We start from the raw sequence: 57671 nt of genomic DNA, 5'->3' as shown, positions 1-57671 counted from the left end.
GGCAAGGCCCACCTGGGTCGTTGAGGGGCTTATTTCGACATCGATCACCTTGGTCAGCGGAAAACCCAAATCAGGCAAAAGTGCACTCGTTACGGCACTGATTGCCTCGATCCTCACAGGCGGCCAGTTTCTCGGCCGTGAAGTGAACCATGTGGGGCGCGTCATCGTCGTCGGCACCGATGCGGGAGCGTTAGATGAGTATCGCGACCGGCTCTTGGCGGCCGGGGTGACGACGCAGCTTGCTGGGGAACGCTACCGCTTTGTGCCCGCGGTACGTCTCGACCATCAATTCTGCCGGGAGCTCAGCGAACAGTTGCGCCCGGGGGTCAACGATCTCGTGATCTTTGATCACCTGTCCGACATGGCCGGAGACTTCAACTCCCAAGCTGACGTGGCCAACATGTTCTCTGCTATCCGGACCGGATCTGGAGACGCCGCCATTGTGGTACTCGCCCATGCAAGCACGGCCACTGGGCCGAACGGGTTTTCGTCCAAGAAGCCTCTCGGCTCCACAGTGATTGCTGCCAAGGCTCGGTGGCTGCTTCATGTTGAAAGACGAGGTGACGACCGCTGCGTTGTGACGACGAGTGGCAATGGGGCGGCCGGCGAAGTTCTAAAGCTAGATGTCGGATCCCACGTCAGTGACTTCTCGTTATCCGAGCTGGTGTCCTCGGAGGCGAGGGCAAGAAAACGACGCGAAGGCAGCAAGAAGACGCTCGACGCCCGGGCCGAACAAGCCTCGTGGTACGAGGAAAACTGCCAAGGGCTTTCGAACGCCGAAGCCAGCCGCAAGCTGGCTGCACAGTTTGGGGGCGAATCGACGACGTGGCAAAACAGCCTCTCCCGTCAAGGGTGGCTGCGGAAACTTCTCGACTCACGGTCTCACGGTCTCACGCCCTCACCCCCTATTACGTGAATGCTGACGCATCCACTCAACCCCACTAGTTCGTGTCGAACTTTTCCTGTGTGAAGGTTCTGTAGCTTCGGCGGAAGAACCCTGGCCTCCGCCCTCAGGGGCTGCGGCCAAATCCGCGAAGGCCTCAGCCGTCGCGGGTCTCCGCTGGAGCTTCGACCCGACAGTGGACCATCTGCTTTCTGTTATGGCCTTGGCAAAGGAATGCTCACTGACAACCTATGCCTGGGCTTCTGACCCAGGCATCCAAAACCAACCGAACTGGTTCCACCGGAACCACCACCAAGGAATCATCATGATCAACCGCTTACCGACTTCCAACAACCAAAATGGCGCCAAACCGACCCCCACAAAGGCGGTCCAGAGGGAGTCCGTTGGACTCCTCCCCCCGGTTAGTCCACCCACCGCCTACACTTACCTCGGACGCAAGAGCGAAGGAAGACCTGAGACGAATCGGCAGGCCCTTACTTGGGACGCAACCAAACGGCACTACATTTTGCTTGGCCTGTGCCCGCGCTGCGCGGCACAAGCTGCGTGGGGACACCAGCAAGGATTCGCAAAGGTGAATCCACCCTGCTTCGCCTGTTTGCCTGTGGTCCTTACCTTTCCCGTCAACGAGCATGGTGAGTGGCGCTCAAACTCGCCTAGGCGCGGGGCTTCCCTCTCGACCATGTTGACGGCCCTTCGGGCCTAGCGAGGCACCTTCGGGACGCCGTCGGGCGGAATATCCACATAACGGTTCGTCTGTCGTGAACCCGATGTCCTTTTGGCAGCGAACAAACCGCTTAAAGGGGCACCCTAAAGGCTCTGAAGCCGATCTGCTGACAACGCCAACCGGCAACGGGGCGGTGACCGCCAACGGACCCAAAGTGTAACCAAAACTGAGCTGCTAACTACACTGCGATGAATGCGGTTGCCTTCAACCCGGCCCACTCGAGGGACCGCACAGTGGCGCGGAGCCCTGCGGTCCCCCTACCGGCTGAGGCCGTCACCATGTAGGGGCACCCCTTCACCGATGGGTGCCCCTACTTGATGGCGCCTCAAACGCTTGTGGTCTGGACCGGGGTGCAGGCAAACCTGCGGGAACTACCTCCGGTCACGCGACGGCGGGCCCGGTGAGGGCGTTGACGACTAAATATGCAGCGGCCCTCTTCACAATCGCGGATTTCTCCTTAAACAGACCGAGCCCCCTGTTGCAGTTCGGGCATAGCAATCCGCGAATGCATCGACCGCAGGAAACCGTTCCCGGGCAACACTCGTGGTTGTGGTCAACGGCCAACCGACGCCCCTTGCCCGGAGGTTCAGGACAGATGGCGCAATGACCCTGCTGGGCGACAAAGAGAATTTCATAATGATCAAGGTCGATGCCGTACTTCGCCTTCATCCTCTTGGAAGCGTTGCAACGCTTGCACAGATAGTTCATGCCGTCCCTGGCGGCTGAGCATTTGGTGAACTCTTCGATCGGCAACCAGCGTTCGCAGGGTTTACAGAACTTGTTTCCCTCCGAATCTCTGTCGAGCACGGCGATCCCCCGATGCGGCACCCCGGGGAGTGGGCTAAGTTCCTGACCGGTCTGTTGCTGCCTCCAGTGATGGCGGCACATTCCATGCCCATCAGGAGCATCGTTGTAACGACAGCCCGTGAAGCTACAACGCCTGATTTCGCCTCTCTTCCTCAGAACTCTCAGCGGCACGAGCTCACCGCCACGGTTCTTTTGAACGTAGTGTCCACCGCACAAGCGGTACGTCTTATTCTCGATGGGACGACCACAGAGGGAACCTTCGGCACCCGGACCTTCGCAGGGACCACCCGGCGTGTTGATACGCCGGACGGGCTTCAAGACGCCGTTGTTTCGCTTGAATTGCCTGTCGTGCGGGGAGCAAAGCAGCGTATCGCGCGCCTCGGCCAAGCGCCCGCACCGCCCTGTTCCATCTTGGCCAGGGCCGCTGCAAGTGGTGATCGATACAGGGGCCAGACGTCTCTCAATTGGGCGCAGTGGCCCGCCGCGCTTTCGCTGGTCGTAATGGGTCTTGCAAATCCCCTCCGCCTGACTGACCGGCCGGCTATATACCTGCCGCCCACACGGTTCGCCATCACCGTCTTGTCCCGGTCCGACGCAGGTGGACTTTGACGTCCTCGTCCTAAGGGGCTTCAATTCACGATGGTTCTTTTCTTGCAAGCGGTGCGATCTACATAGCTGGGACGATTTGGTTTCCGTAGGGTTCCCGCAAGATTCGGCCCCATTCCGGCCCGGCCCGTCGCAAGTCGCCCTCGTCCGGCCACCGTCGTTCCGTTCGGTGTCGTGAGAAGCGGTGACCTGCGCCCCAGCAAGCGCCGTCCGGCTACTTCCGGGGTCGCTCAGCGCTATGGCTTCTGGCCCGTCGGAGTATCCGTCCATCAACCACATGTCGAGGCTCCCGTCTAGTTCGGACTGCGAATGTATCACTAGTAGAGCAGACAACAGCGACATTATTAGTTGGCATTGATTCATGCCCACCCGCCCCGCCCAGTCCTCCGAAGAGCAGACGCTCCGGTGGGCTGCGCGCAGGCAGAGTGTGGGCGCAAGGATCAGGGAGATCCGCCTTGCCCAGGACCTGTCGCAGGAGGCACTGGCCTTGGAGTCGGGACTCAGCCGAAACATGATCATCGGCATTGAATGGGGTCGAAAGAGCGTCGCCTACGAACGGCTATGGGACATAGCCGAAGTCCTAAACGTAACCATCGACCAGCTCATGATTCAGCCCAGTTCGGGTGCGAAGAGCGTTCACTACCGCGGTGGTCGGCGTCCAATGGACGATGCGCGAAGCTAGTCTCCGGGCCAGCCCTTCGCTTGCAGGGCACCTAGGAGTCACAATTGCTCAGCTCTTATCTATTCCTGACTGAACAGTGTCGGTGCATTACCTGAGTGGCCCTAGGTCAGCCACTGGTCGCCTATTCCCCAGCCAGCTTCTTTCGCAATTGTATTAAAGCTTCATTGGATGCCAGGGTGCCCGCGCTGGACTCGGTGGCAGCCGGCTCGGAGGAGTAACTGGTGGTGCCGGAGTCGCTCTCGCCCTCGCCGGCATTGGCGTCGTCAGCAGCGTGCTGGGACACCTGCTTCTTGTGAGCTTCCCAACGTGCCTGGGCGTCAGCGTACTGCCGCTCCCAAGCGGCGCGCTGCGTCTCGTAGCCCTCGAGCCATTCGTTCGACTCGGGGTCGAAGCCCTCGGGGTACTTGTAGTTGCCCTCTTCGTCACGCTCGGCGGCCATGCCGTACAGAGCCGGGTCGAACTCGGTGCTGTCGGCGTCAACGGCCTCGTTAGCCTGCTTGAGGGAGAGCGAGATGCGGCGGCGCTCGAGGTCGATGTCGATGACCTCGACGAGGAGCTCGTCGTCAACGGAGACGACCTGCTCAGCAAGCTCAACGTGGCGGACTGCCAGCTCGGAGATGTGAACAAGGCCTTCGATGCCGTCTTGGACGCGAACGAACGCACCGAACGGAACCAGTTTGGTGACCTTACCCGGAACAACCTGGCCGACGGCGTGGGTGCGGACGAAAGTCCGCCACGGGTCTTCCTGAGTGGCCTTGAGGGACAGGGACACGCGCTCGCGGTCCAGATCCACTTCGAGAACCTCGACGGTGACTTCCTGGCCAACTTCGACAACCTCGGACGGGTGGTCGATGTGCCTCCAGGACAGCTCGGAAACGTGAACCAGACCGTCTACGCCGCCAAGGTCCACGAATGCACCGAAACTGACGATGGAGGAAACGACCCCTTGACGTAATTCGCCCCGACACAGGCGGTCGATGAGAGTTGCACGGGATTGCACTCGCGTGCGCTCAAGGAGTGCTCGGCGCGAAAGCACCAGACGGTTATGCTTTCTGTCCAGCTCGATAATCTCAGCCTCGATTTCCTTGCCGAGATAGGAATGAAGATCATGTACGCGCTGCATTTCGATGAGAGATGCTGGCAAAAGAGCGCGAGCCCCAAGGTCTACGATGAGTCCTCCGGCGACGACTTCAATCACCTTGCCTGAAACGGCGCCACCCTCTTCATTGGTCTTAGCAAGCCACGCCCAGGCACGATCGGCATCCGCTCGTTTTTTGGAGGCAATCAGTGTGCCATGTTCGTCTTCGGCGGTTAGGACCACGATCTCTACTTCGTCACCGACGGCAACGGAACGGCCCCACTTGCGCCGGCGTAGATTTGAAAATTCTTGGCAACTAATGAATGCGTCTGACTTTCCACCCACGTCCACTAAGACGCCATGGCGATCGACCTTGACAATTGTGCCACGTATTATGTCGCCGGCCTTGAAGTACTCGGAAATTGTGTCGACCAGCGTGAGGAAGTCATAAAAGTCCCCGACGTCGTTGACTGCCACCGCGGGGACTCCGGGGCGCCTTGCATACTCAGCCACGTCGGCTAAAGTCTCTTCGTCGAAGGCTGTGGCAACAGGCCAGCCTGAACCGCGAAATAATTGGGAGGTTGTCCCCGCCGAGGTTAAAACTCGCTCTGGGGCGGCGGCTTCCACGTACAGCTGCCTTGCGTGCGCAGCGTCAAGGCCTAGACGTTCTGCCCGTGAGTGAACGGCCGTCCGGGCACTTTGGTGCGCCCTCGTCCGGGTCAGAAAATCATCCAAAATCGCTTCGGCCGACCGAATTAATTGCCGGCCGAGCGCCGCCGAGGAGCCTGCGCTGTCCCTGGCGAGGGCGATACCTAATTCCAAGCGGCCTTCAGCGCAGTTGACCAGCGCCGCTGCAGTCAGGAAGTGATCGAATGAAAGGTGCTCGACGGATGAGACCCAGGCCGCTTCTAGAAGGTCTACTGCGTTCTTGAGATACGTGACTGTCATCGTCCTTGCGATGGAAAAATACGAAGACGATTCGGCGATGTAAGACAAACAGAGCGTGTAGGGGTCGGCAAACTGCTCCGCAGAGAGTTTGAACCTGATGACCTCCAGCGACCGAAGTACCCTGGCCGATTCTGCTGTTTCTCCGCGCGCTACATGCAGCAGAAGCTGGATAGAGGCGAGACACATGACATCTTCAATGTACGGTGACCTTAGTTGTTCGAGGTCGGAAGACCTCCCCCTGAGCCTCGCCCGGGCCGCCTCCAGGTCTACCTGCACCTGGTTGTAGTCACCGGAGTTCAGGCTTGTCGCCGCGGAGGCTAGCGCCGCTCTCGCATCGATCAGGGGATCATACTCATGCGCTCCAGGACTGGGGAGCCCGGGAACAAACGGCGTTGAATGCGCGGCCGCGGAACGAGCAATTTGCAGGTTTTGATGGACGGCTCTCGCAAGGGGCCCTTCAACGTCTCTGGGGAGATCTCCCTGTGCGGCTTCAAAATGCGAAATCGCAAGTGATAGATTGCCCATCCTCCAGCTGTAGATCCCGCGAAGATTACCGAGAGTGCAGGCGAGCCATCGGTTGCCTCGTTTTGCTGCTGAAAGCCTGCTCATTGCCAACATATGGTCAGCCGCTTGGTGCTCCTTACTGGCGGCGAAAGCGGTGAACAAACGGTATGACAGTTCCCCGAGCACATCACTGTCAAAGTCGGCGTCTACGAGGCGCTCCGCCACGCGGGCACATGAGGCCCTCTCTGCCGAACTCGTCGCTGAAAGAATCTGCGTGAGCAAATCAGTTAGTTTCATTCGAACCCAGCACTTTGAGGGCTGAGGAGACGGGTTGCATCGCAAGCTCCGCCCACTCCCGATGCTTCTCAGGAGTTATAAGTTCGTCGCCTAGAAAAGTTTTTAACCTTCGGAGAATGACTTCCGTTTCGTCCATTCGTCGAAGAACGTCCATAACCGGCTCGCGAATCTCCGGTTCGCCATCCTCGGAAAGTCCCAAGACTTCCAAGACTGTATCCGTAAGAAGATGGGAGCGAGAGATCGTATATAGTGTTGACGCGTATACGAGGTTGGACGCTCTGTCACCGTCCGGACACTCTTTCAACTCTGCAAGCATCATGCCGGCCACAGCCCAAGCACGCGACGGATCCTTCTGAGCAACTTCCACGGCGCCACCGGAGTAATGCCTGAAGGTGTAGACGTCCGGCTCCTTTATGGAAAGTTCTAAAGACTCCAGAGGCTTGTCGAGGTGAAGCTGTCTGACTTTCTTTGGATCTAGTATCTCTCCGAAGAGACCCGAGAAGTTGGGGTTCATGTTCTCGCATCTCCACGGAACGTTCCGTGGTACTTCAAATATGCGCTCCAGCACGTAGAGCTTAAGGAGCAATGTGGGGGCTTGTATCTCGATCGTCGCCACGTCGAGCTCGTGATCTAGCCGAGCTCGGCCTTTGAATTTCATGGGCACGCCGTCCTGTGTATAGATCAGTACGCGCACGGTCAACTCCGCAAGCCCTTTTAGACAATGGGCGGCGGTCAACACCAAGCCATGCTCGAGCAGGAACCCTGATCCGAGGAGTTCCCCGTTTTCCGTCTCGACGGTAAGAGTTCTCTTCACGACGCCACCACTATTTTGACATGGGCGTTCGCTTATATGTGAGCTTTATGCCAACGGTTCCGCTGCTCGAAGCCTTCGCAATTAGCGCACCAGCCTCCCCAGTCAAGCTAACGCCCACGTTCGCCTCAAATTGGTCCAAGGTCCATTCGTCGTCCCCTTTGACGCGATCCAACGACGCTCGAATCATCGACGAGACGCTCTCAACTGCATTATTGATGTCATCTTGGCGATTCTTGATGAGCTCAGCGAGTTGTCGTCCTCCCATCGGGCTTGTCGGACTTCCAGCCAACTGAACTGTCTCCACCCACACGTCTGACTCCGACATATGCGAGCCCCCCATCACTTTGAAGTTCCAACTGATTCGTTCGGTTGGGAGGGACGTTACAGGAGTGGTTCCGATCCTGCCATAGAGTCTTATCCTCTATGCGGGTGACCTGAATCCGATAGATCTTTACGGCTACGCCAATTGAGTAACACGTGGCGGAACTTGCTGCAGCAGGATGAAGCCGTTGACTGCGCTCTAAGCTAAGGCCCGTCGGGCGACTCGATTTACCTCGCCGAGAGCGAAGAAAAACGTGGACATCCCAAGTTTGCCCAGGCAAAAACTTTCTCACCCGTTCGCGATCGAAGGCGCTATCCACTACCGGGGCTCGGATATCGGGCCTTGGGGTGGCCCCCCCAGGCGGCTAGTAGTAGACGCGCAAAAGCGACGCACTCAAGCCATGGGTCCGGTCGAGGATTTCCAAAGCCCCTATTTGAGAATATGAATCATCAGCAGGCCTGTCCCAGTCAACACCCAAGGCGAGCCACTCCGCCAATGTTTTCCTGATTGACATGCGCAAAAAAGAGGCGTAGACCAAACACATTGCTTTTCGCTCCCGCTGACTGGCCAGCGGATCATCCCGTGTCGGGATTCAAACATTGGGGTACGAACCACGACGGTCTCCTGAACGAAAGTAAAACTATGCCCATTTTCAGGAGTCGAAGCGGACGTCGGAAGGGGAGTTGGGTCGAAGCACTAGCGATTGCATCGGCACTAACATTCTCTGGCATTGGGGCTCCGGCTGCCGGTGCTGCCACGGTCCCAGGAAGTGCCGGCTGCGGGGACGCGAACTTTATTGGAGTTGCGGGGAGCGGGGAACTCGACCCGCCCAAGCAAGGTAGCCAACCGACCTCGGGCACGGACAACATGGGGCAAGTTGCCACGGACGTGTTCGACAAGCTGAGTGCATCCTTTTCCTCAAGCGGACACACCTTGATTCATTCGGGAGTCCAATACTTAGCGGCATCGGTCCCAAGCGTTATTGCCTCTAACAATCCGTTCTCTGCGGCGTTCCAGCCTACGCTTTACAACGCCAGCGAATCAGACGGCGTGAACAAACTCAACCTGACCCTTGCGTCCTACTTTCTTCGCACGACTTGCACGGCCCCGGTCATCCTCGCCGGATACTCGCAAGGAGCGGAGGTAGTCATGGACGCCTACAATGCTCTCGCGCCTCAGTACAGGCGACGCATCGTGGCTATCACCTTATTTGGAGATCCGCTGTTCAACCAGCGGGCTTCGATCGACGTCGGAACATTCTCGCAACGCACTTCAGGGCGAGGAGCCCTCGGAGTCCGCCCCCAACCGTCTCCCGACGTAGCGAGCAAAACGCGCAGCTACTGTCTCTTCCAAGACCCAATCTGCAACATGGGTTCAAATACGATTGAGTCCATAACAGATCTTCTCCAATGCCACGGCCCCAATGATCAAGCGACTCAAGTAACTTGTCCGCATCTCCATTATCGATCCGAAAGTGGATATACCGCACAAGCCGCAGACTTTGTCTACGGCGCTATGGTGGCGTCGAGAAATGCTGGGGTGACCGGCGCTCCGACTGCTGCAAGGGGATTCAATGTCGACCAAAGCAAGATGAGCTTCGACATACCAAGGATGGCCTGCGGGCCGCAGCGCCAGCAACTCGATGTATGGACGGGAATGGAAGGTGCCATGTGGGCACCTGCAACAAAGGCCGGAGTGATCGGGGCTTGCGCCAATGGTTCACCGCAATGGCTGGCGTTCATTCAAGGAGACCCGTCCGTAAGTGAACAACCGGTGCCAGGCCTCTACGCTTTCCTGCATGCCGGGCAGCATGTGGCGGTCACACTAACCTGGGAGCAGGACGATCCTAGCCAGATTGCCTTCACGGCCGGGTTTGTCATCACTGAGCCGAACAAACCGACGGTGACCGTAAACGACATATTTTACTCCGCCGAGGGCGCTAAGAATCGTGGCAGTGTCGCATGCGTGACTGAGAGGCCGCAAGGAACCGGAGGGGCTCCAATACCGCATTTCCAAGATTTCTCGTTGACTTGCGCAGGGGGTTCTTTTGTCACGCAAGCACCGCTTCCCTCGGCGATTTCCACGACAACTCTCACGAATATGCCGTCTGGGGATGCTCGAACCCTTATTACGGCCGGCCGAGTGTCGGACGGTGTCATCATCCTGCACTGGGTTGCCGGGTCGTGAAAGCCATTTGACCCAAGTTTGAGGAGACCACCCTGACGAGTTGTTTGTTCCGCCTAGACGCCTTCGCATAGTGAGCAAACCGTAACACCCGCTCATCAACGTCCAGTCGGTTCGGTCTTCGCCACAACACGCACCTGAGGATCTGGCACGCAATGTCATGACAAACCCGATCGGGCCAAGTTATATCCGACGCGGCGAAGTTCGGACGGTCCGAAACTACGTCACGACCTTCCGTTGCCTTCCTATCCAGGCTTCACTTTTGCCAGTGCCTCGTCATCCAGACCGCCCAATCGGTTCTCATAAACGATCGTAATTTGAGCGTGAGAGCGACCCGCCAGAAATCGGTGGCTGATTCATGTCCAGAAAGAGAACTTGCATTCTCACAATCCGTCGCATAATCTACTTCTCAAAACACCCGGAATTATTGAGTAAATGCGAAAGGGCCAGGCTGTGGCACTAGTTGGTTACATGAGAGTTAGCACAGCTGATCAAAATACAGACGGACAGCGCGACGCGTTGACCGCCGCAGGCGTGAAGGACGACCCCAGGCACCTGTTCCAGGACCAAGGCGTAAGCGGGGCCAAGGCCAGCCGCCCCGGCTTTGATCGGTGTCTAGAGTCGCTCAGGGAGGGGGACATCTTGGTAGTGGCGAGGCTGGACCGTTTGGGGCGGTCCCTCGGGAATCTCGTCCAGTTGTTCCAGGAGTTGGCTGAGGGTGGCGTCGGTGTCCGCGTGCTGGATAATCCCATGCTCAGCACGGACGGTAACAAAGCCCAAGCAAAGCTCATGCTCGGCATCTATGGGGCGTTCGCAGAGTATGAGCGCGACCTGCTCCGCGAACGCACAAACATAGGGCTTGCAGCGGCACGCGCACGAGGCCGGAAGGGAGGTCGCCCGCAGTTGCTGGACAGCCCTAAGGTCAAGCGCGTCAAGGAACTACACGCGGCAGGTGTTTTGAGCCCCAAGGAAGTCGCGGACGCTGTGGGCATTTCGGTGGCGACCTTGTATCGCTACTTGGCGAAGGCGCCAAGTTAATTTGTTGCTCGCCGATTACCCGGGCCGTCTACGGTTCGAGGAGATCGCTTCGTGAGTACTTATCCCTGATCTTTCCTATGCTAACCAGCGCCTCAAGTGACGCAATTAGCTGCAGCACAGAGTAGATGAACGCGGCGACAAGAATGAAGAGCGAGACTCGGCTCCCGAAGTTGCAACCCTGCTGTGCCAGCGCCTGAGGTCCCTGTAATAAAAGAACAACCACGCTAATGACAGCCAACATCAACTGCACGTAGGCACTGTAGACGAACGTAAAGATGAGCTCAACGTAGTGAGATCTGAAGGTCGAGTCGAACAATGCCTTGTCCGGCTTCTGTCCTTCCCGATCCACAGCCACGAGTCCCGAATCGGACTTGATAACTCTTATGTCCGGGTTGGCTTTTCCCAAGCTATTGAGAGACATAGTGGCCAAAAGACGGTCGCTAGGGAGTGCTATGGCGACCGTGGCGGAAGTGACGCATCCGCCAAAGCTCAACGCCGCAAAGGCAGTCAGGGCACCTGAGACCGTGGCGAACGTGACCTTGTCGAGGCCGAGCACCATTCCAAAAAAGGTGTTGGCCAGAGTGACAAGAGACGCGAAAACTATCGAAGTACCCAGATTTCGGTGGAAGAACAGCTGGCTTCGCCGCGGCCAGATTTGTCGCTTCCAAAACCCTCTGGCCTGCTTTTTGCTATTCGCTGCGCGAGGCAAGTTCATAGTCGTCCCCTGAGGACAGCAGCTTTTCCGCCGTCTCATCGATGAAGGACGCAGCCTCTGCCGATACGAAGTCTCTGACGTCCGGCGTTTCTTCGCGAGTAGGCACTTCGATGAGTCGCTTGAGTTGGTGACGGGCTAGCGACAGCGATGTCTCCTGATTGTCGCCCCTCTTCTGTCCGATAACGCGCGCGTTTGTGATGCTGGTAAAGGAACGACGCACATGCGCTCGTATAACCGCCAGTAGACCGTCAGTCCTGCTGAGCGACTCGCCCCTGGCTGCGTTCACGGTTACAGAGGCGGTGTGTCCTCCCGATACGTCAGCTAGACCCGTGACAGCGTCTTCCGCATCTTCCCAGTCGAAGTTTGGCCGACTGATTACAACAGTCGCCTCCCTAATTCGTTCATAGCGGTCCAGCTCTTCTTCGAAGGACGTGCTGGGCTGCATGGTCAGATCGAAGATGAGGTTACGGCTGAATCCTCGCTCCATGGCGAGCAGTCGAAAGTAGCGTTCCAGGTTGCTCGATCCCACACCAGCACGCCGCATCTCAATTGCTACGAGCCGGGACTCCGGATCGACCACAACCTGTGTCTGCCTTGCTGGCCAAGTCGAACGTTCCCGCACGCCCTCTTCTACCTGGCCGGATTCCTCGTTGAAGTAAAGAGGAATCTCCTCCGGATCGCCGCTCACAATGCTGAACGCGTACTTCTCCCCTTGGCGTTTTACTTCGGAGATGACGAAAACTAGGTCGCTGCGAACCTGAATGCGAGACCTCCGATCCGGCATCTCTGCCACCCATGAGAAGAATTGATCGTAGTCGACTACATCGTCTCGCACTCTCGCATGCATGACAAACAACGCAAGAGTCCTGGAATTACGCGGCACTAGTCCCCCAAATTCAATGCCGATGCATACACGGCCGGCCATTGTGGACCAATTGGGCCACCAGTCTCCAATCCTAGGTCACAAGCAGGATTCCTGACGCTCCAGACATACTGGTTACTCGCGGCCGGAGTTAGCTCCGTCTGATGGGCTTCGCCTTCTGCTGATCAGTGTCATCAATGACCAAAGTGACACTTCGCTGCCGGTCCATAGACTCCCGAATGACTTTTGTTATCACTTCTGTGGTGGCGCCAACAGAACCAATCCACCCGTGCTTTAGCAGTTCAAGAAATTGCCCATTGCTCAGGTAGCGCTCGGCATTGTTCCAGGCTATGGCTTTCCCTCCGCCAGGCCCAAGAATCTTGGGAGATTCGAGAAGCATCTCAAACAGTCCGAGTGGAAAATACATCCCCGGAACGAGACGCTTTCCATCGGCCCGCAACAAGTGTTCATCGCACAACTTGACATAGAAAGGGTCTGGAGAGAGCCGCCACGTTTCAAACGATGACGTACTCGTTTGAAGTTGTATCTTCCTCATCCGAAGAATCTCTTCCGTCAGCTGCTTATCCGGCCGATAGACGGCCTTTAGAGGTTCCCCTTGGGTCGGCTCTCTCTTCAGCCGCTTGTACTGAACAGCGACGTACCCCGGGCTGTCGCGTCTAAAATACACCAAGTCCGTCCCAAGCTGTTCCTCCAGAGGTTCTTTGTCGGCGTAAATCACTGTCACCTTGCGATGCACATCATGGGGATCTACGAACTCGACAACATCGTGCGTTGTCCCGCCTATGTTTGCCCATTCGTCAAAATGACTGAAGTCGTGGCGGATGAGCGCCGCCTCCGATGTCCAGGTATCGGGTAACCCGAGCAAAAATGGAGCATCGCCGCTCGGCTGCCAGTGCTCGACTATGGCCCGGCTATCCAACCCAGCGGCTTCCAGACCCAGCGTCAGGGCATCCCGCTGCTCCAGCAAGAGTTGACGGCTGTGGGGTGATGCCGCAAATTCGCTCTTCGGTTGCGCGCCGAAGAGCGTGTGAAGTATGCCTTCGGCCTCAGGCCGTAGACGCTTGAGGACTGCAAGGACCTCAGACCCTGAAGTCGGAGGCAGCACGCCCCCAGAACTAAAGGCCGCCTCCGCATAGTGCCGCAATGTGGCTGCGATTCCGGAAGTCAGTTCGTCTAAGGACAGTGGCGAGTGTAGCTCGCGAACTGAACTGAAACGCACCAGCGTGTCCAGCTTGGTGGACATCCATTTGGTTTGAGCGAGTCCCAAAGCAACTAAGGAATTACCGGCACATATTAGCGACACCCTCTTGACTTTGGTTGTGGCCGGGTGTCGGAGGTTGTGATCGAAGCCGTCGTCGTTAGCATCTTCGCTAGCTTGCCATAGCGCCTGCCAGTCACTGAGTGTCAGTCTCGCGACTACGACCTTCTCCGCCGATTTGACCATCGACTCCGTCCCTCCTGCGTCCTTGTTCAGGGCGCTATTCCTTGACCTTCCGGACCGTAGGCAGTTCGGAAAGCCCCGTGGGTGTGCTTTGACAGTATGGTCTCAAGAGAGTCACTGTCTGTTTAGCGGGAATGTTGCGGCCCGCTTGGGTCGGCATCGTGTCGAGTGCGGCAATGGCGGACGGCACGGCGGGAACGATGGACTGTCCGTAGAACTACGTTCACTTCAGCTCCGATGTGGTGACTACATGAGGTCCGCCGATCGATGTCTGCCAAGTGCATCATTCAGCCCCGCCCAAGGTTACCGGCAACTTCCACGAGAATCCGGCCATGACGGCCTTTCGAGGATGAAAGTCAGAGGCCTGCCACATTCTGAAAGCGGCTTGAACGTAGGCACCCATATGGCTCTGCCCAAGGGTCTGAGACGGGTGTGCGTAACGATAAACTTGGGGCTAACGCCCCAGAGGAGACCCCCAGATTGCTGAACGCCGTATCCCATGTAATCCCGCCAAGCAGCGCAAGCATGCGTGGAGGGGTCTTAAAGAGGACCCCTGCAAACAAGGCACTCCATCCCCTGGAGACCCCGCAGTCTGTGTTCCAGTCGGATGAGCTGTTGAACGCAGCGCATTATTCGGACGAGCGCTCCGTGATCCTTCAGGGGGACGTCAAGGAGAGGCTTCGATTCCTAATTGATCAGGGGATCCAAGTTGACTGCATTGTCACGTCGCCACCTTATTATGGGCAGAGGGATTATGGTCACGACGACCAGCTAGGGCTGGAGGATAGCCCTCAGCAGTTCATAGACGAATTGGTGGAGGTTTTCGATCTGTGCTGGCAGGTGCTGAAGGAGACCGGCTCCTTGTGGATCAACATCGGGGACACATACTGGAGCGGCAAGGGCGCTCACAAGAGCGGAGAAACCAAACAGGGTGCACGCCGTTTCGGTGTCCGCCCCCAAGATAAGCCGGGAGACGGCCTCTGGACACGCCCGAAGCAACTGCTCATGATTCCCCACCGTCTGGCGATAGCGCTTCAAGATGCTGGCTGGCTTGTTAGAAATGACAACATCTGGATAAAGCCGAATCCGATCCCAGACCAGGTCCGTGATCGATCCTCGGTGTCGCACGAGCATGTCTTCCACTTCACCAAGAGCCGTTGGTACTACTACGACCGTCATCCGGTGGGCCGCCTGATGTCTTCAGGGAAGACACTACCTCCACTGGACACGTGGTCTGCTCGTCCGTCCAGCGGGGGATCCGCGCATAAGGCGTCCTTTTCGGAGGACCTGGTCAGGATTCCGGTGCTTGCAACCACACCTCCAAACGGCGTGGTTCTCGACCCATTCAACGGGTCCGGAACTACAATGGCTTTCGCTAAAAAGAATGGGTACCGATCCTTGGGGATCGACATAAGCTCGCACTACTGCGACTTAGCGCAGGATCGCGTTTCCGAAGTAGTACACGAATAAGAATTGGGGAAATGCCGATGGGTAAGTTCTGGTCAGCTGACAGAATTAGAACGGCTGTGGATCGGTTGTCCGATGCCGGTGTACAGACACGACTCCAGGACTTCCTAATCTTCAAGCGTGCATGGGCCCGCAATAAAGATGCTCATCCCGGCGCCGGCGACAGCCAACTGGAAGTGGTGACAGGCACTCGTTCCGCGGATTTTGTGTTAGCAATCAACGAGTGGACTGCCCGCACAGGAGAATTCGACCTTCTGCCCAGCTTGGACAATCCGTATTTCGTTCCGTTTGCCGCTAACCGCGACACGACAAACGGTTACCGTACAAAGAAGTACACCTCCAATGGCCCTTCAGACACCGTGGCAAGGTGGCAGGCCATGCAGATTAAACCCTTCGTCCTGGTTCCTGACACGAAACCGAAGGCATTCACCTTCTCTCCACTGACCCGCGAAGAACTTAGATCGTTCTTCGTGCTCTCCGCCACGCAACAGGGGGGAGCGGAGCTCCCGAGGCTTACGGATGTGGCCGTATGGTGGTATAGGTTCACGGATCTGGAGCAGCGCTTCGGCTCCGAAATTGAGATGACGACCGTCGTTGATACGTTCGTGAATGAGTCCCAATTGAATGCTATAGAAGTTTCCGCTCTCTTTGCTGACGATCGCTCTGACGCTACCTCAGAAACGGAAGAAGCTTTCGCACCGGAATTTGCTGAGCACGTGGCGGATGCGTCTCTTTACCTGCCAACTGCTACTCACACCGCGACGGCTCCGCCTACTGCCTCGTCGGCGGTTGAGGTGGAAACCGATAGCAATGACATCGAAGGCTTGGCAAGCTACATCGCCGCCCAAGGATTCACTTTCGAACCGTGGCAATTGGCAACATATGTCTCAGCCGTGCGCACTAAACCCTTCGTCATTCTGGCCGGGATCTCGGGAACTGGTAAGACGAAGCTTCCCCGTCTGGTCGCGGATGCAACTGATGCCGTTTGTGAAACGGTACCCGTCCGACCCGATTGGCATGACAGTAGCGAACTCCTGGGCTACGTCGCTCTGGACGGTACGTTTCAGCCAGGGCACCTGCTTCGCTTTGCGCGTCAAGCCATGGACAATCCCGACAGGCAGTACTTCTTTGTGCTCGACGAAATGAACATAGCGAGGGTTGAATACTATTTAGCGGAAGTTCTCAGCAGGATAGAGGAGCGCGTACAGGGCGCCGATGGAGACACAGAAACTTACCCATTTTTCCCCCACATCACTGGAGACTCTGCGAAGGAATGGACGAATGTCTTCCTTCCGGGGAACTTGTGCATCGTCGGTTCGGTCAATATGGACGAGACGACCTTTGGTTTTTCCAAGAAGGTCTTGGACAGGGCGTTCGTAATTGAATTTTCTACCGTGGACTTATCGTCAATCGGTTCAATCGACGTCGACCAGCCAGCGACAGAACGATGGCCCAGCCAGAAGTGGGCGCCTGCGGCCCTCAGGTTGAGCGGTCATCCTAACAAGGGGAACCCTGAGGTGAATAGAGTCATCACTGCTCTGTCATCGGTCAACGAAGCCTTAACGGGGGCACAGCTCCAAGTTGGATACCGGGTACGTGACGAGGTAGCTATGTTCTGCCTTGAGGCAGAAAAATGCCCTGAACAATTTGCCACGGCCGAATCGGGAACGGTCGATCCTCTCGACGTAGCCATCGCCATGAAAGTCCTGCCGAGGATCCAGGGGAGCGGCCCAAGCATTCGAAACGTCTTAGAGGCACTACTGGCGTGGTCAGCGCCGGACACTGCAGCAAATGACGGGACCTTCGGAGCCGGCCGATTTACAGGTTTTCCCTTCTGCGAGAAGCGGCTGAAACTGATGCAAAGCCGGTTGAAGGAATCGGGCTTCGCGAACTTCTGGATATAAAAGTGGCGTCTGACCTTCTCGTCCAAGTGTCTACAGATTTCGCTGTAGTCGAGATCCGTGGACCCAAGTCCGGCCGCTCAACCTTAGGCAGAAGGCATGCTGATAGTCCTCCGTTGTTCACAGTGGATTCAACCGATGGCAGAGTTTCTGTCTCCGTCGGGGCCGCGGGCGAGTGGCAGCCGCCTGGCGTTGGTACTGCGCCAGCATTTTTTGAGGATGCGTTGTATAAGATCCGGGTGCTGACTAAACATGCGGGGGCGCAGCCCCGTCTGGTCCACAGAAATGCCCTCCTTTTTAAAGATGTAGATGCGTATGAGGACAGCGGCTCGGTTTCAGGCCCATTCTCCTTCGGGAGACAAGTCGGTCTTTGCACCTTCGCTGTCTTAGTCGGGGCCCATAGGTTGAGTGTGACTCTTGAGGTGTTCCCTACCAAAATCGACTACGCCGAGGATTACCAGGGCCTCCTCGTCGATGTAGCGCAAGCCTCCAGGGGACTAGCTTTGGAGTACATGCGGTCCACTTACCGGAGCAGTCAAGCCGTGGACGTCGATTCTCAGTCAAATTTGGAATGGATAACGCTACTTCGCAACGAGATTCAGAATCTCGATCAGGCTATTCGTTACGTTAACACTCACCCCCGGCGCACCCTTTCCCGCACAACGGCGTTGAGCCGAATAGAAGACGTCCGTGCCAATGATTCGACTGCGCGGAAGTCAATCCTGACCGGAGCGGGTGCAGGGCAGTCTCTCTACTACGCAGGACTTGGGCCCGTGAAGCAATTCGTGCAGAGCAACAATCGCATGGAAACCTTAGACACACCGGAGCACCGCTGGCTGCGCCACGCTCTTGCCCGAACGCTGAGCCAACTAACCGAGATAACGCAAGCCATGGACGTCCAGGTCCAAGCTGCACAAAACCGAAACCACTCCACCCCAGTTAGGCTAATCGCTGAGATTGAAGAGGTGCGGCTCATGGCGGAGCAGGTCGGCGACCTCCTCGCCCTCCCCATTTTTCAGGATGTAGGTTCTGTTCCACCCGCTGGTTTCGGATCTCTTCAACTCCACTCCGCAGCCGGCTATGGAGATGCCTACAGGTCGATCTTGATCCTGCGGCAAGGTCTCGCGGTAACCTCCCCTGGGGACAAGCACCACTCGCTTAGCGACCTGCACGACCTGTATGAGATTTGGTGCTTCATCGCTGTGGTCACGTTGATTCTCAAAATCTCAGATGCTGAGGCCAACCTGGAGGACTTGCTGACGGTGAGCGAAGAGGGGATCAGGGTTCGGCTAGCCCAAGGACGTCGCAGCAGCGTCCAATTGCCACAGGGGGAAGGGTCGCTCCAGATCGTCTATAACTGGGCGTTCAAGGGCTTGACCGGGCAGCAACGCCCCGACATCACGCTTAGGTTCATTCGAGAAGGCTGGCCCGATCTCTACGTCGTCCTCGACGCCAAGTATCGAGTCGACGCTTCGGCAGAAATGCAGGCGCAGTACGGAATGGCCGCGCCGCCACCCGATGCAATCAACGCACTGCATCGCTATAGAGATGCCATCGTCGTCGGCTCAGGCGCAGCTACTAGGTCACGACCTGTCGTGAAGGGCGTGGCGCTATATCCACTAAACAGGGACGACAGTGAGGCATTCGCCGACTCAGGACTTGCCATGGCTCTTGATGCCCTAGGCATTGGGGCGATCCCGTTTCTGCCAGGAAACAAGAGTCATTTGGAAGGTTGGCTGCGCGCTCTGTTGGCTTTACCGCAAGAAAAACTCGCTGAGCCGGGCCCACCATTTAGCGGTCTCGAGCACCTGCGACAAATAACGGCCGGTCAGTGACTCTGTGACGCCGCCCCCCGGAACATCTGCCAAGACCGAGCGCTACCAGCCAAGTCCACATACCTAATTCTGAGACGGTCCACCTCCGCGACCTCGACTTCAGACGAAGCTTCCGCTGCCATGGCAGCGAGAAATCCTGAAATGGTGAGTCCTCGAACCCGCTCCGGTTCGGAAACGTGACTGCGATACTTCTCGACGTTCATCATGGCGGCCGAGTCGTAATCGTGATGTATGGCCAACAGCGTCGTGCGCATGCTCGCGTGAAGATTGAACATCACTGCTGCTCCCAGAGCGTGGCAACGAACGAGTTGGTTGACGGCAGAATCTGCTAGCGCCGCGGCGCACTTCTTCCATAGGCCTGTGGCCTCGTCTAGCGACTCGTAGGCTGGATTTCCGGACAGGACGAGACGGCGGCTGTTGAACCTGTCGGCGTACTTGAACTCAAGCACGATCCCTTCTGCCCCGCTTCGCGTCTCGGCGACAATGAACGCATCAACACGAGTCATATCTCCAAGGAACTCCGAACGCTTGGCTGGGGCAAACTCGATCTTCACAGCATTCACGCCCAAGAAGTCTTTAGATCGCCCAGTCACTCGTCCAAGTGTTCGGGTGAGCCACGCGAAATCCTGAACCAGGGGCCCCATCACGTTCAGCATCAACGCTTGACTCGAAACTAGGTATCGAGTGCAGCGGATTGGATCAAGACCCCACCCATCTAGCCTTCGGCTGGCATAGAGTTTTTGAGCCGCCGATGAAGTGAAATTCATCCCGCGCGCGCCGGCATCGACGGTTAATATGCTGCCGAGCGGCCGTTCGCGCGGCCGCGGCGTTTCTCCGAATGCGTCTTGACCCAAAATCTCAAGACGATACCAAGACTGATGAAATCGCAGCCGCTGGGCCAATCCGGATTCACCCTTCAGCTGAGGGCCGATTCGCTGGAGAGAAGTGGCGACGGCGGCCTTTCCCGCAATGGCCGTCTCAGAACCCATCAGTACTGCTAGAGCTTGTCTATCCAAGTCTCTTCGTCACGGTTGTCCCAAGCGCTACCACCGATGGACTTCGGCTTTTCCCAGGCGCGCTCGGAAATACGATTAAAAATTGGCCGAAGGTCACTCGGCCGCAGGTCGAAGAGGGATTCAACCGGCCTGACCACACACGTGCGAACGAGCTCCTTCTGTCCCTCAGTGCTGGTCAGTCCGGCTTCCTTGAAGGCGGCCTGAAGTCTCTGAATCTGATCGGCGCTTATGTACTTCTCCACCGGTGCTGAAGAGTCAGGGATATCGAGGTCAAAGAGGGTAAAGTCCGCATCGTTCACGATCCACAAGCATACTCTTGCAGCACGACCAGACGGCCATCCACTTGCGGTTCGCCCGGATCTGTACTGTTGCCGAGTTCCTGAGCCACCCGTCCGCTCCGCATCTTCGGCCACTTGGTCATCTCCGAATCTGGCGGTAGGAGTCGTGTCAGCGCAGACGCCGCAACGTCTCTTTGGGCCGCGGCAGTTATAGGCGTCGGGCTATCCCATGCCGTTCGGCACGGACCATCCGAGGGCCAAGGCAGGCCGGACAGTCCATATATCCGAACAACGTCGAATGGGCGGACGGGCCCGAGTCAAGTGTCGGTGGTGACGCTTAGCATCGAATACATATTCTATTAAGAGATTATTGACTAGAAAGTGTGTTCTAATGCTCGAGATTGATGAGCCTGTGGTAGTGCGAACGACTCCGGACGGCAGGCCCTTTGGGTTTGCGTGGCGGGACCAGCAGTACCGGAGCACCGAGACACCTCTGCGGTTCTACACCAGGCGCCCTTGGTGGGTCGAGCAGTCCCGCATTCAGAAGGGCATCGGCCCGCAGGTGCTGGAGACGGAGACCTGGCGGATCACCGCGGCCGGGCGCGGCCGTTCGGCCGAGCGGGTGTTCGAGCTGGTCCGTGACGATGCTGATTGGGTGCTGGCCCGCATCCTGGGCTAGAAGTCTCGATGTTCACTCATTTGCACGCCGCATCGGCGTTTTCCGCCCATTACGGGGTGGACTGGCCGGACACCCTGGCGGCAGCGGCGAAGGCCGGCGGAGCGGACGCCCTGGCCGTGACCGACCGTGACGGCCTCTACGGGATCCCCAAGCACATCGGTGCCTGCGTCGCGGCCGGAATCGATCCGATCCTCGGCGTGGAGCTCGCCGTCCTCGACGACACCGGGAGCGTGGGTGGGCGGGTCGTGGTCCTGGCCCACGGACACAACCAGGGAGCCGGCTACGCTGCCCTGTGCCGGCTGGTCTCGGCAGCCCACGCCCGCAAGACCGTCGCCGTGACCCGGGCCGAGATCGCCGCGCACCTCCTCACCGATGCCGGCCCGGTCGGGACCGTGCTTCTGGGGCCGCTCTCCGACGTCGGACTCAAGGTCGGGACCCGCGGCGACGGCATGGCCCTGGTCGACCAGTGGCTCGCCGTCCTGCCCAGGGAGGCGTTGCGGGTCGAGGTCGTCTCCCACCTGTCCGCGCCGGGGCTGCCGTCCAGCCACACCCACGCGACAAGGATGCTCCGACTCGCCGGCAGGGCCCAGGTGAAGGCGGTGCTGAGCAACGCGGTCCGCTACGTTCTCCCGGACGAGGCGATCACCGCGGACATCCTGGATGCCGCACGGGCGCTGCGGCGCCTGGACGAAACCGGGGTCCAGCCCACGGCCCAGGCCTGGCTCAAACCCGGACCAATGATGCAGGCCCTCGCCTTTGAGATCGCCGCGATCGGCCAGGCCGGCGCCGCAGCCGCCAAAGCCCTCCTGTCCGAAACCGAGGCTCTGGCGGACCGGTGCCGGATCGACCCCGTCAGTGATGCCGGCTGGGGCGTCCCGGTCATGCCCGAAGCCTCCATCATCGGCATCACCGGCGACCCCCTCACCGTGCTGTGGGAACGCGCCCGGGCCGGGGTCAACACCCTCTACACGGGCGCTGATCACGCTGCTTTGGAGGTGGTGGAGTCGCGGCTGCGGCTGGAGATGGACACGATCGCCGATCTCGGGTTCGCGTCTTACTTCCTGACCGTGGCCGAGGTCGCCCGGCTCATCCGGGACATGGGCATCCGCTCCGCGGCCCGCGGCTCCGGGGCCGGGTCCCTGGTCAACTACGCCCTGGGCATTTCGTTTGTCGACCCGATCCGCCACGACCTGCTCTTCGAACGGTTCCTGAGCACCCGGCGCCGGACGCTGCCGGACGTGGACATCGACGTCGAGTCCGCCCGCCGCCACGACATCTACCAGGAGATCTTCGCCCGCTTCGGCCCGGAACGGGTCACCCTGATGTCGATGCAGTCCGGCTACCGGGCCCGCGGTGCGGCAAGGGACGCCGGCATGGTCCTGGGCATGGACCCGGAGGACATCGACGGGATCGCGAAGAACCTCTGGCGCTTCTCCGCCTCCCATTTCCGCGAAGCGATGGCCGAGAAACCCGAACTGCGGGACCTGGCCGAACGGGTGGAGGGCAGCCGGCAGCTGGATCTGCTGGTGGACATCACCGAGCGCCTGGACCGGCTGCCCCGGCATATCTCCATGCACCCCTGCGGGGTGATTCTCTCGGACACGTCCCTCCTGGACCGGACGCCGGTGCAGCCGTCCGGGATGGGCTTGCCGATGTCCCAGTACGACAAGCACGACATGGACCCGATGGGCATGATCAAACTCGACGTCCTCGGGGTCAGGATGCAGTCGGCGATGGCCTACGCCGTCACCGAAATCCGACGCACCACGGGGGAGACCGTCGATCTCGAGGGAGTGCCCCTGGACGACGAACGGACCTTCGAGCTGATCAGGTCCACCCACACGCTGGGGTGTTTCCAGATCGAGTCCCCGGGCCAGCGCGAACTCGTCGGCAAACTCCAGCCGGCCGTGTTCGATGACCTGATCACCGACATTAGCCTCTTCCGCCCGGGCCCCATGCAGGCCGAGATGGTCAAGCCGTTCCTGAACCGGCGCGGCGGCTGGGAAACGGTCGAGCAGCTGCACCCGGACCTGGAACCCTTCCTGCGGAACACCTACGGGATCGTGGTCTTCCACGAACAACTCATGCGGATCATCGACACGTTCACCGGCTGCGGGCTCGCCTACGCCGACGTGCTCCGGCGCTTCCTGTCCGACGAGGACCGCCTCCCCGGCGTCGAAAAGTTCTTCCACGAGAAAGCCGCCGAACGCGGCTACCCACCGCAGGTGGTTGAGAAGGTCTGGGGCGTCGTGAAAGGCTTCGGGTCCTTCGGGTTCTGCCGCGCCCACGGCGCCGCCTTCGCCAAACCCACCTTCCAGTCGGCCTGGCTGAAAACCCACTACCCGGTGCAGTTCATGGCCGGGCTATGGACCCACGACCCCGGCATGTACCCCAGACGCCTCCTCGTCGCCGAAGCCCGCCGCCTTGGCATCCCGATCCTGCCCCTGGACGTCAACCGCTCCACCGACGAATACGTCACCGAACCGGCCCCGGACGGCCGGCTGGGGATCCGCATGTCCCTGGCCGACGTGAAAGGCATCCAAGTCCGCGAAATCCACCGCATCCTCACCGAACGGCCCTTCGACTCCATGACGGACCTGAAGGAACGCGCACGCCTCCGGGCATCCACGGTGCAGAGCCTGGCCCTCGTCGGCGCCCTGGATTCTCTATACACCGGGCAGAGCAAACGGACGCGCCCGGCGATCGCCGCCCGGAACCAAGCCACCCGCACCGCCAAACGGCTGCAGGTCATCCCCGGCCAGCTCGCCCTCCCGCTCCCGGCCATCGACGCACCCACGATCCCGGAAGGCATGCCCGAACTGACCGATTTGGAGATCACCCGGGAGGAACTGGACATCCTGGCCCTGGACGTCAGCCACCACCTCATCGACTCCTACCGGCCGCTCCTGGACCGGCTCGGCGTCACCAAAGCCCAAGACCTCCTGACCCTACGCAACGGCACCAAAGTCCTCGTCGCAGGGATCCGGGTCGCCACCCAGACACCACCCATGCGCGGCGGCAAACGCGTCGTCTTCATCAGCATCGACGACGGCACCGGGTGCGTCGACGCCACCTTCTTCAGCGACGCCCAGGAAAAAGTCGACCCGCCCATCCTGTTCTCCACGAACCTGCTGCTCATCGAAGGCACCACCCGCCGCACCGGCCCCCGCGGCATGTCCCTCCAAGCCAGCAACGCCTGGGACCTCAGCACCCGCGGTCCCCCGGAGAAAAGCATCAACCAAGGAAGTCGGTAACTGCTGACGCCGGCCAAAGCCGGGTCTATCATGAGCAAACATCCGACTAGCCAGTGAAAGGCCGCCGACAGCTCGAGACGGCCAAAAAAGAGGCCAACGTGAAGCGCGCAGTCAAGACTCTTCCCACGTACTTGTTGATCTTCGCAGGGGTGGCAGGCGTGGTCGTCTTCGTATTCGACCTAGTAGGGGTTGAATTCTTCACAAAAGATCCAGCCCTGATAGGACTTCTAATCCTTGGGGTACTGGCGACGGGGATTGGGATCGAACGCGCGACTACTCTCGGGAGAACCGAGTCTGCGATCAGCGCAATCGAAGCCTTTCTTACCAATACGGCGGTGACCCGGCGAGTTCAGGGGAAGGAAGAAATTTACAAGGACGGCATACGACTTGTAGGCCAAGCAGAGACGCGAATTAGGTCGGTGTTGGTGGGCGACAGTATGAAGGCCCCTAAGGCGTTTGCTGACGCTGTTGCTGCACGCCTTCAAAAGCTTAGCAAGCAAGGAAAACCTGCGAGCATGGTAGTCATCCTCGTAATGCAAAAGTCGGCCCTTCCCACCAACTTCGAAGACTTAGTTCGCGAACGCCATGAAATTTACCGCCGAAAAGGGGTGGGGCAATTTGTGTCAGTCCGACTTATTGACCAGGAGAACCCGGTCGGCATGGACTACCTGATAATCGACCGTCGACACATATCCATTAGTTTCACCCCCACAGCTGAGACGCACATGCTGATGAGTTCCATCGTCATTGAGGATCAACCTGAGATAGCTGAACAGTTTGCTGATTGGTTCGACAACAAGCTGATTCCAGCATCGGCGGCCCTCATCTAGTTTTGCTTACGTCTACCCGGCGCTTGAGGACGGTCTCCAGTCCTTCGACCACCAGCGGTTCCGGTCGCCACCTAGCCCGAATCGGCAATGGCCACGGATGCGGATCAAAAAGGAACAATGCGGTCTATTTCCACGCGAGAGAGGGGAATCAGTGCTGGATCGACGACCTACAAGGGCACTGTGGGGTCCTGTACGAAGTCGAAGGGGCCGCAAGGGAACGGACATCTCCACGGAATCCTGGACAGGCACTTTGCAGGCGAGTGGGAAGGCCGTCCGGCTGACGAACCCGAGTAGAGGCAGGACCGAGGACTTCGGTTGTTCCGCCGCGTCAATCCGGTCGCAATCATCTGTCTCAAGCAGCTGGTCGGATCAGCTCCGGGCCATTATTTCTCACCGAGTTGACTCTGTCGCTGACCACCCGTGGAACGAGGTGCGGTTCGGGCATTTAATCCAGTAGGGCGCGGACATCGGGCACTGACGTGGTTTCGGGGTCGAGCCAGTCCGAGAACATGTCGGTGGCACGATCAACGGCGTGCCGTCAAGGATGGGTCCGAGGGCATCCGACGCCGCGGTCGTAAAGATCGTTGCGGTCCGGAGCCACTTGTCTGGGCGGTCCGAGGGCAGAGACGGATCCAGCCATTCCCCATGATGGCACGAGGCCCAACCGTGCGGTCACCAGCTTCCTCGCCACCGGAGCGCCCTCTCCCGAACAACGGTCCAGAATCAGGGGCACTGTGGCAGTCGGGGGCACGTTGTAGGAAGGCTCGAACTCATCGACATACGCTTGCTCGACGGCAAAGGCAGCCAACAGATCACCGTTTGCCCTAGCAACCACGTAGCGTCCACACATGTCCCCCAGCATGCCGGAGAGGTGGCTGTGCCACACATCGCTCAAAGATGCAACCGCGTGAACGGATGCCGTTCGTCGACCAAACGGTTCGGCGGGCCTTCAAAAACATCCAAAAAACATCCACGACCAGGAGAAAAGGATAGATCCCTGGGGAATCGCATGGAAGCCGAATGAGAGCGACCCCTCCGTCGAAGACGAGAAAACCCCCGGAATCTCGCGGATTCCGGGGGTCTGTCTTGGTAGCGGTGGGGAGGCTCGATCTCCCGACCTCACGATTATGAGTCGTGCGCTCTAACCAACTGAGCTACACCGCCACGAATGAGAAAAACCTGCGCCAAGCCGGTCAAAAACCGCCTTGACACAGGCCCTCATTCAGAGCCCCCCACCGGAATCGATCCGGTGACCTCGTTCTTACCAAGAACGCGCTCTACCACTGAGCTAGGGGGGCAACGAGTAAATACTCTACCGGACGATTTCTCAGGCCACAAATCGGCTGCGGGACAGGGAAATACGGCCCCGACACAATTTGCATCTACGCCGGATTCTTGAGCCTGAAAGGGTCTGAATCAGGGCAGGCGCAGGACTTGTCCAGGGTAGATGTGGTCCGGGTTTGGCACCGTATCCGCGTTCGCAGCGATCAGGGCATCCAAGTCGACCCCGAACTGCATGGCGATCCCGCTCAAGGTATCGTCTGCTTCCACTACCACTTCGGTGACCTGCCCTGCGCCGGCGGCGGGAGCACCGGCGTCGGGCACTGCGGGGTCTGGAGCCGCGAGAGCTTCCGCAGACGGCTCCGGCGGGAGACTTTGGACCATCTCCCCCGTTGAGGCGTCGGCGCCCTCCTGCGGGGCCTCCGAGGGCCGTCCAGACGCGTCCTTCTCCAGCTTGTCGAAGCCGAGGTTCTTCTTCAACCCATCGAGGAAACCCATGAACCCACCTTTCCACACCCAGGGGCCGCTCGTCTTCCCCATGTTTGGCCTGGGAATGCGTCTGCGACACGGCGAGCCGGTCAATCCTGGACCTTCGGGCTGGCAAACATGGGGAGGACGGTACAGCCACGAACGGCACGTGTCCCCGCTAAACCCAGACCGCCGTTAAACAGCCAGAGGCCGGCTCGAAAGCCGGCCTCTGACGAGGAACCCAGGAACTAGTCCTGTTTACCACTTACCCTTGCGGTTGAAATCGCGGTTGCCTGCGTCGCCGCCAGTGCGCGGCTTGCGTGCGCCGCGGTCGCCGTAGCTACCCGTTCCGGTACCGGCGCTGCTGCGCTCGCTGTAGGAACGGCCGCCGCGGTCAGCGGAGGAACGCTCGCCGCCGGCGTAGCCGCCGCGGTCGCCTTCAGTCTTACGGAACTCCTTCTTGAAGCCACCGTTGCCCTTGAAGTTTCCGCCACGGTCCCCACCGGAGTAGCCGCCACGGTCGCCGCCGCGGCTGCCACCGGAGTAACCGCCACGCTCGCCGCCACGGTCAGACGCCGGCTTGCGGCCGTTGTCCAGCTCGAGGTGGATCAGCTCGCCGCCGATCCGGGTGCGGGACAGTGCGCGCAGTTGCTCGGGGCTCAGGTCCGCCGGGAGCTCCACCAGGGAGTGGTCCGAGCGGATGTCGATGCCGCCGATCTGTGCCGAGGAGATGCCGCCTTCGTTGGCGATGGCGCCAACGATCGAACCGGGCATGACGCGCTGACGGCGTCCGACGGCGATCCGGTAGGTGGCGTTGCCCTCGGTCAGGGCGCGGGTCGGGCCACGGGAACCGAAGCCGTCCTTGGAGCGCTCGCGCTTCTGGAATTCCGGTGCAGCCGGCAGTTCCTTGACCAGGAGCGGCTGGCCGCCCTGTGCCATGACGGCCAGTGCAGCGGCGATCTCCGAAGCCGGAACGTTGTGCTCCTCTTCGTAGGAAGAGATCAAGTCGCGGAACGCGGCAACGTCCTCGGATTCGAGGGTCTCCGTGATCTTGTCGGCGAACTTGCCAAGGCGCAAGGTGTTGACGGTCTCGGCGGTGGGCAGGTGCATCTGCTCAACCGGCTGGCGGGTGGCCTTCTCGATCGAACGCAGCAGGTACTTCTCCCGCGGCGTCATGAACAGGATGGCGTCGCCGCTACGGCCTGCACGGCCGGTACGGCCGATGCGGTGGACGTAGGACTCGGTGTCGTGCGGGATGTCGTAGTTGACCACGTGGCTGATGCGCTCAACGTCAAGGCCACGGGCCGCGACGTCGGTGGCCACCAGGATGTCGATGCGGCCTTCCTTCAGCGCGTCGACAGTCCGTTCGCGCTGCTGCTGCGGAATGTCGCCGTTGATGGCGGCAGCCTGGAAGCCGCGGGACTTCAGCTTGTCGGCAAGGTCCTCGGTAGCCATCTTGGTGCGCACGAAGGCGATAACGCCGTCGAACTCTTCCACCTCGAGGATGCGGGTCAGCGCGTCGAGCTTGTGCGGGCCCATGACCTGCAAGTACCGCTGGCGGGTGTTGGCGCCGGTGGTGGTCTTGGACTTGACGGAGATTTCGGCCGGGTTGTTCAGGTACTGCTTGGACATGCGGCGGATCTGGCTCGGCATGGTGGCAGAGAACAGCGCAACCTGGCGGTCTTCCGGGGTCTGCTGGAAGATCTGCTCTACGTCCTCGGCGAAGCCCATGCGGAGCATCTCGTCGGCTTCGTCCAGTACGAGGTACTGCAGCTCGGACAGGTCCAGGGAACCCTTGGAGATGTGGTCGATGACGCGGCCCGGGGTACCGACAACAACCTGTGCACCGCGGCGAAGGCCGGCAAGCTGCGGGCCATAGGCGGAGCCACCGTAGACGGGGAGGACCGTGAAGTCATCGATGTGCTTGGCGTACGAGGTGAAGGCCTCGGCAACCTGGAGCGCAAGCTCGCGGGTCGGAGCGAGAACCAGTGCCTGGGTCTTGCGGGAAGGGCCGTTGAGGTCGTGGAGTTCGGCCAGGCGGGACAGTGCCGGTACTGCGAAAGCTGCAGTCTTACCGGTGCCGGTCTGGGCGAGGCCAACGACGTCGCGGCCTTCGAGCAGCAGCGGAATGGTTGCTGCCTGGATCGGGGACGGCTTCTCGTAGCCGACGTCCTGCAGTGCGGCCAGGACGCGGGGGTCGATTCCGAGGTCGACGAAGCGGATGCCGTCTTCCTCGTCTTCGGCGGGTGCTTCAGCATGTGCCGCGGCAGGCGCTTCGGCCTTGGCGGAAGCCTCAACGGGCGCCTCAGCCTCGGCCGGGGCCTCAACGGGTGCAGCAGGTTCGATGAACTCAGCGGCGGGTGCGGTTTCGACGGCGGTCTCTGCTGCTTCGGCAGACTCGGCGGCGAACGGGTCGTTCAGGTTTTCGGGCATAGGGGAAAGTTTCCTCATCCATAGGGGGCCAGTCGGCGCGGCCCGGTTGGGCTTGGCCGCAGTACACGTTGCGGGCAAAAGAACCAGGAGGCTCTGGTGCTCGCAAGAAGTCCGGCGCTGTCGCAATCCCATGGCAGGACTTCCCGCTGCATCTCTTGGCTGCTATCTCAGCAGTCTGTACAGCGTTTTCTTCGCCCGGCTCTCCCTATGAAACTGCCCACACACATTTTGCGGGCCCCAACACTGACCAGTCCTGCCTCAAGAATTGGGCAGGAAAAAGGGATTTCCGGAGTGGGGGATAGTTCAAGTGTAGGGCACAGATCAGTCCCGTGGCGACATAACGGTCGACGGCGGCGGTGAGCTTGCGCACAAACGCGCCACCGGCGCCCTCAAGTCCGCCCTTAAAGGCCGCCTTTAAAGGCTGCCTTTAAGACCACATGTCAGGCTGCCCGCCCAAGGGCGGCTTTCAGGCCTCCACCCCGTTGCGGCGCATGAGCCTTTCGAAGCTGTCGTGGTAGTCGGACTGCAGCAGGATCTCTCCGTCCGCCTCGGCGTCGAGAAGCAACTGCATGTCATCGAGGTTGGGGTTGCTGAACCACTGCCCCACGGTGATGCCATGCTTCGGCACGAACAGTTTGTGGATGTAGTCGCCGGCCGAGATGGAGCCGGTCTTCACCACTCGAAGGTAGGCGCCGACCCGCCCTGCCTCCGTGAAGCGCTTGACCCATTGGGGTTCATTCATGCGGCGCTGGAAAGTCGCACACGGTACACGCGGCGATGTGACCTCGACTTCGACGTCCAGGCCGATCTTCCACCGTTCGCCGATCACGGCACCGCTGGTCTCGATTCCGGCAACGCGGAGGTTCTCCCCGAAAATCCCGGCGGGCATGTCCCTCTGGAGTTCATTCGCCCAGAAATCGGCGTCCGCCTGCGAGTACACGTAGAGGGCTTGGTCCTCGCCGCCATGGTGGATCCGGCTCGCCTGGATGTCGCCGTGGATTCCCAGCTTGTGGACCTTCACCGGCCCGTCGACGGGGCGCTTGTCAATGGCCGTCACTCCCACCGACCCTTCGGGATCGGGCAGGAGCTCGTATACCCGGCAAACGGCAAGCAACGATGCGGTATCCATGACTACAGTCTACGTACGCAGCTACGGATCGAAGCGGTATCCCATGCCGGCCTCTGTATGGAGGTGGCGGGGCTGGGCGGGGTCGCGTTCGAGCTTGCGCCGAAGCTGGGCTATATAGACACGCAGGTACTGGGTCTCCTTGGCGTAGGCCTGTCCCCAGACCTGGGTGAGGATCTGCTGCTGGCTGACCAATCGTCCCGCGTTGCGCACCAGCAATTCCAGGATGTTCCATTCGGTGGGGGTCAACCGGACTTCTGCGCCGTCCTTGGTGATCTTCTTTCCGGCCAGGTCAACCAGGAAGTCGGCGGTCTGGAGCGTCGGCGCTTCATGCCGGGGCGCCGCCCGCCGCGAGGCGGCGCGGAGCCTGGCCAGGAGTTCGTCCAGGCCGAAGGGCTTGGTCACATAGTCGTCGGCTCCGGCGTCGAGCGCTTCTACCTTGTCTTCCGAACCGTGTCGGGCGGACAACACGATAATGGGCATGGTGCTCCAGCCGCGGATTCCCTTGATCACATCCACGCCGTCCATGTCCGGCAGGCCGAGATCGAGCACCACGATGTCCACCGGCTGCTGGGCCGCCGCCTTGAGTGCGTCTGCGCCGTTGCCGACGCTGATGGCACGGTAGCCGTGGGCGTGGAGATTGATCTGCATTGCCCTGGCGATCTGGGCTTCATCTTCCACGATCAGCACGAGGTTCATGGCCGCCCTCCCGTCCACAGAGGAAGCGTGACCACCATGGTCAGCCCGCCTCCCGGCGTCGCCTCAGCCATGAGCGTTCCGCCCATCGCCTCGGTGAATCCCTTGGCGACAGCGAGCCCCAAACCGATTCCGCTGCGGCCGTCCCGGCTGGATGGAGAATCATCGAGCCGTTGGAAGGGCTGGAAAAGCTCCAGGACCGCAGCGGGCGCGATCCCCCAACCATGGTCCGTCACGCGCAGTTCGCTGGCCGGCCGACCATCCACCGTGATGCCCGCACCGGTCCGCGCCACCAGCACGACATCGGAATCGGGCGCGTATTTCACCGCGTTCTCCACGAGGTTCGCCACGACGCGTTCCAACATCCCGGCGTCGGCCTCTACATAGGGAAGGTTGGCCGGCAGCTCATTGCGGATGCGCTCCTCCGGCACGCCGCGCAAAGCCTCCGGCATGATCTGGTGCCAGCCCAGTCCGCGCAATAGCGGGTTCACGGCGTCCGCGGTGATGCGGGACATGTCCAGCAGGTTATCCACCAAGTGATCCAGACGGTCCGCGTAGTCCTCGATGGTGGCCAGGAGTTCGCGCTCGTCGTCGGGGGCGAAGGTCACGTCTTCCTGGCGAAGGCTGCTGACAGCAAGCTTGATGCCCGCCAACGGGGTGCGGAGATCGTGGGAGACGGCGCGCAGGATGGAGGTCCGCATTTTGTTGCCTTCGGCCAGGCGCGCGTTGTCCTGCCGGCTTTTGACGAGCTGCTGGCGCTCCCGCACCGCCACCACGAAGGCGCCGAACGCCGCGAGCATGCGGCGGTGCTGCTCGGAAAGCGGTCCGCCCCGGAGCAGGAGGGTGTAATTGGGATCGACGACGGCGGCATGGTCGGCGGCCGCATGGGTCACCGGCGGTTGAAGCCCCGAGCTTGCAAGGACCTGCCAGCCAGTGCCGGGGGCGTCGGGCGAATCAAACGTGGAGAGCAGCGTCACCGCGTCCATGCCGAGGTTGACGCGGATCTTGTCCAGGAAAGACTCGAGGCTTCCGTCCGAGCTCAGGATACGAAGGGCCAATTCGCTCAGGGCTCTGGCCTCGGCGCCGGAATGGGCTGCCTCCTGGGCCCGCCGGGTCGCCAAACCGACGGCGAGCGCCACTCCGCACGCCACTGCAAGGAAGATGACCAGGGTGAAAAGCGTGGCGGGGTCCGCGATGGACAGGGAACCCACCGGATCTGCCGAGAAGTAGTTCAGAAGCATGCTGCCGAGGACCGCGGACACCACCGCCGGCCACAGGCCCCCGATTGCGGCAACTGCTGCCGAGGCGGCCAGCTGGAACAGCATGATCATGGCGAAGTTCCGGTATTGCAGCGCGGACACCAGGACTTCGATCGCGACGGGCAGCAGCAGGGCCAGGGCCAGGCCCGCGAGAATGCGGCGTCGCCCAATCCCCTTGGCTGCCCGTAGCGGCAGTCTTATTGCGTTAATGTCTGCCGCGGCCATGGCTCAATTCTGGCACGGCGCAGGTGCCGCTCCTGCGCCTGCAGGCCGCCGCCGGGAACTCGTCCGGCCTAGGATGCTGGCATGAGCCATTCAACGACGAATACCTCCGATGTCCTTGCCCTCGATTCCCTCTTGGCCCCCGAGGAACTGGAGCTTCGCGAGAAGGTACGCGATTTCACGGACCAGCGGATCCGTCCGAACATCGGCCGTTGGTACGAGGAGGCAGTGTTCCCGCGGGAACTGCCGGCGGAACTCGGCGAGCTCGGAGTCCTAGGCATGCATCTGGAGGGCTACGGCTGCCCGGGCCGCTCCGCCGTCGAATACGGACTCGCAGCCATGGAACTCGAGGCCGGCGATTCGGGCATCCGCACCTTCGTGTCCGTGCAAGGCTCCCTGGCCATGACGGCGATCCACAAGTGGGGCAGCGAAGAGCAGAAGGAACAATGGCTCCCGCGCATGGCAGCCGGCGAACTGATCGGCTGCTTTGCCTTGACGGAGCCGACGGCGGGTTCGGATCCGTCGTCGATGGCTAGCTTTGCGCGCCGCGACGGAACGGGCGACGACGCCGGCTGGGTCCTGAACGGTTCGAAGCGCTGGATCGGGATGGCCTCGATCGCCGACGTCATGGTGGTGTGGGCAAACACCGACGACGGCATCCGCGGCTTCCTGATTCCGGCGGGAACTCCAGGGGTCACAGTGACTCCCATCGACGCGAAGCTCTCCATGCGGGCCTCGATCCAGTGCGATGTGGTGTTCGACGCCGTCCGGCTGGGTCCCGAGGCCCTCCTCCCGGGTGCCCTGGGCCTCCGCGGACCGTTCTCCTGCCTTAACGAGGCGCGGTACGGCATTGCCTGGGGTGCCATGGGCGCGGCACGTGACTCTTACGAGGCCGCGCTCGAATATGCCGGAAGCCGCATGCAATTCGGCAAGCCCTTGGCCGGCTACCAGTTGACCCAGGAGAAGCTCGTGAACATGGTCCTGGAGATCCAGAAGGGCACCCTGCTCGCGCTGCATCTCGGACGGCTCAAGGATGCGGGCAGACTGCGGCCGGAACAGATCTCGATGGGCAAGCTCAACAATGTGCGCGAGGCAATCAAGATCGCCCGCGAAGCCCGCACCATCCTGGGCGGCAACGGCATCACGCTGGACTATCCGCCGCTGCGCCATGCCAACAACCTGGAATCGGTTCGCACCTACGAAGGCACGGACGAGGTCCACACGCTCATCCTCGGCCAGCACATCACGGGCATCCCGGCTTTCCGCTGACTTCTAAGGAGCGGATCAGGCTCCAACCGGGACGGGTTCCTTCTTGACCGCGTCTTTACGCATGGTGGCGCTGATGACGGCAGCCACGGTGCACATCGCAGCAGCACCGATCCATGCATAGGTGTAGTGGCCCGTGGCGTCCCGGATGTAACCCGCGAGGAACGCTGCAGCCGCGGCTCCGAGCTGGTGCGCCGCGAACACCCATCCGAACACCACTGATCCGTCCGCCCCGAACACCTTGCGGCAGATGGCCGCCGTCGGGGGCACCGTGGCCACCCAGTCCAGGCCGTACACCACCACGAACAGGATCATGCTCGGTTGCACGGTGGAGCTCAGAAGCACAGGCAGCACCAGCAGCCCGACCCCGCGGAATTGGTAGTACACGGCGAGGAGCACCTTGGGATTGAAGCGGTCCGTCAACCAACCGGAAGCGATGGTGCCCACGATGTCGAAGATCCCGACGACGGCCAGCAAGCCCGCCGCGGTGGTTTCCGGCATGCCGTGGTCGTGCGCCGAGGGGATGAAGTGGGTGCCGATCAAGCCGTTGGTGGTAGCGCCGCAGATGGCGAAACCGGCAACCAATGCCCAGAACGTGCGCACTTTGCTGGCACGTTTGAGGACCTGCAGTGCGCGCAGGGCGGCGTTGGGCGTCTTGGCGCCTTCAGCGTTGGCGACTTCCGGGACCTGGGCGGCTTCCGCCGTCGTCGGCTCCTCTGCTTCGGCACCGTAAGGTTGGACCCCGACGTCGGCGGGTGAGTTCTTGAGCCAGCGCAACACGAGCGGCACTACCGCGAGCGCTCCGGCGGCGATCAGCAACGAGGCGCCGCGCCAGCCCGGGCTCTGCGCAAGCACCGCGATGAAGGGCAGGAACACAAGCTGGCCGGCGGCGCTGCCCGCTGTCAGGATGCCGATCACGAGTCCGCGGTTCTTGGAGAACCACGTATTGGCGATGGTGGCCGCGAAAACCAGGGCCATGGAGCCGGTGCCGAGCCCGATCAGCACGCCCCAGGTCAGCAGGATCTGCCACGACTGGTTCACGAACACCGTCAGGGCGGAACCGAGGCCGATCAGGCAGAGGGCAATCGCGGTGACGGTGCGGATGCCGAAGCGTTCCATGAGCGCGGCAGCGAAGGGTGCCGTGAGCCCGAACAACACCAGGTTGATGCTGACGGCGAGCGACAAGACGGTTGTTGACCAGCCGAATTCCTGTTGCAGCGGCACCATGAGCACACCGGGCGCCGCCCGGAAACCGGCCGCGCCTACGAGTGCCAGGAACGCGACGGCGGCGACCATCCAGGCAGGGTGGAGTCGCCGCTTCCGCGGAGTCTTACCGGCGGAAAGTTTGGTGGGATGGGGTGCGGTCATGCGGAAGGCTCCGATTCGTCCAGGAGGTCAGGTCTGGCGGGGGCAGTGGCCAAGGCCATGGGGTGTTCCGATCGCGCGAGGCTATGCCAGCTCGTGTTGGCCGCGGTCAGGCGGGACCCGCAGTGGGAGCACGTATCAGCCGATGCGGTCGGCAGCCCGCAGCCGGTGTGGATCACGCGCATGTGGGCGTTGTCCGCAGGCGCATCGAGATGTTTCTCGGACCAGAGAATGATGGCGTTCAAGACGGGCAAGGCATCTTCGCCCTTGGCCGTGAGGACGTATTCCTGGCGCGAGCGGGCGCCATCCTGGTAGGGCCGTTGGGCAAGAAGGCCCGACTCAAGCAGCCATGCCAGCCTTTTGCTGAGGACGTTGTCTGCGATGTGGAGGCGCGTTTTGATGGCGTCGAAGCGGCCGTTGCCGAAGAAGACCTCCCGCAGCACCAGGCTTCCCCAAGGGTCGCCGAGGATATCGAGGCCGCGCGCCAGGCTGCACGTCCGCTCGGACCAATCGGATCGTAAAGGCATGGTTCGAGACTAGCTGGCTTGTCTAAAGAAAGCTAGGTCTTGACCGGGACGGCTCTCCACTTCTGACCAGGTTTGAAAGTGGTTCGGCCGGGACACGCCGTGGTGATGGCGTGTCCCGGCCGATCCGACAATCAAAGAAGGTCAGAAATGGAGGGGCATTCAGTCAGCGATGTTGCCGATCGCCTGCTCAAGGTCCGCGATCAGGTCCTCGACGTCCTCGATCCCGCAGGAAAGCCGGATCAGGTTGACCGGCACGGCCAGCTCGGTGCCCTTGACCGATGCGTGTGTCATCTCCGAGGGGTAGTTCATGAGGGACTCGATGCCGCCCAGGGACTCGGCGAGCGTGAACACCTGGGTGGACTCCGCCACCTTGCGGGCCGCAGCTTCGCCGCCCTTGAACTGCACGGAAATCATGCCGCCGAACTTCTTCATCTGCTTGGCCGCGAGCTCGTGGCCCGGATGGGAAGGCAGGCCCGGATACAGCACGGCTTCAACCTCGGGGCGCTCCAGCAGCCACTCGGCCACGGCCTGGGCGTTCTCGCTGTGGCGGTCCATGCGCACGCCAAGTGTCTTGAGTCCGCGGGTCGTCAGGAACGCGTCCATGGGTCCGGACACGGCGCCCACGGCGAACTGCACAAAGCCGATCTTCGCGGCCAGTTCGGGGTCCTTGACCACGATCGCTCCGCCCACGACGTCCGAGTGGCCGCCGATGTACTTGGTGGTCGAGTGGACCACGACGTCGGCGCCCAAGGCGAGCGGGGTCTGCAGGTAGGGCGACGCGAAGGTGTTGTCGACGACGAGGAGGGCGCCGGCGTCGTGCGCTACTTTGGCGAGCGCCTCGATATCGGTGACCTTCATCATCGGGTTCGAAGGAGTTTCCACCCAGACGATGCGGGTTTTGTTCGCCCCGACGGCCGCAGCGACGGCGTCAAGGTTGGACATGTCCACTGGTGTGTTGCCGATGCCCCACTCACCGAGCACACGGTTGATGAGCCGGTAGGTGCCGCCGTAGGCGTCGTTGCCGAGGACGATGTGGTCGCCGGGCCGGGCAACGGCACGGATCAGGGAGTCCTCCGCGGCAAGGCCCGAACTAAAGCTGTAGGCGTGGGTGCCGCCCTCGAGCGCAGCGAGCTGTTCCTGCAGCGCATCGCGCGTGGGGTTGCCGCCACGGCCGTATTCGTAGCCGTCGCGCAAACCGCCTATGCCGTCCTGGGCATACGTCGAGCTGAAGTGCAGCGGCGGAACCACGGCGCCTGTGCGTGGCTCGAAGGCCTGGCCGGCGTGGACGGCGCGCGTGTTGAATCCTGCTTCGTTTGCAGACATATGAACTCCTAGTGTCAGTTGCTCAGGTAGGCGAGAAGGTCGTGGCGGGTCAGGATGCCCACGGGAGCCCCCACGAACGTCACCATGACGGTGTCGACGTCGGACAGCAGCTCGCGTGCAGCGGAGATGGTCTCCAGGGAGCCGATCACGGGCAGGCGCTCCCCCATGTGCTCGGAGATCTTGTCGGTCAGTTTCGCCTCGCCGCGGAACAGCTTGGTGGTCAGCGTGCGCTCATCGACGGCGCCGAGGACCTCGCCCATGACCACCGGCGGTTCCTGCGAGAGGACCGGGATGTGCGAAACCCCGAATTCGTTCATGATGTTGATGACATCGCGGACGGTCTCGTTGGGGTGGATGTGGACGAGGTCCGGCATCTCGCCCGTCTTGGACTTCAGAACCTCGCCCACCGAGGCTTCGTCTCCACCGGAAAGGAAGCCGTACGAGCGCATCCACTTGTCGTTGAAGATCTTCGCCAGGTAGCCGCGGCCGGAGTCCGGCAGGATCACGACGACGACGGCTTCCTCGCCCAGGTCTTTGGCCACCTGCAAGGCGGCAACCACTGCCATGCCCGAGGAGCCGCCCACCAGGAGGCCTTCCTCGCGGGCCAGGCGCCGGGTCATCTCGAAGGAGTCGGCGTCGCTGACGGCAATGACATCGTCCGGCACGGTCTTGTCGTAGTTGGCCGGCCACATGTCCTCGCCGACGCCCTCCACGAAGTAGGGCCGCCCCGTGCCGCCCGAGTAGACCGAGCCCGCCGGGTCCGCGCCGATGACCTTGACGCGGCCGCCGTCGGACTCTTGCCGGTTGGCGGACACATCCTTGAGGTACCTGCCTGTGCCGGTGATGGTGCCGCCTGTGCCCGCGCCGATCACGACGTGCGTGATCTTCCCGTCGGTATCGCGCCAGATTTCGGGTCCGGTGGATTCGTAGTGGCTGCCGGGAGCGGCGGGGTTGGAGAATTGATCCGGCTTGTACGCTCCGGGGATCTCGGACACAAGCCGGTCGGAGACGCTGTAGTAGCTCTGCGGGCTGTCCGGGGCCACGGAGGTGGGCGTCACCACAACTTCGGCGCCATACGCCTGGAGCACGGCACGCTTGTCCTCGCCCACCTTGTCCGGGACGACGAAGATGCACTTGTAGCCCTTTTGCTGGGCCACCAAGGCGAGTCCGACGCCAGTGTTGCCGGAAGTCGGTTCCACGATGGTTCCGCCCGGCTTGAGCTTTCCGTCCCGCTCCGCTTCCTCGATCATCTTCACCGCGATGCGGTCCTTGATCGAACCGCCCGGGTTCACATATTCGAGCTTCACGAGGATGGTGGCTTTGATGTCCCCGGTCACGTGGTTGAGCTTGATGAGCGGTGTATTGCCAATGAGGTCCAGGACGGACTGGGCGTACTTCATAGGTACCAAGTTACCGCTTGGTCGGGACTGCTCCGGTGCAGCGGAGGCTCGGGGCACGCCTGCTTCGCTCCTAGCCAAATGATGACCTCGCGGGGCAAGCTAGCGGGGACACCCCCAAGGAAAGGACCTGCACCATGGATTGGACCCTCGAAGTGGTTGTGCTCCCCGTGAGCGACATCGACCGTGCCATCGAGTTCTACCGCGACAAAGTCGGCTTCAACCTTGACCACAACACCACCAACGAGCACATGCACGTGGCGCAGCTGACCCCTCCGGGATCCGGCTGCTCGATCGTCGTCGGGGACCTTCCGGCGCAGAGCGAGATGGCCCCGGGTTCCATGCGCGGTCTTCAACTTGTGGTGGCCGATGCGCGCGCCGCACGCGAGGAATTGCTCGGCCGCGGAGTCGAGGCCAGCGAAATCACCGTTTTCGACGAGCGCGACGGCGGCACGTTCTTCGGTTTCGCCGATCCGGACGGCAACACGTGGGCAGTGCAGGAGCTCAAGGTCCGCGCCGAGAATCCGTTGATTCCCTCGGAGGCCCGCGCCCGCTTCGGGGAATAGTTTCGGGCGGGTCGGGAGCGGCCGGGCCGCCCCGACCCGGGGAACCGACTCACTCAGCAGGTGCAGAGCCTCCTGCCGAAGGGTCGGTCTGCCAGAGGCCGAGGATGTTGCCTTCGGTGTCCTTGAAATACGCGAAGTAGCCCATGCCCGGAACAGCGTCCTTGCCCTTGACCACGGATCCGCCCGCACTCTCGATGTGGCCGAGCGAAGCCTCGATGTCTTCGACGTCAACCGTGATGATGGGCGTCTTCAGTTCTTCCGAGCGCGGGAACAGGGCACCGTTGATGGCCCCGGGCGCGCTCGGCATGCCTGTCTGCGGGTCCGAGGCCGTAGTGATGGCGATCGTGTAGTCCATTTCCTGCATGGGGTTGAGCATCCAGCCGAAGGCACCTTGATAGAAAGTGTTGGCCCGCTCCTTGTCGTCCGCGGGGATTTCAAAATGCACAACACCGGCCATTGCGTTCTCCTGAGATTGTCATGGAAGGCGCAGACGCCCCGCGCCACACGTGGAGTCTAGTCGTGTGGATTTCACGGCGTAAGGGGCTCGAGCGCCGCTCTTTTCGAGTGTTGTCCGACGAGCGTGCGACCATGAATGAATGACCATCGTCGATGTCCCGCCGGCCGCAGCAGCTGCGGCGGATGCGTCCATGCGATGGCACCCCGGCGGCCCTTTCAACCTTCTGCAGACCGTGGGAATCCTGATGCGCGGCAATGGCGATCCGTCGTTCTCTGCACGGCAGGACGGCGTGTGGATGGCCTTCACGACGCCGGACGGCCCGGTCACGCTGCGCCTCACCACCGCGGGAACCGGCCAAGACACGTGTGTCGATGCCCAGGCCTGGGGCCCCGGCGCGGGCTCCGCCATTGCCTCCGTACCAGCGCTGTTGGGGAGCGAGGACGACTGGTCCGGCTTCGATGACGCCGCGTTCCACGCCACCCTTCCGCGCATGGTCAGGGAAGCCCGACGCCGGAACCTCGCCGTCCGTTTGCCCACCACCGGCCGCGTGGTGGACTCCCTCGTTCCCACGATTCTTGAGCAAAAGGTCACCACCATCGAAGCCCGCCGGGGCTACCGCTACCTCATGTACAGGTACGGCAGCGCAGCGCCAAGCGCGGGCCGCCTATCGCCGTCGGGCATGCCGTCGGGCCTCCTCGTGGCGCCGACCGCCGCCCAATGGCTGGCCATCCCTTCATGGGAATGGCACAAAGCCGGTGTGGGTCCCCAGCGTTCGGCGACCGTCATGCGGGCGCTGCGATCCGCCGTCGCGCTTGAACGGCTCGCCTCGCTCAGCGCGGCGGAAGCCGGTGCCAGGATGCAGACCATCCCGGGAATCGGCATCTGGACGGCGGCCGAAGTTGTCCAGCGGACCCATGGCTGCCCGGACTCGATCGCGGTGGGCGACTACCATTTGGCCTCGTACGTCGGGTACGCGCTGACCGGCAGGAAGACGGACGACGCCGGAATGATCGCCCTTCTGGAGCCGTGGAGCGGGCACCGGCAGCGGGTGGTCCGGATGCTCGGGCTGAGCGGCTTCCGCAAGCCGACGTTCGGACCGCGCATGACCATCCAGGACCACCGCGGGCACTAGCCCCACCCAACGTGGGGTCACTTACGGCCCATGTTGGGCGGCAACATGGGCCGTAAGTGACCCCGCGATCGGGAGCTTCGCCCGCTTGATCCGGACCATGAGGCCAGCGAACCCTTCGGCCTGGTCGTTTGCGTTGGCCTTGAAGTAGGACCAACCGGCGCTGGTGAACGCCTCGTCCCTCCGGTTGTCCCTTGTCTGCTGTTCCCGCGTGAGGTGCGGTGCGCCGTCGTACTGCACCGCGATCCGGAATCGCCTGTACCCCAAGTCCGCCGACGGCGACCACGGATCGTCCGGATCGAGGCGGAGCTGCAATTCCGGTTCGGGCAATCGGGCATCCAGCATGGCGAGCCGCAGGAATGTCTCCGGAAACGAATCTGCTCCGACCCGCATGTCTTCAAGGGCAATCCGGGCCTTCTCCACGCCTTTCATGTTCGGATGCTGGCGGATCAGGAGCCGCAACCCTTCCTTGATGGCATAGGGTTCCGTCCTTCCCTCAAGGCCCGGCCGGGGCATGCGGATCAACTGATCGCCCATGGCAATCACGTACCGCAGCGGCAACTGATGCGCCAGGTCAAGCCACGTCCGGGACGGGGAGGACACCGGGATTCCGCCTATTTCCGTGACTTCGCCGGGGAGGACGCGCACCCGGTGCCCCGTCACCCCGCTTCGGCGGACCCTGGGAAGCTCGTGGGGCTTGCTGAGGTGGACGGTCTCACCGCCGCCCAGCCACGGCGGAAGGCCGAGCCGGGTCAATACCGCGGCGCTTTCATGGGACACCCAGGCGCCCGGTGTTGCAGCGGCAAGGACCCGAGCCCGTTCCGCAAACTCAAAGTCACGACCCGCAGGCAAATGGATCAGCCGGCCGCCGTCGGACATGTCCTTGGCCCGGAGCCGCTTCGGAGCGACGCCAAGCACGCGGGACTCATAGACCGTGAAAGGACGGTCACTGAGTTCCTCCGGCAGCGGCATGATACGGACCATGGGATCCAGTTTGTCCGCAAATGAACCCCTGTAAGGAGTTATCCACAGGCTTACTTCCAACCCCGCCAACGCGGGGTCACTTACGGCCCAAGTTTGGCGGCAACATGGGCCGTAAGTGACCCCGCGTTGGAATTAGAGGCCGAGGCGGGCGATCGCTTCTACGCGCATGTCGATCTTGCGCACCTTGCCGGACACCGTCATAGGGAAACTCTCCCTGAGGTCCACGTAGCGCGGGATCTTGAAGTGGGCCAGCTTGCCGCGGCAGAACTCCTGCACTCCGTCCAGGTCCAAGACCGCTCCCGGCTTAAGGATGATGCAGGCCATCAGCTCTTCGCCGTACTTGGCGTCGGGAACCCCGATGACCTGGACGTCCTGGATGGCCGGATGCCGGTACAGGAACTCCTCGATTTCGCGGGGGTAGACGTTCTCGCCGCCACGGATGACCATGTCCTTCATGCGGCCCTCGATCACGATGAAGCCGTCCGGGTCCATGCGGGCTAGATCGCCGGTGTGCATCCAGCCGTCCTCGTCGATGGCCTCGGCTGTCTTTTCCGGCTGGCCCCAATATCCGTCCATCACTGCGTAGCCCCGCGTGCACAGTTCGCCGATCTGTCCGCGTTCCAGGGTTTCGCCAGTACCCGGATCAACGATCTTGGACTCGAGCCGGGGCATGGTGCGGCCCACTGTCGTGGTGCGCTGCTCCAGGGTGTCCGCCGCGAGGGTCATGGTGGATACCGGCGAGGTCTCGGTCATTCCGTAGCAAATGGCCACGTCCCGCATGTTCATCTCGGCGATGACACGCTCCATGACCTCGATAGGGCACAGTGAGCCGGCCATGACACCGGTGCGCAGCGTGGAGAGCTCGTACGAGGCGAAGTCCGGCAAAGCCAACTCGGCGATGAACATGGTGGGCACGCCGTACAGCGAGGTCCCGCCGAAATCCTGCACCGCTTCCAGGGCGGCAGCCGGGGTGAATCCACGCCCGGGAATGATGGTGGCCGCTCCGAAGCTCAGCGCGTTCAGGTTCCCGATGACCATGCCGAAACAGTGGTAGAACGGCACCGGAAGGACCACGCGGTCGCGTTCGGTGTATCCCAGCAGCCTGCCGATCTGGTTGCCGTTGTTGAGGATGTTGTGGTGCGTCAGCGTGGCACCCTTGGGGAAGCCTGTGGTCCCCGAGGTGTACTGCAGGTTGATGGGATCGTGCGGGTCCAGTTCCGCCATGCGCGCCTTGAGCGCTGAAGGCCCGACGTCGTCCGCCCGCTTGAGCAGCTCGGCGAACGTCAGCTCGGCGTCGGTTTGCGGTTCGCCTGCGTTGAGCATGTCCAGTCCAAGATCGGGAAGGAACACCAGCTCCCGAAGCTCAGGGCAGCTGGCCAAGGCCTCCCGGGCCATGCCCACATAGTCGCTGTTCTTGTCCGATGGCGCGGCCACCAGCATCCGCATGCCGTTCTGTCGGACCACGAATTCGAGTTCGTGGCTGCGGTACGCCGGATTGACGTTGACCAGGATCGCCCCGACCTTCGCCGTGGCGTATTGCAGGATGGTCCATTCGGCGCAGTTCGGGCTCCAGATGCCTACCCTGTCACCCTTGGCGACGCCCATAGCGAGCAGCGCACGCGCGAGCCGGTCGACGTCGTCGTTCAGCTTTTCGTAACTCCAGCGCCGAGCCTCATCGCCGGGCACCACGGCGGCTTCGATGAGCGCGTCCCGCAACGGAAACCGCGCCGCGACGCGTTCAAAGTTGGCGCCGACGGTCTCTTCAAGCAGCGGGACGTCAGTGTCCCCGGCTGTGTAGGAAAGCATGAACGCACGCTACCAACTCCGCGGGGCCAAGAGAAGACTTTTGCTTGGAAGTCCTACAAAATATTTCAGGGCCTTGCCGGGCCAGCCGGTAATGTGAATCCCATGAGTGCACCCATTGACCTGCAGGCCACGTTCATTCCCAACGACGGCGAATTCTTCCGCGTCAAGCTGGCTTTGGAAATCGCGATCGACGAGGTAGTGAACGAACCCGGCTGCATCCGCTACGAGCTCACCGAAGCCACCGAGGACAAGCTCGTCCTGACCGAACAATGGGCATCCGAGGAAGACCTTGACACGCATTCCAAGGGCATCGCGGTCCAGGACCTCAACGAATCCCTCAGCGCGCTGCTCGCGGAGCCGGTGAAGCTCGAGCGCCTCTAGGAGTTTTCCGCGCGCTGCTTTGCGATGTGCGCGTGGACCTCATCCATGTCGAGCCCCTTGACGGCCTCGATGACCTGCTCCAGCTGAGGCCCGTTCAGGGCGCCCGGCTGGGAGAACACGAGGACCTTTTCGCGGAAGGCCATGAGCGTGGGGATCGAGGAGATGCCGGCTTCGGCTGCGAGCTGCTGCTCGGCCTCGGTGTCCACCTTGGCGAAGAAGACATCGTCATGCTTCTCGGAAGCGGCCTGGTACGTGGGCGCAAACTGCCTGCAAGGGCCGCACCACGCAGCCCAGAAATCCACCAGGACAATGTCATTGCCCTCGATGGTCGATGCGAACTGCTCGCCGGTGATGTCAACTGTAGCCATGCTTCCACGGTACGCGACCACGCGTTCGAAGTCGCCCTTGTTCGCTACCCGGCAAACCGGGAATAAAGCACGACGGCGGGCGGACGGTTTGGCCCAGTCCGGCACCTTCGGCTAGTGCCAGAGATGCGGGGCAGCCTTGCGGGCGCCGGGGAGCGCGTTGTTCTCGCGCCACTCGTGGATCCATTCCGGAAGCTCGAGGTCCGCGGGGGGCTCGCCGAACTCGGCCAGGATCTCTTCCTGGCTCACGGGCCGGCCGTTCGCGACAAGCCGGGTGGCAATGTGCGCACGGGCGTAGATCTCGCCGTCGACCACCATGCGTTGTTCAAAGTAGATCGCCTTCGAATCGAGCCCGATGATCTTGGACTCGATGGTGTACCGCTGCCAAAGCTGCAACGACTTCCGGAAGGCGATGGACTCCCCCGCGGCCACGGGGCTCCAGCGGCGGCGTCGCATCTTTTGCCAGATCCCGGCCCGCACCATGAGGTCGAAGCGTCCAAGGTCCATCAGCGAAAAATACATGCCGTTGTTCACATGCATCGCAATGTCGATGTCTGTGGGCAGCACACGCATAGGCAACGAGGACGTGCCCCAAACGCTGAGCCGGCTCCGCCTGGACGAGGTGAACAAGATCAAGAGGGTTCGGAGAAGCAAATGCATAATCGCCATGTTACTCCTCAGTAACATTTCAGGCGCCTTCGATTTGTGTGTCGCTCCATGGCATGTCGTTTACCGCCGGTTCACGTGCCCCGGGAAGAATGTCTGAAAACAAATTGCAGAAAGCATCAAGGAGATCCCGTGAGCACCACCCAAACCATCACGGCACACGCAGATGTGTGGCCGGAACTTCCGCTCCACCAGGAGCTGGTGTTGCAGGACACCCGCGGCAACAGGATCGTGGGCACCTTGGACGGCATGACCGATGATCGCAGCACGCTCTGGATCCAGCTGTCCGGGGGCTTGGGCCGGCAACTCGTGCACCACCAGGACGGATACTGGCTGGAGCCGGGCAGCGCTAGCTAATCGGGCTTCCGTCGTCGACACGCAAAATCCCTGTCGACACCCCAAATCCCTGACGACACCGGAATCCGGGTGTCGAGAGTCCATTCGAGCCTCGCAGAGGATTTTCCGCGTCGGACGGGCCCCAAAAAAACACCACGTACAAACAAAAAATCCCCGGAACCATATGGTTCCGGGGATTTAATTTTGTGGCAGATGAGGGATTCGAACCCCCGTAGGCGTTGCCAGCTGATTTACAGTCAGCCCCCTTTGGCCGCTCGGGTAATCTGCCGAACTTCAAAAGAAGTCACTCCCGATCATCGTTTCGTTTCCGATCCGGTAAGCGCGAGCAAGACAACCTTACAGAACTTCTGCCGAAGAATCGAATCGGGGCCTCGGAGCCTCAAAGCAGGCGAAAATCTCAGGCATCACCAAGTATCCGCCCGGCCAGTTTGGCCTCGAAACTGGCCGCCTGCTCCAGCGTGATCTGGTTGAGCTGCACGGCCCGCAACAGGTCCGCGTGAATGCCGTCCATCCGAGATGCCGCGTCCGGGACCGGGCTCAAGACCACGGAGGCCGCGAGCGCTGCAGCTGCAACCGCGCTTGCGGCGGTGGCGGCAGCGACTCCGATTGAACCGGCGGCGGCAGCAGCTGACTTGGTGACGTATCGGACGGCCTGGTTGTTCATGGTGCTCCCTTTCAGGACGGGCTCTTCAAACAGGTACAACTCTGTCGGGGCAGTCTCAGTTCCGGCCATGTGTGTGCTGTGAGTGAACTGTGAACGCTCAGCACATGCCGGGCGCTTCCGTATTAGGCTGGTTGGCAGACAAAGCCGCCCGCTTCCGGGCCGCAAACGCACCGATCAACCGCAACGCACCAATCAAAGGAGAGTCATGGCAGGCGAATCCACATTCGACGTCGTCAGCAAGGTAGCCAAGCAGGAAGTCGCCAACGCGCTCCACCAGTCCCAGAAGGAAATCGCACAGCGGTACGACTTCAAGGGCGTCGGCGCGGAGATCGACTTCAGCGGCGAGAAGATCCTCATGAAGGCCAACTCCGAGGACCGCATCCTCGCCGTCCTGGACGTGTTCCAGTCCAAGCTCATCAAGCGCGGCATCTCCCTGAAGTCCCTCGACCAGGGCGAGCCTTACCCCTCCGGCAAGGAATTCCGCTTGGAATGCTCCATCAAGGAGGGCATTGCCCAGGACATCGCGAAGAAGATCAACAAGATCATCCGCGACGAAGCCCCGAAGTCCGTCAAGTCCCAGATCCAGGGCGACGAACTCCGCGTCACCTCGAAGTCCCGCGATGACCTGCAGGAAACCATGAACATCCTCAAGAAGTTCGAAGAGGCCGATCTCCAGTTCGTGAACTTCCGCAGCTAGGAGTTCGCCGCGGCCCAGGCCGCCATCCGGAAGTACGACGACGGCGCGTTGCCCCCTGAGCGGGCGACGCGCCGTCGTCGTCGTTAAGGGGCCGTCGTTGATGGGGCGGGCGCGTCACGCCAAGCAACTTTTTGGACTCGAGGCCTGGGGAAAAGCCCGGCATTCCGCGACCGCGCCGATCCACCGAGGTCAAAAGATTGCAGCGCGTGACAGCCACCCCAAAATAATTACGACACGTTTCTTTTGCGCAATCCGCTCCAGCGGGTACTGTACTTTCTTAGGCGAGCCTAAGTGTGGCTCCCCTAACGAAAGATTCAGATGACCGCGAACTTCCTGATCGGCCTGCGCGAAGGCCTTGAAGCCACCCTCGTTGTGGTCCTTCTCATGGCCTACCTGGTCAAGACCGGACGCCGCTCGCTGCTCCCCCGGCTTTGGGCCGGCGTCGCTATTGCCGTGGCCGTTTCCATCGCCTTCGGCGCCTTGCTCACGTTCGGCCCGCAGGGACTGACTTTCGCTGCGCAAGAGGCGATCGGGGGCGGATTGGCCATTGTCGCCGTCGGGCTCGTCACGTGGATGGTCTTCTGGATGGCGCGCACTGCCCGCAGCCTCGGCGGCGAGTTGAAGTCGCAAGTTGACAAGATGGCCGACGGCGCCGCGTGGGGCCTCGTGGTGGTGGCGGCACTCGCGGTGGGCCGCGAAGGACTCGAGACGGCACTGTTCCTTTGGGCCGCTGCGCAGGCCGCCGGCGAATCGTCGCAGCCGCTGCTCGGGGCCCTGCTCGGCCTGGCCGTTGCAGCCGGACTGGGTTACCTGCTGCACCGCGGTGTCCTCAAGGTCAATCTCTCGCGGTTCTTCACGTGGACGGGCGTGGGCCTCATCGTGATCGCGGGCGGCGTGCTCGCCTATGGCATCCATGACCTCCAGGAAGCCGGAATCCTGCCCGGGCTCCACAACCTCGCGTTCGACGTCTCCGCGGCGATCCCGCCGTCGTCTTGGTACGGCACCCTGCTCAAGGGCACCCTCAACCTTTCCCCCGCCACCACCTGGCTCGAAGCCGGAGCCTGGTTGCTGTATGTGATTCCGGTGCTCTACTTCTACATCCGGGCCAACGGTTCCACGCCCGCAAAGTCATCGGGTAGCGCTGCTGCTTCCCGGGCAGCCAAAGCCGCCTAAACGCTTCTCGCACTCCACAACAGAAGGAAACCCCATGCCTGGCGCTCCCCTGCCCAAAATTGCCCTGCCCAAAACGAACCTGTCCAAAGTGACCTCCCGCCGCCGGGCGCCCCTTGCCCTCGTCGCCGCGGCCGCCGCCGTTCCAATGGTGCTCACCGGCTGCACGGACAACACCAAGACGCCAGGCGCCAGCGCCTCCGCCGGACCAATCCAGGTCACCAGCACCAAGACCGAGTGCAAGGTTTCCACCGGGAGCGTCCCCAGCGGCAACCTGAGCTTCGCGGTCAAGAACGACGGCACTGAAATCACCGAGTTCTACCTCCTCGCGGAGGACGGGCTGCGGATCGTCGGCGAAGTGGAGAACATCGGTCCCGGCCTGACCCGCAACCTGGTGGTCACCGCTCCCGCGGGCAAGTACACCACCGCGTGCAAGCCCGGCATGCAGGGCGACGGTATCCGTGCCGGCTTTGAGGTCACGGACTCCGGAAACAAAACCGCCGTCGACGCCGATTTCCAGAAGCTCGTGGACACCGGCGTCCAGCAATACACCGCGTACGTCAAGGACCAGACCGAGCAGCTGGTGACGGGCACCAAGGCCTTCGCGGATGCCTACGCCGCAGGAGACGCAAGCAAGGCCCGTGAGCTCTACGCCGCAACCCGCATGCACTGGGAGCGGATCGAACCCGTCGCGGAATCCTTCGGCGACCTCGACCCCAAGCTCGACGCCCGCGAAGCCGACCTTGAACCGGGCCAGGAATGGACCGGCTGGCACCGTGCGGAGAAGGACTTGTTCCCGCCGTCGGGCTACACGGCGCTGACGGCCACCGAGCGGGCCAAGATCGCCACGCAGCTCGTCTCCGATACCGAGGAGCTCGGCAAACGCACCCGCACCGTGGTGCTCTCCGCGGACAAACTCGGCAACGGCGCCAAGGAACTCCTGGACGAAGTCGCGCGCGGCAAGGTCACCGGTGAGGAAGAAATCTGGTCCCACACCGACCTCTGGGATTTCCAGGCCAACGTCGACGGCGCCCGGATCGCCTTCGAAAACCTCAAGCCCGCGCTCGCCCAGAAGGATCCGGCCCTGGCCACGAGCCTCGACGAGAAGTTCGCTGCCCTGCAGGCTGAGCTCAAGAAGCACGCCAAGGGTGACGGCTTCGCGTACTACAACGAACTCAGCCCGGCTGACGTCCAGCAGCTCGCCGCGCTGGTCGACGCCTTGGGAGAGCCGTTGTCCAAGCTCACCTCAGCCGTGGTCCTGTGAGCGGCTGCCCCTTCAACCACGAACCCGTTGAGGCGCCCGACGGCGGGGCCTCGGCTGCCGTCGTCGGGCCGGGAACCGCTTCTGGCACTCCAGCGCCCGACGGCGGGAGGGCCGGTGCGTTGGGCGGGCGTCCCAGGCGCGGCATGTCCCGTCGCGGACTGTTCTCCCTCGCCGGCGTGGGCGGCGTCGGTGCCGTGGCAGGCCTGGCCGCGGGATACCTCAGCCATGATGCCGTGGCAGCTCAGGCGGCCCCCGCTACAGGCGACATGGTCCCCTTCCATGGCGAACACCAGGCCGGCATCATCACTCCCGCCCAGGACCGCCTCCACATGGCTGCCTTTGACGTCACCACGGAAGACCGCGCCGCACTGATCCAGCTCCTGAAGGACTGGACCTCCGCGGCCGAAGCAATGACCGCCGGCCGCACGACCGGCGCGACCGGCGCCGTCGACGGCCCCTACGACGCGCCGCCGGAAGACACCGGGGAAGCCCTCGATCTCGCGGCGGGCAAGCTGACGTTGACGTTCGGCTTTGGCCCGGGCGTTTTCGAAAAGGACGGCAAGCCCCGCTTCGGCCTGGAGGGTCGCAGACCCGGTGCCCTGATCGACCTGCCGCACTTCCCCGGCGACGCCTTGCAGCCAGAACGCACCGGCGGTGACATTGTGGTCCAGGCGTGCGCGGACGATCCGCAGGTCGCCGTGCACGCGATCCGGAACCTCGCACGCATCGGCTTCGGCAAGGTGCGCGTCCGTTGGTCCCAGCTGGGATTCGGCCGCACAGCGTCCACCTCCCGCGCCCAGACGACTGCCCGCAACCTTTTCGGCTTCAAGGACGGCACGGCCAACCTGAAGTCGGAAGACACTGCACTCCTCAACGAGCACGTCTGGGCCACCGCGGGAACCCGCCAGGGTGAAGCGTGGATGGCGGGAGGCAGCTACCTTGTGTCCCGTCGGATTCGGATGCATATCGAGATCTGGGACCGGACCTCGCTCCGCGAACAGGAAGGGCTGATCGGCCGCACAAAGGGTGCCGGAGCGCCGCTGTCCGGAGGGGAAGAATTCACGTCTCCGGACTTTCGAATTAAGGGCCGAGACGGCGAGCCGTTGATTCCCATCGATTCCCACGTCCGTCTGGCCCACGCGGACCAGAACAACGGCGTGAAGATGCTTCGCCGCGGATACAACTACACCGACGGTTCGGACGGGCTCGGCCACCTCGACGCGGGCCTGTTCTTCATCGCCTTCGTCAAGGACCCGCGGACGCATTACGTGCCCATGCAGATGGCCATGGCGAAGAGCGACAAACTGGCCCTGGAGTACCTCAAGCACACGGGATCCGGCCTGTTCGCGGTACCACCGGGCATCAAAGCGGGCGGCTTCATAGGTGAGGGCTTGTTCGCATGAAGCCGCCGTCGTCGGACGCGGCCCCGGTGCGGTGACTTACGGAACCGCTGGCTAGGAAAGCGGGCGTCCGGCCATCCGCTCGAGCCGCTCGATGCGCTCACGCATGGGCGGGTGGGTGGCGAACAGCTTGGTCATGGCACCGCCGCGGAACGGGTTGGCGATCATGAGGTGCGAAGTGTTCACGAGTCGCTGATCCTGTGGCAGCGGCACCTGCTTCACGCCCGCTTCGATCCTGCGCAGGGCTGAGGCGAGTGCCAGCGGATCGCCAGTGAGCTCCGCGCCGTCGTGGTCGGCGTCGTACTCCCTGGTGCGGGAAATGGCGAGCTGGATCAGCGAGGCGGCAAACGGCGCCAGGAGCGCCATGGCGATCATCGCAAATGGGTTGGCGTTCCGCCGGTCCCCGCCGCCGAAGAAGAGCAGCATCTGGCCCACCGAAGTAATGACCCCGGCGACGGCGGCCGCGATGGACGAGGTGAGGATGTCGCGGTTGTAGACGTGCATGAGTTCATGCCCGAGGACGCCGCGGAGCTCGCGGGCGTCGAGCAAGTTCAGGATGCCCGCGGTGCAGCACACGGCAGCGTTCTTCGGATTGCGTCCCGTGGCGAAGGCATTGGGGGCCATGGTCGGAGAAATGTAGATCCGCGGCATGGGCTGATTCGCCCGCACGGAGAGTTCCCGGACGATCTGGTACAACTGCGGAGCCTGCGCTTCCGACACCGGGTACGCGGCCATGGAGCGGATGGCGATCTTGTCGCTGTTCCAATATCCGTAGGCCGTTGTCGCGACGCCGATTAGAGCCATGATCCAGATGGGCCCGGCACTGCGGGTGCTCGCGGCGATCAGCGCGCCAAGTCCCAGCAGCACTGCCCAGAGCACACCGAAAAGCGCTGCGGTCTTCAGTCCATTGTGATGATTGTGCACTTCACTACTTTCTTGCAGTACGGCTCTAGGTTCTGTTCCGATTAACGCCGACGGCGGCCCGGACGTTCCGCCCAACTGGCTCGCATTTAATGTCGTTCTGAGCCGCCATAACGACAACAACTGCGAGTCAGTTGGGCACCGGGCTAGGGCACCGGGTGGAGGGAATCGTACTGGAGGAATCCGCGCTGCCCGCGCGCCACGAGCCACGCCAGTACTGCGCACAGCACGCCGCCGAGGAGCAGCACCCAGCCTTCGCTGAGAACCTTGGTGACGCCACCAGCGAGCATGTCCCCCACTCGCGGACCACCGGAAACCACCACGATGAACACGCCTTGCAACCGTCCCCGCATGTGGTCCGGAGTGGCCGATTGCAGGATGGTGGTGCGGAAGACCGCACTGACGGAATCCGAGATCCCGGCAAGGGCACAACACAGGGCCGCCGGGATGATCCACAGCGTGACGCCGTCGCGCCCGGCGTCACCGGCCAGGACCACCACCAGGCCGAAACCTGCGATCGAGAAGCCCCATCCGGCCACGGACCATACCACCGCAGTGCCCTGGCGCCGCACCCTCCCGAGGGGTCCGGAGAACAAACCCGCCAGGAAGGCGCCGACAGCCACGGAAGCGAGCAGGACGCCCACGGTGGTGTCGCCACCTCCGATCATCGTGGCTCCGATCGCGGGCATGAGGGCGCGCGGCTGGGCGCAGATCATCGCAATGAGGTCGATGATGAACGTCATGCGGAGGTTGGGCCGGGTGCCGAGGAACCGGAAGCCCTCGACGACGGAGCGCAGGCCAGGTGCCGACGCATTCGCTGCCGCGGGAAGGGCCGGGAGCTTGAAAAGGCTCCACAGCGCGAACGCGAAGCTCAGGGCATCGATCGTGTAGGTCCAGCCAAACCCGCTCGAAGCAACCAGCACACCGGCCAGCAGGGGGCCTGCCGTCATGGAAATACCCATGTTGAGCATGCTCAACGCGTTGGCGGCGGGCAGCAGTTCCTTCCGGACCAGCAGGGGAATGATGGCGCTGCGTGCGGGCGCATTGATGCCTTGCGCGCCGCTCTGGATCGCGACCAAGAGGAACAGGATCCAGACATTGTTGAGCTGGAACCACGCCTGGAGGGCCAGGGCCACGCTGCAGGCCCACAAGACAAGGGAAGCAACAATGGCGACTTTCCGCCGGTCATAGGCATCCGAAAGGGCACCGCCAAACAAACCCGCGATCACCAACGGAACCAGAGCAAAGATGCTGAGCAGGCCCACGTAGAGGCTCTGTTGGGTGATGCTGTAGACCTCGAGGCTCACGGCAACCAGGGTCAACTGGGATCCGACCATCGACACTGACGACCCCAGCCACAGGCGGCGGAATGCGGGGCTTTCGCGAAGCGGGGTCATGTCAGCCAGGAGTTTTGCCACCGTCCAACCCTACCCACCAGCCCGCCCACCCTCCCGGAGCGCCGCGGCGGCGACGTCCGCGGCTCCGGCGAGGGTCGCCGTCGTGCGGGTTCACCTGAAGTTAGCCTCGCCTTATTGTGAAGCACTCATAATAAGTGCTTCAATGGGCGTATGGCAGATCACACGGCAGACCAGGAAGCGTGGGCTTCAGCCTTGCATTCCCACGGACGCCGCGTGACCAAGCAGCGGCTCGCCGTCCTTGCTGCCGTTCAGCACAACCCACATTCCCCCGCCGAAGGCATCCTGGCTGCCGCACGCAAGGATCTTCCCGAACTGACAGCGCAGTCTGTTTATGTGGTGCTGAGCGACCTCACGGACCTGCAGATGCTGCGACGGTTCGAACCGCCCCACTCTCCCGCTCTCTACGAGACGAGAGTGGGCGACAACCACCACCACGCCGTCTGCATCAGTTGCGGCCGGGTGGAAGATGTCGACTGCGCAGTAGGCCATGCCCCCTGCCTCACCCCGCACTGGGATGAGCACTCCAAACCCATGACCATCCAGATCGCAGACGTCCTGTACCAAGGGATCTGCCAGGACTGCCAGGCAAAACAACAGCTTCCTACTCAAACGCAAGTAACCCACGAAATAGGAGAACGATGACCGCGAACATCTCGACCACCCAGTCGGGCGCCCCCGTCACCTCGGACGCGCATTCCCAGTCCGTCGGTGCCGACGGTGCCATCATCCTGACCGACCACTACCTGGTGGAAAAGCTCGCCCAGTTCAACCGCGAGCGCGTCCCGGAGCGTGTTGTCCACGCCAAGGGCGGCGGCGCTTTCGGTACCTTCAAGACTTCCTCTGACGTATCCAAGTACACCAAGGCAGCTTTCCTGCAGCCCGGCGTCGAGACGGACATGCTCATCCGTTTCTCCTCCGTCGCGGGCGAGAACGGCTCCCCGGACACCTGGCGCGACCCCCGCGGCTTCGCCGTCAAGTTCTACACTTCCGAGGGCAACTACGACCTCGTGGGCAACAACACCCCGGTGTTCTTCATCCGCGACGGCATCAAGTTCCCGGACTTCATCCACTCCCAGAAGCGGCTCCCGGGCACCCACCTGCGCGACGCCGACATGCAGTGGGACTTCTGGACCCTCTCCCCCGAGTCCGCACACCAGGTCACCTGGCTCATGGGCGATCGCGGCCTCCCGGCTTCCTGGCGTGAAATGCAGGGCTACGGCTCGCACACCTACCAGTGGATCAACGCCGAGGGCGAGCGCTTCTGGGTCAAGTACCACTTCAAGTCCAACCAGGGCGTCAAGAGCATGTCCGGTGACCAGGCTGAAGAGCTGGCCGGCTCGGATGCGGACTTCTACATCCGCGACCTCCAGGAGAACATTGCCGCCGGCAACTTCCCGTCCTGGGAACTGCACGTCCAGGTCATGCCTTACGAGGACGCCAAGACCTACCGCTTCAACCCGTTCGACCTCACCAAGGTGTGGCCGCATTCGGACTACCCGCTGATCCACGTGGGCACCATGGAGCTCAACAAGAACCCGGAGAACTACTTCGCGCAGATCGAGCAGGCCACCTTCGCGCCGTCGAACTTCGTTCCGGGTATCGCCGCTTCCCCGGACAAGATGCTGCAGGCCCGCATCTTCTCCTACGCTGACGCACACCGCTACCGTGTGGGCACCAACCACGCCCAGATCCCCGTGAACCAGCCGAAGAACCAGGTCAACAACTACAGCCAGGACGGCGCGGGACGCTACCTGTTCAACGCTCCTTCGGTTCCGGTCTACGCACCGAACTCCGTGGGCGGCCCGGCTGCCGTTGAGCCGCAGAACGCGGCAGGCGGCTGGGAGAACGACGGCGCGCTGACGCTTTCCGCTCACTCCCTCCACGCCGAGGACGGCGACTTCGTCCAGGCCGGCGCGCTGTACCGCGAGGTTTACGACGACGGCGCCAAGGCCCGCCTGCTCGAGACCATCACGGGCGCCGTGGGTGGCGTCAAGAGCGCCGACATCAAGGAACGCGCCATCCAGTACTGGACCAACGTCGATGCTGAACTCGGCGCCAAGCTGCGCGCCAACCTCGGCGCAGGCGCAGGCGAATCGGCTGCAGAGGCAGCCAACAAGCTGTAACAACGCCAGACATGAAGCAACCCCGCCGTGGAATCTCCGCGGCGGGGTTGCTTTCTTAACGCGCGTCGAAACCGGGGGAAGGCGCATCGAAACCGGGGGAAGGCGTATCGAAACCGGGGCTTGGCGCATCGAAGCCGGGTCTTGTTTACCGTTCCTGAGGTTGAAGCTAGTGGAATGCGAAACAAGGTACGGATCCGGAGGTCCCGATCCAGACGACTCCGGATCCAGACGACTCCGCGGCGAGTTTTCCGCGGCGCAGACTCTGCCGCGAGTTTTCCACATAGCCGACAATGTCTCTGGCTAGCCCGGCCTTGTCATCCATAGGATCCTTACATGAGCACATTTACCGGGATCCCCGCAGCAGCCATCGCCTTCTATGCCGAACTTGAAGAGAACAACAACCGCGAATGGTGGCTGGCGCACAAAGACATCTACGACGCATCCATTAAGGAGCCACTATCGCTCCTCCTTGCCGAGTTGGAGGACGAATTCGGTCCGTCCAAGATCTTCCGCCCGAATCGGGACGTCCGATTCTCCCCCGACAAATCGCCCTATAAGACGGCGCAAGGTGCCTTCGCGGCTACCAAGGAAGGGACGGGCTTCTATGTCCAACTGAGCGCCGAAGGACTGCTCATCGGCGGCGGTTGCCACGCCCATTCGCCGGCCCAGATCAACCGCTTCCGCGCGGCTGTTGATGCACCCGCGAGCGGTGAAGCCCTGCAGCAGATCGTGGATGCGGTCACAGCCGCGGGATTTGCCATCGAGGGTGAAAAACTGAAGACCGTGCCTCGCGGATTCGACAAGGACCATCCCCGCGCAGAACTGCTCAAGCACAAGTCCTTGTCCGCCGGTGTCGAGCTCGGCGAACCCGACTGGTTGTCCACCCCCGAAGCCAGGAAGGAAATCGCTGGGCGCTGGGAGCAATTGCGTCCATTGGTCGACTGGATGAGTGAACACGCCGCCCCCTGACCGCTCCCAGGCAACGAAAAACCCCTCAGGCCGGAGCCCAAGGGGTTTCATCGGATCGAGTGGCTAGACCTTCGTGAGATGCTCGCTGTCGACGTCGGGGCCCGCAACCGAGGCCTTCGCGGACGCGAACTTCTCGTTCAGGCGGGAGTGGCGCTGACCGTAGGCAAAGTAGATGGCTAGTCCGATTGCCAGCCAGATGGCGAAGAAGATCCAGGTCTCCACGGCCAGGTTTGTCATCAGGTAGACACACAGGACGGCCGACACCACCGGAAGCACCTTGCCGAAGGGAACCCGGAAAGCCGGCCTCAGATCCGGGCGCTTCTTGCGCAGGACCAGGATGCCCAGGCTGACCATGACGAAGGCCGAGAGGGTACCGATGTTGATCATCTCTTCGAGGAGATCCACGTTGGTCAGACCGGCAACAATGGCCACGGCAGCGCCACAGATGATCTGGAGGCGGACCGGCGTCGAGCGCTTCTCGCTCGTCTTGGACAGGGCGCGCGGGAGCAGACCATCGCGGCTCATCGCAAGGACCACGCGGGCCAGGCCCATGAGCAGCACCATGATGACCGTGGTCAAACCGATGAGGGAGCCAAAGGCGATGACCTTGGCCGCGTCGGTGTTTCCCACCGCCTCGAACGCCGTGGTCAGGGTGGGGTTCTTCGCTTCGGCCAGCTGTGTGTAGGACACCATGCCGGTCAAGGCCAGGGAGACCAGGATGTACAACAGTGTCACGAGCGCCAGCCCGCCGAAGATACCCCGGGGCAACGTCTTCTGCGGGTTCTTGACCTCTTCCGCGGAAGTCGCAACCACGTCGAAGCCGATAAAGGCAAAGAACACCAAGGCCGCGCCGGCGAAGATGCCCAGCGTTCCGTACTGTGCCGGAACCGCGCCGGTGAGGAAGCCGAACAAGGACTGCTTCATGACGTCCGCGCCGTCAGTGCCGCCTGTAGGCTGCGATGCCGGGACAAACGGCGCGTAGTTGGAGAACTTCACGTAGGTGAAGCCCACAACAATGACGAACAGCACCACGGCGATCTTGATCAGCGTGAAGACATTGCCTACGCGGGCGGAGAGCTTGGTACCGAGCACGAGGAGCACCGTGAAGATCGCAACAATCAGGAAGGCGCCCCAATAGAGATCCACACCCCCGATGTTCAAGGCCGGGGGCATGTCCACACCCATGAGGGCAAACACGTTGCTCAAGTAGATGCCCCAGTATTTGGCGATGACTGCGGCAGCGGTAAACAGTTCAAGAATGAGGTTCCAGCCAATGATCCACGCGAGGATTTCGCCCATCGTGGCGTAAGTGAAGACGTAGGCGGACCCAGCCACCGGGATGGCGGTAGCGAACTCGGCGTAGCACATGATGGCCAAAGCACACGTGACGGCTGCGACTGCGAAGGAGATCGTTACGGCCGGGCCGGCAAAGTTCGCAGCGGCCTTGGCGCCGACAGAGAAGATCCCGGCGCCGACGGCCACGGCAACGCCCATGATCATCAGATCCCAAGTACTGAGGGAACGCTTGAGCTTGCGTCCGGGCTCATCGGCGTCCGCAATGGACTGCTCGATCGATTTGGTCCTGAAGAGGTTCATAGGAGAGTCCACAATCTTGCTGAGGGGGTAGAAACAGACTCATCAAGAGTAGTGTCCGGCCAATGGACCCCCACATTTGTCCCGAATCGTGAGACACGGGCGCGGCCCATCTTCAGAGCTTGGGGACGTTCCAATCCATCAAGGTGGAACGGATAAGGAAGCGCTTCC

The 57671-nt window shown here is 61.8% G+C and carries 51 protein-coding genes and 3 tRNA genes (2 of these 54 only partly in view); 22 read left to right on the top strand and 32 right to left on the bottom strand.

The features are described 5' to 3' along the window. A protein-coding gene (locus ACSBOX_RS04525) for an AAA family ATPase (protein ID WP_442544997.1) crosses the window boundary here: on the top strand, positions 1-916 show its 3' portion. It extends 68 nt beyond the left edge of the window; the window shows 916 of its 984 coding nt (coding positions 69-984); the start codon falls outside the window, past its left edge; its stop codon occupies positions 914-916. A gap of 1093 nt (positions 917-2009) precedes the next feature. Here the strand turns inward: ACSBOX_RS04525 and ACSBOX_RS04520 are convergent. Beyond that, the gene (locus tag ACSBOX_RS04520) at positions 2010-2435 is read right to left on the bottom strand and encodes an endonuclease VII domain-containing protein (protein ID WP_442544996.1); all 426 of its coding nucleotides are present in this window, start codon (positions 2433-2435) and stop codon (positions 2010-2012) included. Between the two features lie 967 nt (positions 2436-3402). On the opposite strand from ACSBOX_RS04520, the gene ACSBOX_RS04515 reads away from it, so the two are divergent. Further along, positions 3403-3723, top strand: a complete 321-nt coding sequence (locus ACSBOX_RS04515) for a helix-turn-helix domain-containing protein (protein ID WP_442544995.1) — start codon at positions 3403-3405, stop codon at positions 3721-3723. A gap of 121 nt (positions 3724-3844) precedes the next feature. On the opposite strand, the gene rpsA is transcribed toward ACSBOX_RS04515, so the two are convergent. The 3 genes from rpsA to ACSBOX_RS04500 all read right to left on the bottom strand — a co-directional run bounded on the left by rpsA (position 3845) and on the right by ACSBOX_RS04500 (position 7551). After that, positions 3845-5314 (bottom strand): 30S ribosomal protein S1, encoded by a 1470-nt coding sequence (rpsA, locus tag ACSBOX_RS04510; protein ID WP_442545960.1) that lies wholly within the window; start codon positions 5312-5314, stop codon positions 3845-3847. 1222 nt (positions 5315-6536) lie between these two features. Further along, a complete protein-coding gene (locus tag ACSBOX_RS04505) occupies positions 6537-7364 on the bottom strand; it encodes a hypothetical protein (protein WP_442544994.1) in 828 nt (275 codons plus the stop codon). Positions 7365-7374: 10 nt separating this feature from the next. Further along, positions 7375-7551, bottom strand: a complete 177-nt coding sequence (locus ACSBOX_RS04500; RefSeq protein ID WP_442545959.1) for a CU044_2847 family protein — start codon at positions 7549-7551, stop codon at positions 7375-7377. A 1023-nt stretch (positions 7552-8574) separates the two neighbouring features. Between ACSBOX_RS04500 and ACSBOX_RS04495 the strand changes: the two genes are divergently transcribed. Next, positions 8575-9873, top strand: a complete 1299-nt coding sequence (locus ACSBOX_RS04495) for a cutinase family protein (protein WP_442544993.1) — start codon at positions 8575-8577, stop codon at positions 9871-9873. Between the two features lie 468 nt (positions 9874-10341). Further along, a complete protein-coding gene (locus ACSBOX_RS04490) occupies positions 10342-10908 on the top strand; it encodes a recombinase family protein (protein ID WP_442544992.1) in 567 nt (188 codons plus the stop codon). A gap of 28 nt (positions 10909-10936) precedes the next feature. Here the strand turns inward: ACSBOX_RS04490 and ACSBOX_RS04485 are convergent, their stop codons facing one another. The 3 genes from ACSBOX_RS04485 to ACSBOX_RS04475 form a co-directional block, all read right to left on the bottom strand. Further along, positions 10937-11467, bottom strand: coding sequence for a hypothetical protein (locus ACSBOX_RS04485; RefSeq protein WP_442544991.1), 531 nt, complete (start codon positions 11465-11467; stop codon positions 10937-10939). A 130-nt stretch (positions 11468-11597) separates the two neighbouring features. Next, positions 11598-12458: a hypothetical protein gene (locus ACSBOX_RS04480; protein WP_442544990.1), complete on the bottom strand. Its 861-nt coding sequence runs from the start codon at positions 12456-12458 to the stop codon at positions 11598-11600. Positions 12459-12636: 178 nt separating this feature from the next. Then, complete coding sequence (locus ACSBOX_RS04475) at positions 12637-13950, bottom strand: hypothetical protein (RefSeq protein ID WP_442544989.1); 1314 nt, start codon at positions 13948-13950, stop codon at positions 12637-12639. Between the two features lie 477 nt (positions 13951-14427). Here ACSBOX_RS04475 and ACSBOX_RS04470 point away from each other — a divergent pair, with 477 nt between their 5' ends. Genes ACSBOX_RS04470 through ACSBOX_RS04460 form a run of 3 tightly spaced genes read left to right on the top strand, consistent with a single transcriptional unit; the run spans position 14428 to position 19150 of the window. After that, complete coding sequence (locus ACSBOX_RS04470) at positions 14428-15417, top strand: DNA-methyltransferase (RefSeq protein ID WP_442544988.1); 990 nt, start codon at positions 14428-14430, stop codon at positions 15415-15417. 11 nt (positions 15418-15428) lie between these two features. After that, positions 15429-17318, top strand: coding sequence for an McrB family protein (locus tag ACSBOX_RS04465; RefSeq protein ID WP_442544987.1), 1890 nt, complete (start codon positions 15429-15431; stop codon positions 17316-17318). A 2-nt stretch (positions 17319-17320) separates the two neighbouring features. Beyond that, positions 17321-19150, top strand: coding sequence for a DUF2357 domain-containing protein (locus ACSBOX_RS04460; protein WP_442544986.1), 1830 nt, complete (start codon positions 17321-17323; stop codon positions 19148-19150). Here the strand turns inward: ACSBOX_RS04460 and ACSBOX_RS04455 are convergent. Then, positions 19144-20139 (bottom strand): PGN_0703 family putative restriction endonuclease, encoded by a 996-nt coding sequence (locus tag ACSBOX_RS04455; RefSeq protein WP_442544985.1) that lies wholly within the window; start codon positions 20137-20139, stop codon positions 19144-19146. The two genes, ACSBOX_RS04460 and ACSBOX_RS04455, sit on opposite strands and share 7 nt — an antisense overlap. A gap of 8 nt (positions 20140-20147) precedes the next feature. Then, positions 20148-20465 carry a hypothetical protein gene (locus tag ACSBOX_RS04450; protein ID WP_442544984.1) on the bottom strand — a complete coding sequence of 106 codons (318 nt, stop codon included), beginning with the start codon at positions 20463-20465 and terminating at the stop codon, positions 20148-20150. Positions 20466-20835: 370 nt separating this feature from the next. Here ACSBOX_RS04450 and ACSBOX_RS04445 point away from each other — a divergent pair, with 370 nt between their 5' ends. The 3 genes from ACSBOX_RS04445 (at position 20836) to ACSBOX_RS04435 (ending at position 25207) form a co-directional block, all read left to right on the top strand. Next, on the top strand, positions 20836-21123 hold the full coding sequence (locus ACSBOX_RS04445) for a DUF6504 family protein (protein ID WP_442544983.1): 288 nt from the start codon (positions 20836-20838) through the stop codon (positions 21121-21123). 8 nt (positions 21124-21131) lie between these two features. Further along, positions 21132-24377 carry a DNA polymerase III subunit alpha gene (locus tag ACSBOX_RS04440; protein WP_442544982.1) on the top strand — a complete coding sequence of 1082 codons (3246 nt, stop codon included), beginning with the start codon at positions 21132-21134 and terminating at the stop codon, positions 24375-24377. 98 nt (positions 24378-24475) lie between these two features. Then, a complete protein-coding gene (locus tag ACSBOX_RS04435; RefSeq protein WP_442544981.1) occupies positions 24476-25207 on the top strand; it encodes a hypothetical protein in 732 nt (243 codons plus the stop codon). Positions 25208-25745: 538 nt separating this feature from the next. On the opposite strand, the gene ACSBOX_RS04430 is transcribed toward ACSBOX_RS04435, so the two are convergent. From ACSBOX_RS04430 to ACSBOX_RS04395, 8 genes are all read right to left on the bottom strand, one after another. Beyond that, positions 25746-26057 (bottom strand): SOS response-associated peptidase family protein, encoded by a 312-nt coding sequence (locus ACSBOX_RS04430; protein ID WP_442545958.1) that lies wholly within the window; start codon positions 26055-26057, stop codon positions 25746-25748. Between the two features lie 237 nt (positions 26058-26294). Beyond that, positions 26295-26371 (bottom strand) — tRNA-Met (locus tag ACSBOX_RS04425). A gap of 62 nt (positions 26372-26433) precedes the next feature. Beyond that, positions 26434-26505 (bottom strand) — tRNA-Thr (locus ACSBOX_RS04420). Between the two features lie 118 nt (positions 26506-26623). Continuing rightward, complete coding sequence (locus ACSBOX_RS04415) at positions 26624-26986, bottom strand: LysM peptidoglycan-binding domain-containing protein (RefSeq protein WP_442544980.1); 363 nt, start codon at positions 26984-26986, stop codon at positions 26624-26626. 228 nt (positions 26987-27214) lie between these two features. Next, on the bottom strand, positions 27215-29389 hold the full coding sequence (locus ACSBOX_RS04410; protein WP_442544979.1) for a DEAD/DEAH box helicase: 2175 nt from the start codon (positions 29387-29389) through the stop codon (positions 27215-27217). 466 nt (positions 29390-29855) lie between these two features. After that, the gene (locus ACSBOX_RS04405; RefSeq protein WP_442544978.1) at positions 29856-30518 is read right to left on the bottom strand and encodes an MOSC domain-containing protein; all 663 of its coding nucleotides are present in this window, start codon (positions 30516-30518) and stop codon (positions 29856-29858) included. A gap of 21 nt (positions 30519-30539) precedes the next feature. Next, on the bottom strand, positions 30540-31214 hold the full coding sequence (locus tag ACSBOX_RS04400) for a response regulator (protein ID WP_442544977.1): 675 nt from the start codon (positions 31212-31214) through the stop codon (positions 30540-30542). Then, positions 31211-32695 (bottom strand): sensor histidine kinase, encoded by a 1485-nt coding sequence (locus tag ACSBOX_RS04395; protein WP_442544976.1) that lies wholly within the window; start codon positions 32693-32695, stop codon positions 31211-31213. Before ACSBOX_RS04395 ends, ACSBOX_RS04400 begins: the two co-directional genes overlap by 4 nt. An 81-nt stretch (positions 32696-32776) precedes the next feature. Here ACSBOX_RS04395 and ACSBOX_RS04390 point away from each other — a divergent pair, with 81 nt between their 5' ends. After that, positions 32777-33961: an acyl-CoA dehydrogenase family protein gene (locus ACSBOX_RS04390; protein WP_442544975.1), complete on the top strand. Its 1185-nt coding sequence runs from the start codon at positions 32777-32779 to the stop codon at positions 33959-33961. A gap of 15 nt (positions 33962-33976) precedes the next feature. Here the strand turns inward: ACSBOX_RS04390 and ACSBOX_RS04385 are convergent, their stop codons facing one another. From ACSBOX_RS04385 to ACSBOX_RS04370, 4 genes are all read right to left on the bottom strand, one after another. Continuing rightward, positions 33977-35326, bottom strand: coding sequence for an MFS transporter (locus ACSBOX_RS04385; RefSeq protein ID WP_442544974.1), 1350 nt, complete (start codon positions 35324-35326; stop codon positions 33977-33979). Next, a complete protein-coding gene (locus ACSBOX_RS04380) occupies positions 35323-35850 on the bottom strand; it encodes a winged helix-turn-helix transcriptional regulator (protein WP_442544973.1) in 528 nt (175 codons plus the stop codon). Before ACSBOX_RS04380 ends, ACSBOX_RS04385 begins: the two co-directional genes overlap by 4 nt. A gap of 159 nt (positions 35851-36009) precedes the next feature. Further along, a complete protein-coding gene (locus ACSBOX_RS04375) occupies positions 36010-37173 on the bottom strand; it encodes a cystathionine gamma-synthase (protein WP_442544972.1) in 1164 nt (387 codons plus the stop codon). Between the two features lie 14 nt (positions 37174-37187). Then, a complete protein-coding gene (locus tag ACSBOX_RS04370) occupies positions 37188-38573 on the bottom strand; it encodes a cystathionine beta-synthase (RefSeq protein WP_442544971.1) in 1386 nt (461 codons plus the stop codon). 134 nt (positions 38574-38707) lie between these two features. Here ACSBOX_RS04370 and ACSBOX_RS04365 point away from each other — a divergent pair, with 134 nt between their 5' ends. Further along, positions 38708-39136 carry a VOC family protein gene (locus tag ACSBOX_RS04365; protein WP_442544970.1) on the top strand — a complete coding sequence of 143 codons (429 nt, stop codon included), beginning with the start codon at positions 38708-38710 and terminating at the stop codon, positions 39134-39136. Between the two features lie 49 nt (positions 39137-39185). On the opposite strand, the gene ACSBOX_RS04360 is transcribed toward ACSBOX_RS04365, so the two are convergent. After that, positions 39186-39593, bottom strand: a complete 408-nt coding sequence (locus ACSBOX_RS04360; RefSeq protein ID WP_442544969.1) for a VOC family protein — start codon at positions 39591-39593, stop codon at positions 39186-39188. A 139-nt stretch (positions 39594-39732) separates the two neighbouring features. Here ACSBOX_RS04360 and ACSBOX_RS04355 point away from each other — a divergent pair, with 139 nt between their 5' ends. After that, positions 39733-40725 carry a DNA-3-methyladenine glycosylase family protein gene (locus tag ACSBOX_RS04355; RefSeq protein ID WP_442544968.1) on the top strand — a complete coding sequence of 331 codons (993 nt, stop codon included), beginning with the start codon at positions 39733-39735 and terminating at the stop codon, positions 40723-40725. A 21-nt stretch (positions 40726-40746) separates the two neighbouring features. Here ACSBOX_RS04355 and ACSBOX_RS04350 read toward each other — a convergent pair whose 3' ends face one another. Both ACSBOX_RS04350 and ACSBOX_RS04345 read right to left on the bottom strand, forming a co-directional pair. Beyond that, the gene (locus ACSBOX_RS04350) at positions 40747-41706 is read right to left on the bottom strand and encodes a hypothetical protein (RefSeq protein ID WP_442544967.1); all 960 of its coding nucleotides are present in this window, start codon (positions 41704-41706) and stop codon (positions 40747-40749) included. A 132-nt stretch (positions 41707-41838) separates the two neighbouring features. Beyond that, positions 41839-43512, bottom strand: coding sequence for an AMP-binding protein (locus tag ACSBOX_RS04345; RefSeq protein WP_442544966.1), 1674 nt, complete (start codon positions 43510-43512; stop codon positions 41839-41841). A gap of 102 nt (positions 43513-43614) precedes the next feature. Here ACSBOX_RS04345 and ACSBOX_RS04340 point away from each other — a divergent pair, with 102 nt between their 5' ends. Then, positions 43615-43893 (top strand): putative quinol monooxygenase, encoded by a 279-nt coding sequence (locus tag ACSBOX_RS04340; protein WP_442544965.1) that lies wholly within the window; start codon positions 43615-43617, stop codon positions 43891-43893. Here ACSBOX_RS04340 and ACSBOX_RS04335 read toward each other — a convergent pair. Beyond that, positions 43890-44261 (bottom strand): thioredoxin family protein, encoded by a 372-nt coding sequence (locus ACSBOX_RS04335; protein ID WP_059387274.1) that lies wholly within the window; start codon positions 44259-44261, stop codon positions 43890-43892. The genes ACSBOX_RS04340 and ACSBOX_RS04335 overlap by 4 nt on opposite strands. Positions 44262-44372: 111 nt before the next feature. Then, a complete protein-coding gene (locus ACSBOX_RS04330; protein ID WP_442545957.1) occupies positions 44373-44918 on the bottom strand; it encodes an acyl-CoA thioesterase in 546 nt (181 codons plus the stop codon). A gap of 138 nt (positions 44919-45056) precedes the next feature. On the opposite strand from ACSBOX_RS04330, the gene ACSBOX_RS04325 reads away from it, so the two are divergent. Then, positions 45057-45281 carry a hypothetical protein gene (locus tag ACSBOX_RS04325; RefSeq protein WP_442544964.1) on the top strand — a complete coding sequence of 75 codons (225 nt, stop codon included), beginning with the start codon at positions 45057-45059 and terminating at the stop codon, positions 45279-45281. Between the two features lie 186 nt (positions 45282-45467). Here the strand turns inward: ACSBOX_RS04325 and ACSBOX_RS04320 are convergent. After that, positions 45468-45549, bottom strand: a tRNA-Tyr gene (locus ACSBOX_RS04320). Positions 45550-45678: 129 nt separating this feature from the next. Beyond that, on the bottom strand, positions 45679-45945 hold the full coding sequence (locus ACSBOX_RS04315) for a hypothetical protein (protein ID WP_442544963.1): 267 nt from the start codon (positions 45943-45945) through the stop codon (positions 45679-45681). 205 nt (positions 45946-46150) lie between these two features. Between ACSBOX_RS04315 and ACSBOX_RS04310 the strand changes: the two genes are divergently transcribed. From ACSBOX_RS04310 to efeB, 4 genes are all read left to right on the top strand, one after another. After that, positions 46151-46642: a YajQ family cyclic di-GMP-binding protein gene (locus ACSBOX_RS04310; RefSeq protein ID WP_442544962.1), complete on the top strand. Its 492-nt coding sequence runs from the start codon at positions 46151-46153 to the stop codon at positions 46640-46642. 318 nt (positions 46643-46960) lie between these two features. Continuing rightward, positions 46961-47815 carry an iron uptake transporter permease EfeU gene (gene efeU, locus ACSBOX_RS04305; RefSeq protein ID WP_442544961.1) on the top strand — a complete coding sequence of 285 codons (855 nt, stop codon included), beginning with the start codon at positions 46961-46963 and terminating at the stop codon, positions 47813-47815. Between the two features lie 34 nt (positions 47816-47849). Next, on the top strand, positions 47850-49076 hold the full coding sequence (efeO, locus tag ACSBOX_RS04300; protein ID WP_442544960.1) for an iron uptake system protein EfeO: 1227 nt from the start codon (positions 47850-47852) through the stop codon (positions 49074-49076). Then, positions 49073-50479: an iron uptake transporter deferrochelatase/peroxidase subunit gene (gene efeB, locus ACSBOX_RS04295; protein ID WP_442544959.1), complete on the top strand. Its 1407-nt coding sequence runs from the start codon at positions 49073-49075 to the stop codon at positions 50477-50479. Before efeO ends, efeB begins: the two co-directional genes overlap by 4 nt. 51 nt (positions 50480-50530) lie before the next feature. Here the strand turns inward: efeB and htpX are convergent, their stop codons facing one another. After that, complete coding sequence (gene htpX / locus ACSBOX_RS04290) at positions 50531-51400, bottom strand: zinc metalloprotease HtpX (protein ID WP_284763558.1); 870 nt, start codon at positions 51398-51400, stop codon at positions 50531-50533. 143 nt (positions 51401-51543) lie between these two features. Beyond that, positions 51544-52815 carry an MFS transporter gene (locus ACSBOX_RS04285; RefSeq protein ID WP_442544958.1) on the bottom strand — a complete coding sequence of 424 codons (1272 nt, stop codon included), beginning with the start codon at positions 52813-52815 and terminating at the stop codon, positions 51544-51546. 150 nt (positions 52816-52965) lie between these two features. On the opposite strand from ACSBOX_RS04285, the gene ACSBOX_RS04280 reads away from it, so the two are divergent. From ACSBOX_RS04280 to ACSBOX_RS04270, 3 genes are all read left to right on the top strand, one after another. Beyond that, positions 52966-53457, top strand: coding sequence for a Fur family transcriptional regulator (locus tag ACSBOX_RS04280; protein WP_184738401.1), 492 nt, complete (start codon positions 52966-52968; stop codon positions 53455-53457). After that, positions 53454-54938: a catalase gene (locus ACSBOX_RS04275; protein ID WP_442544957.1), complete on the top strand. Its 1485-nt coding sequence runs from the start codon at positions 53454-53456 to the stop codon at positions 54936-54938. The genes ACSBOX_RS04280 and ACSBOX_RS04275 overlap by 4 nt, the downstream gene beginning before the upstream one ends. A 333-nt stretch (positions 54939-55271) precedes the next feature. Further along, positions 55272-55907, top strand: coding sequence for a DUF2461 domain-containing protein (locus ACSBOX_RS04270; protein ID WP_442544956.1), 636 nt, complete (start codon positions 55272-55274; stop codon positions 55905-55907). 63 nt (positions 55908-55970) lie between these two features. On the opposite strand, the gene ACSBOX_RS04265 is transcribed toward ACSBOX_RS04270, so the two are convergent. Together ACSBOX_RS04265 and ACSBOX_RS04260 are read right to left on the bottom strand one after the other, a co-directional pair. Beyond that, positions 55971-57503, bottom strand: coding sequence for an amino acid permease (locus ACSBOX_RS04265; RefSeq protein ID WP_442544955.1), 1533 nt, complete (start codon positions 57501-57503; stop codon positions 55971-55973). Between the two features lie 112 nt (positions 57504-57615). Further along, positions 57616-57671: the final stretch of a DUF779 domain-containing protein gene (locus ACSBOX_RS04260; RefSeq protein WP_442544954.1), read on the bottom strand. It continues 361 nt past the right edge of the window; only the last 56 of its 417 coding nucleotides appear in the window; its start codon lies beyond the right edge, outside the window; its stop codon occupies positions 57616-57618.

Origin of the sequence: Arthrobacter sp. KN11-1C (assembly GCF_052180225.1) — a bacterium.
Taxonomy (GTDB): Bacteria; Actinomycetota; Actinomycetes; order Actinomycetales; family Micrococcaceae; genus Arthrobacter.
This window is presented reverse-complemented; position numbering and strand designations above follow the sequence as displayed.

What these genes read in the sequence shown, in the direction of transcription:
- ACSBOX_RS04515 (WP_442544995.1), top strand. Translation starts at nt 3,403, where the DNA reads ATGCCCACCCGCCCCGCCCAGTCCTCCGAAGAGCAGACGCTCCGGTGG.
- ACSBOX_RS04500 (WP_442545959.1), bottom strand. Translation starts at nt 7,551, where the DNA reads ATGATTCGAGCGTCGTTGGATCGCGTCAAAGGGGACGACGAATGGACC.
- ACSBOX_RS04490 (WP_442544992.1), top strand. Translation starts at nt 10,342, where the DNA reads ATGAGAGTTAGCACAGCTGATCAAAATACAGACGGACAGCGCGACGCG.
- ACSBOX_RS04485 (WP_442544991.1), bottom strand. Translation starts at nt 11,467, where the DNA reads ATGGTGCTCGGCCTCGACAAGGTCACGTTCGCCACGGTCTCAGGTGCC.
- ACSBOX_RS04475 (WP_442544989.1), bottom strand. Translation starts at nt 13,950, where the DNA reads ATGGTCAAATCGGCGGAGAAGGTCGTAGTCGCGAGACTGACACTCAGT.
- ACSBOX_RS04465 (WP_442544987.1), top strand. Translation starts at nt 15,429, where the DNA reads ATGCCGATGGGTAAGTTCTGGTCAGCTGACAGAATTAGAACGGCTGTG.
- ACSBOX_RS04455 (WP_442544985.1), bottom strand. Translation starts at nt 20,139, where the DNA reads ATGGGTTCTGAGACGGCCATTGCGGGAAAGGCCGCCGTCGCCACTTCT.
- ACSBOX_RS04445 (WP_442544983.1), top strand. Translation starts at nt 20,836, where the DNA reads ATGCTCGAGATTGATGAGCCTGTGGTAGTGCGAACGACTCCGGACGGC.
- ACSBOX_RS04440 (WP_442544982.1), top strand. Translation starts at nt 21,132, where the DNA reads ATGTTCACTCATTTGCACGCCGCATCGGCGTTTTCCGCCCATTACGGG.
- ACSBOX_RS04430 (WP_442545958.1), bottom strand. Translation starts at nt 26,057, where the DNA reads ATGTGTGGACGCTACGTGGTTGCTAGGGCAAACGGTGATCTGTTGGCT.
- ACSBOX_RS04415 (WP_442544980.1), bottom strand. Translation starts at nt 26,986, where the DNA reads ATGGGTTTCCTCGATGGGTTGAAGAAGAACCTCGGCTTCGACAAGCTG.
- ACSBOX_RS04410 (WP_442544979.1), bottom strand. Translation starts at nt 29,389, where the DNA reads ATGCCCGAAAACCTGAACGACCCGTTCGCCGCCGAGTCTGCCGAAGCA.
- ACSBOX_RS04405 (WP_442544978.1), bottom strand. Translation starts at nt 30,518, where the DNA reads ATGGATACCGCATCGTTGCTTGCCGTTTGCCGGGTATACGAGCTCCTG.
- ACSBOX_RS04400 (WP_442544977.1), bottom strand. Translation starts at nt 31,214, where the DNA reads ATGAACCTCGTGCTGATCGTGGAAGATGAAGCCCAGATCGCCAGGGCA.
- ACSBOX_RS04395 (WP_442544976.1), bottom strand. Translation starts at nt 32,695, where the DNA reads ATGGCCGCGGCAGACATTAACGCAATAAGACTGCCGCTACGGGCAGCC.
- ACSBOX_RS04390 (WP_442544975.1), top strand. Translation starts at nt 32,777, where the DNA reads ATGAGCCATTCAACGACGAATACCTCCGATGTCCTTGCCCTCGATTCC.
- ACSBOX_RS04385 (WP_442544974.1), bottom strand. Translation starts at nt 35,326, where the DNA reads ATGACCGCACCCCATCCCACCAAACTTTCCGCCGGTAAGACTCCGCGG.
- ACSBOX_RS04380 (WP_442544973.1), bottom strand. Translation starts at nt 35,850, where the DNA reads ATGCCTTTACGATCCGATTGGTCCGAGCGGACGTGCAGCCTGGCGCGC.
- ACSBOX_RS04375 (WP_442544972.1), bottom strand. Translation starts at nt 37,173, where the DNA reads ATGTCTGCAAACGAAGCAGGATTCAACACGCGCGCCGTCCACGCCGGC.
- ACSBOX_RS04370 (WP_442544971.1), bottom strand. Translation starts at nt 38,573, where the DNA reads ATGAAGTACGCCCAGTCCGTCCTGGACCTCATTGGCAATACACCGCTC.
- ACSBOX_RS04365 (WP_442544970.1), top strand. Translation starts at nt 38,708, where the DNA reads ATGGATTGGACCCTCGAAGTGGTTGTGCTCCCCGTGAGCGACATCGAC.
- ACSBOX_RS04360 (WP_442544969.1), bottom strand. Translation starts at nt 39,593, where the DNA reads ATGGCCGGTGTTGTGCATTTTGAAATCCCCGCGGACGACAAGGAGCGG.
- ACSBOX_RS04355 (WP_442544968.1), top strand. Translation starts at nt 39,733, where the DNA reads ATGACCATCGTCGATGTCCCGCCGGCCGCAGCAGCTGCGGCGGATGCG.
- ACSBOX_RS04350 (WP_442544967.1), bottom strand. Translation starts at nt 41,706, where the DNA reads ATGGTCCGTATCATGCCGCTGCCGGAGGAACTCAGTGACCGTCCTTTC.
- ACSBOX_RS04345 (WP_442544966.1), bottom strand. Translation starts at nt 43,512, where the DNA reads ATGCTTTCCTACACAGCCGGGGACACTGACGTCCCGCTGCTTGAAGAG.
- ACSBOX_RS04340 (WP_442544965.1), top strand. Translation starts at nt 43,615, where the DNA reads ATGAGTGCACCCATTGACCTGCAGGCCACGTTCATTCCCAACGACGGC.
- ACSBOX_RS04335 (WP_059387274.1), bottom strand. Translation starts at nt 44,261, where the DNA reads ATGGCTACAGTTGACATCACCGGCGAGCAGTTCGCATCGACCATCGAG.
- ACSBOX_RS04330 (WP_442545957.1), bottom strand. Translation starts at nt 44,918, where the DNA reads ATGCATTTGCTTCTCCGAACCCTCTTGATCTTGTTCACCTCGTCCAGG.
- ACSBOX_RS04315 (WP_442544963.1), bottom strand. Translation starts at nt 45,945, where the DNA reads ATGAACAACCAGGCCGTCCGATACGTCACCAAGTCAGCTGCTGCCGCC.
- ACSBOX_RS04310 (WP_442544962.1), top strand. Translation starts at nt 46,151, where the DNA reads ATGGCAGGCGAATCCACATTCGACGTCGTCAGCAAGGTAGCCAAGCAG.
- efeU (WP_442544961.1), top strand. Translation starts at nt 46,961, where the DNA reads ATGACCGCGAACTTCCTGATCGGCCTGCGCGAAGGCCTTGAAGCCACC.
- efeO (WP_442544960.1), top strand. Translation starts at nt 47,850, where the DNA reads ATGCCTGGCGCTCCCCTGCCCAAAATTGCCCTGCCCAAAACGAACCTG.
- ACSBOX_RS04280 (WP_184738401.1), top strand. Translation starts at nt 52,966, where the DNA reads ATGGCAGATCACACGGCAGACCAGGAAGCGTGGGCTTCAGCCTTGCAT.
- ACSBOX_RS04275 (WP_442544957.1), top strand. Translation starts at nt 53,454, where the DNA reads ATGACCGCGAACATCTCGACCACCCAGTCGGGCGCCCCCGTCACCTCG.
- ACSBOX_RS04270 (WP_442544956.1), top strand. Translation starts at nt 55,272, where the DNA reads ATGAGCACATTTACCGGGATCCCCGCAGCAGCCATCGCCTTCTATGCC.
- ACSBOX_RS04265 (WP_442544955.1), bottom strand. Translation starts at nt 57,503, where the DNA reads ATGAACCTCTTCAGGACCAAATCGATCGAGCAGTCCATTGCGGACGCC.